Source organism: Halomonas sp. YLGW01 (assembly GCF_014840935.1).
GTDB lineage: Bacteria > Pseudomonadota > Gammaproteobacteria > Pseudomonadales > Halomonadaceae > Onishia.
Window position 1 is genome coordinate 1,238,923 of sequence record NZ_CP062005.1, and the last position, 56,359, is coordinate 1,295,281.

At 65.7% G+C, this 56,359-nt stretch carries 52 protein-coding genes and 1 pseudogene (2 of these 53 running past the window's edge); 36 read left to right on the forward strand and 17 right to left on the reverse strand.

Going from position 1 to position 56,359, the window contains the following annotated elements; all coding sequences use genetic code 11:
* The 10 genes from trpB to IEJ03_RS05830 all read left to right on the forward strand — a co-directional run.
* On the forward strand, positions 1-506 hold the final stretch of the coding sequence (trpB, locus tag IEJ03_RS05785; protein WP_242458103.1) for a tryptophan synthase subunit beta. It extends 682 nt beyond the left edge of the window; the window shows 506 of its 1,188 coding nt (coding positions 683-1,188); its start codon lies off the left edge, out of view; the stop codon is at positions 504-506.
* A gap of 26 nt (positions 507-532) precedes the next feature.
* Entirely contained in the window at positions 533-1,336 is an 804-nt protein-coding gene (gene trpA, locus IEJ03_RS05790) for a tryptophan synthase subunit alpha (protein WP_192036722.1), read from the forward strand.
* Positions 1,337-1,421: 85 nt separating this feature from the next.
* Positions 1,422-2,372: an acetyl-CoA carboxylase, carboxyltransferase subunit beta gene (gene accD / locus IEJ03_RS05795; RefSeq protein WP_192036723.1), complete on the forward strand. Its 951-nt coding sequence runs from the start codon at positions 1,422-1,424 to the stop codon at positions 2,370-2,372.
* 11 nt (positions 2,373-2,383) lie between these two features.
* Positions 2,384-3,772 carry a bifunctional tetrahydrofolate synthase/dihydrofolate synthase gene (gene folC, locus IEJ03_RS05800; protein ID WP_192036724.1) on the forward strand — a complete coding sequence of 463 codons (1,389 nt, stop codon included), beginning with the start codon at positions 2,384-2,386 and terminating at the stop codon, positions 3,770-3,772.
* Between the two features lie 8 nt (positions 3,773-3,780).
* Positions 3,781-4,488 (forward strand): SPOR domain-containing protein, encoded by a 708-nt coding sequence (locus tag IEJ03_RS05805; RefSeq protein WP_242458057.1) that lies wholly within the window; start codon positions 3,781-3,783, stop codon positions 4,486-4,488.
* Complete coding sequence (locus tag IEJ03_RS05810; RefSeq protein ID WP_192036726.1) at positions 4,485-5,072, forward strand: CvpA family protein; 588 nt, start codon at positions 4,485-4,487, stop codon at positions 5,070-5,072. Before IEJ03_RS05805 ends, IEJ03_RS05810 begins: the two co-directional genes overlap by 4 nt.
* A gap of 64 nt (positions 5,073-5,136) precedes the next feature.
* Positions 5,137-6,657 (forward strand): amidophosphoribosyltransferase, encoded by a 1,521-nt coding sequence (gene purF / locus IEJ03_RS05815; protein ID WP_192036727.1) that lies wholly within the window; start codon positions 5,137-5,139, stop codon positions 6,655-6,657.
* A gap of 20 nt (positions 6,658-6,677) precedes the next feature.
* Entirely contained in the window at positions 6,678-7,883 is a 1,206-nt protein-coding gene (locus tag IEJ03_RS05820; RefSeq protein WP_192036728.1) for an O-succinylhomoserine sulfhydrylase, read from the forward strand.
* Positions 7,884-8,269: 386 nt separating this feature from the next.
* The gene (locus IEJ03_RS05825; RefSeq protein ID WP_192036729.1) at positions 8,270-8,824 is read left to right on the forward strand and encodes a cytochrome b; all 555 of its coding nucleotides are present in this window, start codon (positions 8,270-8,272) and stop codon (positions 8,822-8,824) included.
* Positions 8,825-8,918: 94 nt separating this feature from the next.
* Entirely contained in the window at positions 8,919-9,500 is a 582-nt protein-coding gene (locus IEJ03_RS05830; protein ID WP_192036730.1) for a YceI family protein, read from the forward strand.
* 238 nt (positions 9,501-9,738) lie between these two features.
* Here IEJ03_RS05830 and IEJ03_RS05835 read toward each other — a convergent pair whose 3' ends face one another.
* Complete coding sequence (locus tag IEJ03_RS05835; protein ID WP_192036731.1) at positions 9,739-10,533, reverse strand: 2OG-Fe dioxygenase family protein; 795 nt, start codon at positions 10,531-10,533, stop codon at positions 9,739-9,741.
* A 303-nt stretch (positions 10,534-10,836) separates the two neighbouring features.
* On the opposite strand from IEJ03_RS05835, the gene IEJ03_RS05840 reads away from it, so the two are divergent.
* From IEJ03_RS05840 to IEJ03_RS05850, 3 genes are all read left to right on the forward strand, one after another.
* Positions 10,837-12,798 (forward strand): EAL domain-containing protein, encoded by a 1,962-nt coding sequence (locus IEJ03_RS05840; protein ID WP_277950345.1) that lies wholly within the window; start codon positions 10,837-10,839, stop codon positions 12,796-12,798.
* Positions 12,799-12,897: 99 nt separating this feature from the next.
* Entirely contained in the window at positions 12,898-14,220 is a 1,323-nt protein-coding gene (locus IEJ03_RS05845) for an MATE family efflux transporter (RefSeq protein WP_192036732.1), read from the forward strand.
* Positions 14,221-14,403: 183 nt separating this feature from the next.
* Positions 14,404-15,663 carry a D-amino acid dehydrogenase gene (locus tag IEJ03_RS05850; RefSeq protein ID WP_192036733.1) on the forward strand — a complete coding sequence of 420 codons (1,260 nt, stop codon included), beginning with the start codon at positions 14,404-14,406 and terminating at the stop codon, positions 15,661-15,663.
* A 610-nt stretch (positions 15,664-16,273) separates the two neighbouring features.
* Here IEJ03_RS05850 and IEJ03_RS05855 read toward each other — a convergent pair.
* The 3 genes from IEJ03_RS05855 to phhA all read right to left on the reverse strand — a co-directional run bounded on the left by IEJ03_RS05855 (position 16,274) and on the right by phhA (position 18,768).
* The gene (locus tag IEJ03_RS05855; RefSeq protein ID WP_192036734.1) at positions 16,274-17,461 is read right to left on the reverse strand and encodes an amino acid aminotransferase; all 1,188 of its coding nucleotides are present in this window, start codon (positions 17,459-17,461) and stop codon (positions 16,274-16,276) included.
* A gap of 1 nt (position 17,462) precedes the next feature.
* Positions 17,463-17,801, reverse strand: coding sequence for a 4a-hydroxytetrahydrobiopterin dehydratase (locus IEJ03_RS05860; RefSeq protein WP_192036735.1), 339 nt, complete (start codon positions 17,799-17,801; stop codon positions 17,463-17,465).
* Positions 17,802-17,865: 64 nt separating this feature from the next.
* The gene (phhA, locus tag IEJ03_RS05865; protein ID WP_347400999.1) at positions 17,866-18,768 is read right to left on the reverse strand and encodes a phenylalanine 4-monooxygenase; all 903 of its coding nucleotides are present in this window, start codon (positions 18,766-18,768) and stop codon (positions 17,866-17,868) included.
* 390 nt (positions 18,769-19,158) lie between these two features.
* On the opposite strand from phhA, the gene IEJ03_RS05870 reads away from it, so the two are divergent.
* Both IEJ03_RS05870 and IEJ03_RS05875 read left to right on the forward strand, forming a co-directional pair.
* Positions 19,159-20,721: a sigma-54-dependent transcriptional regulator gene (locus IEJ03_RS05870; RefSeq protein ID WP_192036737.1), complete on the forward strand. Its 1,563-nt coding sequence runs from the start codon at positions 19,159-19,161 to the stop codon at positions 20,719-20,721.
* Positions 20,722-21,336, forward strand: coding sequence for a hypothetical protein (locus IEJ03_RS05875; protein ID WP_192036738.1), 615 nt, complete (start codon positions 20,722-20,724; stop codon positions 21,334-21,336).
* A gap of 67 nt (positions 21,337-21,403) precedes the next feature.
* On the opposite strand, the gene IEJ03_RS05880 is transcribed toward IEJ03_RS05875, so the two are convergent.
* From IEJ03_RS05880 to cfa, 8 genes are all read right to left on the reverse strand, one after another.
* A complete protein-coding gene (locus IEJ03_RS05880; protein ID WP_192036739.1) occupies positions 21,404-22,411 on the reverse strand; it encodes a LacI family DNA-binding transcriptional regulator in 1,008 nt (335 codons plus the stop codon).
* Between the two features lie 10 nt (positions 22,412-22,421).
* On the reverse strand, positions 22,422-23,303 hold the full coding sequence (gene rbsB, locus IEJ03_RS05885) for a ribose ABC transporter substrate-binding protein RbsB (protein WP_192036740.1): 882 nt from the start codon (positions 23,301-23,303) through the stop codon (positions 22,422-22,424).
* Between the two features lie 50 nt (positions 23,304-23,353).
* Entirely contained in the window at positions 23,354-24,316 is a 963-nt protein-coding gene (gene rbsC / locus IEJ03_RS05890) for a ribose ABC transporter permease (protein WP_192036741.1), read from the reverse strand.
* A complete protein-coding gene (locus tag IEJ03_RS05895) occupies positions 24,313-25,863 on the reverse strand; it encodes a sugar ABC transporter ATP-binding protein (RefSeq protein WP_242458059.1) in 1,551 nt (516 codons plus the stop codon). The genes rbsC and IEJ03_RS05895 overlap by 4 nt, the downstream gene beginning before the upstream one ends.
* A complete protein-coding gene (gene rbsD / locus IEJ03_RS05900) occupies positions 25,860-26,279 on the reverse strand; it encodes a D-ribose pyranase (protein WP_192036743.1) in 420 nt (139 codons plus the stop codon). The genes IEJ03_RS05895 and rbsD overlap by 4 nt, the downstream gene beginning before the upstream one ends.
* A 112-nt stretch (positions 26,280-26,391) precedes the next feature.
* Positions 26,392-28,362, reverse strand: a complete 1,971-nt coding sequence (locus IEJ03_RS05905; protein ID WP_192036744.1) for an ATP-dependent DNA helicase RecQ — start codon at positions 28,360-28,362, stop codon at positions 26,392-26,394.
* Between the two features lie 379 nt (positions 28,363-28,741).
* Complete coding sequence (locus IEJ03_RS05910; protein ID WP_192036745.1) at positions 28,742-29,653, reverse strand: sensor domain-containing diguanylate cyclase; 912 nt, start codon at positions 29,651-29,653, stop codon at positions 28,742-28,744.
* Between the two features lie 267 nt (positions 29,654-29,920).
* Positions 29,921-31,072 (reverse strand): cyclopropane fatty acyl phospholipid synthase, encoded by a 1,152-nt coding sequence (cfa, locus tag IEJ03_RS05915; protein ID WP_192036746.1) that lies wholly within the window; start codon positions 31,070-31,072, stop codon positions 29,921-29,923.
* A gap of 193 nt (positions 31,073-31,265) precedes the next feature.
* On the opposite strand from cfa, the gene IEJ03_RS05920 reads away from it, so the two are divergent.
* Positions 31,266-31,595 carry an MTH1187 family thiamine-binding protein gene (locus IEJ03_RS05920; protein WP_192036747.1) on the forward strand — a complete coding sequence of 110 codons (330 nt, stop codon included), beginning with the start codon at positions 31,266-31,268 and terminating at the stop codon, positions 31,593-31,595.
* A 34-nt stretch (positions 31,596-31,629) separates the two neighbouring features.
* Positions 31,630-31,782, forward strand: a pseudogene (locus IEJ03_RS15890) (formaldehyde dehydrogenase, glutathione-independent); the annotation flags it as partial.
* A gap of 29 nt (positions 31,783-31,811) precedes the next feature.
* Here the strand turns inward: IEJ03_RS15890 and IEJ03_RS05925 are convergent.
* Positions 31,812-32,723 (reverse strand): LysR family transcriptional regulator ArgP, encoded by a 912-nt coding sequence (locus IEJ03_RS05925; RefSeq protein WP_192036748.1) that lies wholly within the window; start codon positions 32,721-32,723, stop codon positions 31,812-31,814.
* Between the two features lie 117 nt (positions 32,724-32,840).
* Here IEJ03_RS05925 and IEJ03_RS05930 point away from each other — a divergent pair, with 117 nt between their 5' ends.
* The 6 genes from IEJ03_RS05930 to IEJ03_RS05955 all read left to right on the forward strand — a co-directional run bounded on the left by IEJ03_RS05930 (position 32,841) and on the right by IEJ03_RS05955 (position 39,164).
* Positions 32,841-33,452 carry a LysE family transporter gene (locus tag IEJ03_RS05930; RefSeq protein ID WP_192036749.1) on the forward strand — a complete coding sequence of 204 codons (612 nt, stop codon included), beginning with the start codon at positions 32,841-32,843 and terminating at the stop codon, positions 33,450-33,452.
* 266 nt (positions 33,453-33,718) lie between these two features.
* Complete coding sequence (hppD, locus tag IEJ03_RS05935; protein ID WP_192036750.1) at positions 33,719-34,831, forward strand: 4-hydroxyphenylpyruvate dioxygenase; 1,113 nt, start codon at positions 33,719-33,721, stop codon at positions 34,829-34,831.
* 221 nt (positions 34,832-35,052) lie between these two features.
* Positions 35,053-36,513, forward strand: a complete 1,461-nt coding sequence (locus tag IEJ03_RS05940) for a sodium-dependent transporter (protein ID WP_192036751.1) — start codon at positions 35,053-35,055, stop codon at positions 36,511-36,513.
* Between the two features lie 198 nt (positions 36,514-36,711).
* On the forward strand, positions 36,712-37,545 hold the full coding sequence (gene cysQ, locus IEJ03_RS05945; protein WP_192036752.1) for a 3'(2'),5'-bisphosphate nucleotidase CysQ: 834 nt from the start codon (positions 36,712-36,714) through the stop codon (positions 37,543-37,545).
* Positions 37,546-37,704: 159 nt separating this feature from the next.
* Positions 37,705-38,595 (forward strand): uroporphyrinogen-III C-methyltransferase, encoded by an 891-nt coding sequence (gene cobA, locus IEJ03_RS05950; RefSeq protein ID WP_192036753.1) that lies wholly within the window; start codon positions 37,705-37,707, stop codon positions 38,593-38,595.
* A gap of 113 nt (positions 38,596-38,708) precedes the next feature.
* Positions 38,709-39,164, forward strand: coding sequence for a septal ring lytic transglycosylase RlpA family protein (locus tag IEJ03_RS05955; RefSeq protein WP_347401000.1), 456 nt, complete (start codon positions 38,709-38,711; stop codon positions 39,162-39,164).
* Positions 39,165-39,213: 49 nt separating this feature from the next.
* Here IEJ03_RS05955 and IEJ03_RS05960 read toward each other — a convergent pair whose 3' ends face one another.
* The 4 genes from IEJ03_RS05960 to IEJ03_RS05975 are packed head-to-tail and all read right to left on the reverse strand — an operon-like array spanning position 39,214 to position 43,128.
* Complete coding sequence (locus IEJ03_RS05960; protein ID WP_242458060.1) at positions 39,214-40,476, reverse strand: ABC transporter substrate-binding protein; 1,263 nt, start codon at positions 40,474-40,476, stop codon at positions 39,214-39,216.
* On the reverse strand, positions 40,473-41,858 hold the full coding sequence (locus IEJ03_RS05965) for a sensor histidine kinase (RefSeq protein WP_242458061.1): 1,386 nt from the start codon (positions 41,856-41,858) through the stop codon (positions 40,473-40,475). Before IEJ03_RS05965 ends, IEJ03_RS05960 begins: the two co-directional genes overlap by 4 nt.
* Positions 41,855-42,517, reverse strand: coding sequence for a response regulator transcription factor (locus IEJ03_RS05970; protein ID WP_192036754.1), 663 nt, complete (start codon positions 42,515-42,517; stop codon positions 41,855-41,857). The genes IEJ03_RS05965 and IEJ03_RS05970 overlap by 4 nt, the downstream gene beginning before the upstream one ends.
* Positions 42,514-43,128: a helix-turn-helix domain-containing protein gene (locus tag IEJ03_RS05975; RefSeq protein ID WP_192036755.1), complete on the reverse strand. Its 615-nt coding sequence runs from the start codon at positions 43,126-43,128 to the stop codon at positions 42,514-42,516. Before IEJ03_RS05975 ends, IEJ03_RS05970 begins: the two co-directional genes overlap by 4 nt.
* A gap of 314 nt (positions 43,129-43,442) precedes the next feature.
* Between IEJ03_RS05975 and IEJ03_RS05980 the strand changes: the two genes are divergently transcribed.
* The 13 genes from IEJ03_RS05980 to ureE form a co-directional block, all read left to right on the forward strand.
* Positions 43,443-44,429, forward strand: coding sequence for a tripartite tricarboxylate transporter substrate-binding protein (locus IEJ03_RS05980; protein WP_192037206.1), 987 nt, complete (start codon positions 43,443-43,445; stop codon positions 44,427-44,429).
* A complete protein-coding gene (locus IEJ03_RS05985; protein WP_192036756.1) occupies positions 44,429-44,884 on the forward strand; it encodes a tripartite tricarboxylate transporter TctB family protein in 456 nt (151 codons plus the stop codon). Before IEJ03_RS05980 ends, IEJ03_RS05985 begins: the two co-directional genes overlap by 1 nt.
* Complete coding sequence (locus IEJ03_RS05990) at positions 44,884-46,398, forward strand: tripartite tricarboxylate transporter permease (RefSeq protein ID WP_192036757.1); 1,515 nt, start codon at positions 44,884-44,886, stop codon at positions 46,396-46,398. Before IEJ03_RS05985 ends, IEJ03_RS05990 begins: the two co-directional genes overlap by 1 nt.
* A 439-nt stretch (positions 46,399-46,837) precedes the next feature.
* Positions 46,838-48,106 (forward strand): urea ABC transporter substrate-binding protein, encoded by a 1,269-nt coding sequence (gene urtA / locus IEJ03_RS05995; RefSeq protein WP_242458106.1) that lies wholly within the window; start codon positions 46,838-46,840, stop codon positions 48,104-48,106.
* Between the two features lie 113 nt (positions 48,107-48,219).
* Positions 48,220-49,812 (forward strand): urea ABC transporter permease subunit UrtB, encoded by a 1,593-nt coding sequence (gene urtB, locus IEJ03_RS06000; RefSeq protein ID WP_192036759.1) that lies wholly within the window; start codon positions 48,220-48,222, stop codon positions 49,810-49,812.
* Between the two features lie 3 nt (positions 49,813-49,815).
* A complete protein-coding gene (gene urtC, locus IEJ03_RS06005; RefSeq protein WP_192036760.1) occupies positions 49,816-50,961 on the forward strand; it encodes an urea ABC transporter permease subunit UrtC in 1,146 nt (381 codons plus the stop codon).
* A complete protein-coding gene (urtD, locus tag IEJ03_RS06010; RefSeq protein ID WP_192036761.1) occupies positions 50,958-51,785 on the forward strand; it encodes an urea ABC transporter ATP-binding protein UrtD in 828 nt (275 codons plus the stop codon). Before urtC ends, urtD begins: the two co-directional genes overlap by 4 nt.
* Complete coding sequence (gene urtE / locus IEJ03_RS06015; protein ID WP_192036762.1) at positions 51,785-52,483, forward strand: urea ABC transporter ATP-binding subunit UrtE; 699 nt, start codon at positions 51,785-51,787, stop codon at positions 52,481-52,483. The genes urtD and urtE overlap by 1 nt, the downstream gene beginning before the upstream one ends.
* Positions 52,480-53,403, forward strand: coding sequence for an urease accessory protein UreD (locus IEJ03_RS06020; protein WP_192036763.1), 924 nt, complete (start codon positions 52,480-52,482; stop codon positions 53,401-53,403). Before urtE ends, IEJ03_RS06020 begins: the two co-directional genes overlap by 4 nt.
* Positions 53,404-53,519: 116 nt before the next feature.
* A complete protein-coding gene (locus IEJ03_RS06025) occupies positions 53,520-53,822 on the forward strand; it encodes an urease subunit gamma (protein WP_192036764.1) in 303 nt (100 codons plus the stop codon).
* A gap of 176 nt (positions 53,823-53,998) precedes the next feature.
* Positions 53,999-54,406, forward strand: a complete 408-nt coding sequence (locus tag IEJ03_RS06030; RefSeq protein WP_192036765.1) for an urease subunit beta — start codon at positions 53,999-54,001, stop codon at positions 54,404-54,406.
* Positions 54,403-56,106, forward strand: a complete 1,704-nt coding sequence (gene ureC / locus IEJ03_RS06035; RefSeq protein ID WP_192036766.1) for an urease subunit alpha — start codon at positions 54,403-54,405, stop codon at positions 56,104-56,106. Before IEJ03_RS06030 ends, ureC begins: the two co-directional genes overlap by 4 nt.
* A gap of 157 nt (positions 56,107-56,263) precedes the next feature.
* On the forward strand, positions 56,264-56,359 hold the 5' end (the start) of the coding sequence (gene ureE, locus IEJ03_RS06040) for an urease accessory protein UreE (protein ID WP_192036767.1). It continues 489 nt past the right edge of the window; 96 of the gene's 585 nt are visible here — the first part of the coding sequence; it begins with the start codon at positions 56,264-56,266; its stop codon lies off the right edge, out of view.

Sequence of the window (56,359 nt, forward strand, 5' to 3'; positions counted from 1 at the left end):
TGGCCTGTGTCGGCGGTGGCTCCAACGCCCTGGGCCTGTTCTATCCCTTCGTCGAGGATGACGAGGTGGCCATGTACGGTGTCGAGGCCGGCGGTGACGGCGTCGAGACCGGTCGCCATGCGGCACCGCTGACCGGCAATGCCCCTCGTGGTGTGCTGCACGGCAATCGCACCTATCTGATGTCCGACGAGGGCGGCCAGGTGTCCGATACTCACTCCATCTCGGCGGGTCTCGACTACCCGGGCGTGGGGCCCGAGCATGCGCTGTGGAAGGATGTGGGCCGCGTCAACTACGTGGCGGCCAACGACAAGGAGGTGCTCGAGGCGTTCCGCGAGCTCACCCATGTCGAGGGCATCATGCCGGCCCTCGAGTCGGCCCATGCGCTGGCCTATGCCAAGGTGCTGGCGCCGACCATGCGGCCCGACCAGCACATCGTCGTCAATCTCTCGGGGCGCGGCGACAAGGACATCCTCACCGTCGCCAAGCTCGACGGTATCGAGATCTAATCGTGGACCGCGACCAGGACAAGGGTATGAACCGAATCGATCAACGCTTCGCCACGCTCAAGGCGCAGGGCCGCACGGCCCTGATCCCCTACCTCACCGCTGGTGATCCCGCGCCGCAGTATACCGTGGGCTTCATGCATGCGCTGGTCGAGGCCGGGGCGGACATCATCGAGCTTGGGGTGCCGTTCTCCGACCCCATGGCCGATGGCCCGGTGATCCAGAAGGCCTGCGAGCGGGCGCTCAAGCATGGCACCCGTCTCGCCCACCTGTTCGACATGGTGCGCGAGTTCCGCAGCCGGGACACCGAGACGCCGGTGGTGCTGATGGGCTACCTGAACCCCATCGAGCGCATGGGCTACGAGGCCTTCGCCGATCAGGCCCGGGATGCCGGCGTCGATGGCGTGCTGACCGTCGACATGCCGCCCGAGGAAGCCGACGAGTTCGGCCCCGTGCTCAAGGCGCGTGGCCTGCAGTCGATCTTCCTGGTGGCCCCTACCACCTCGGCTGCCCGGGCCGGTACAATCAGCGCCCACGGCGAGGGCTACCTGTACTATGTCTCCCTCAAGGGCGTGACCGGTGCCGCGACCCTGGACGTCGAGGACATCGATGCGCACCTGGCGCCGCTGCGCAAGCTCTCCGATCTGCCGCTGTGCGTCGGTTTCGGCATTCGCGACGGTGCCACGGCGGCGGCCGTGGGCAAGGTGGCCGAGGGTGTCATCGTCGGCAGCGTGCTGGTGGGCCAGATCGCCGCCTGCGCCGACGAGCCGGCGGCCATCGCGCCGCGCCTCAAGGATATTCTGGGCGAGATGCGTCAGGCCCTGGACGCCTGACCCCGAGGCGCGCCTGGCGCGCAGCGTACTTTGAATCAATACAGGCCCGGTCGCGCCGGGCCCCGCATGATGGAAACCTTCTGATATGAGCTGGCTAGACAAGATCGTGCCCTCCATGGGACGCATTCAGCGCAAGGACCGTCGCTCCAGCGTGCCCGACGGCCTGTGGCGCAAGTGCCCCAAGTGCGAGGGGGTGTTGTATCTCCCCGAGCTGGAAAAGCACCAGAGCGTCTGTCCCAAGTGCGACCATCATCTGCGCTTGACCGCACGCAAGCGTCTGGACTGGTTCCTCGATCAGGAGGGCCGCGAAGAGATCCAGGCCGACCTCCAGCCGGTGGACCGCCTCAAGTTCCGTGACTCGAAGAAGTACAAGGATCGCCTTAACGCCGCGCAGAAGAACACCGGCGAGAACGATGCCCTGATCGCCATGCGGGGCGAGCTGGATGGCGTGCCGCTGGTCGCCGTGGCCTTCGAGTTCAGCTTCATGGGCGGCTCGATGGGGGCCGTGGTGGGCGAGAAGTTCGTGCAGGCCGCGACGCGCTCCCTCGAGGAGGGCATTCCGCTGGTGTGCTTCGCCGCCTCCGGTGGCGCCCGCATGCAGGAGGCTCTGTTCTCGCTGATGCAGATGGCCAAGACCTCAGCGGCACTCGAGAAGCTCAAGCAGGCGGGCATTCCGTATATCTCGGTGCTCACCGACCCGGTCTACGGCGGTGTCTCGGCCTCGCTTGCGATGCTTGGCGATCTCAATGTCGCTGAGCCCAATGCTCTGATCGGCTTCGCCGGCCCGCGGGTCATCGAGCAGACGGTCCGCGAGAAGCTGCCGGAAGGCTTCCAGCGCAGCGAGTTCCTGCTCGAGCATGGCACCGTCGACATGATCGTGCATCGCCAGGAAATGCGTGATCGACTGGGCGGTGTGCTGCGCAAGCTGACGCACCAGCCGGCCTCCGGCCAGCCGGAAAACGAGGAGCCGGATCTGGTCGACGAGGCCCAAGGCCTGGCCGAACCTGAGACCGACGACGTTAACCGCGAGGCCTGACACCCACCGTCATGAGCTCAGTCCAACCGCCATCTCCGCGGGTCACCGATAGCCAGCCCTCGACCCTCGAGGGCTGGCTCGAGCGCCTCGAGCAGCAGCATCCGGTCAGCATCGACCTTGGCCTCGAACGAGTGGCCAGGGTCGCATCACGCCTGGGGCTCGGCCCCGGAGGGGAAGAAGGTCAGCTGGCTGGCCGGGTCATTACCGTCGCCGGCACCAATGGCAAGGGCTCCACGGTGGCCATGCTCGAGGCCCTGGCACTCGCCCACGGGCTTAAGACCGCCACCTATACCTCGCCGCATCTGCTGCGCTACAACGAGCGCCTGCGCTTCGACGGCGAGGAGTCAAGCGACGCGACCCTGATCGAAGGCTTTGCCCGCGTCGAGGCGGCTCGTCTCGAGGGGGAGCCGGTCAGCCTGACCTACTTCGAGGCCGGCACCCTGGCCGGGCTCTGGGCCATCGCCCGGCACCGCCCGGATATCGCCATCCTCGAGGTGGGGCTGGGTGGGCGGCTGGATGCCGTCAACGTCATCGACGCCGATGTGGGGGTCGTGACCACCGTTGCACAGGATCATGCCGCCTTCCTGGGCACCGACCTCGAGGGGATCGGCCGCGAGAAGGCCGGCATCCTGCGTGCCGGACGCCCAGCGGTGCTGGGCAGCGCGGCATTGCCGGCAAGCGTGCATGAGGTGGCTACCAGCCTGGGCGCGCAGGTGCACTGCCTGACGAGTGAGTTCTCGAGAAGGGCCGACGCAGAGGGGTGGACCTGGCAGGGACACGACGCCCAGGGCGGACGACTCACGCTGGCGGCGCTGCCCGATCCCGACCTGCCGTTGGATAACGCGGCCACCGCCCTGCAGGCGCTGGCGCTGGCCGGCGTGAGCCTCGATGCCGTCGCCTGTCGTCGGGCGCTCGCGGAGGTGGTGTTGGCCGGACGCATGCAGTGGCGAGGCAACTGGTGCCTGGACGTGGGGCACAATCCCCATGCCGCCGCCTATCTCGCCGAACGCCTCTCGCGCCGCTACTGCACGGGGCGGCGTATCGCGCTGTTGGGTATGCTCGGTGACAAGGATGCCGACGGCGTGGTGTCGGCCCTGGCCGATGTCATCGACGCCTGGGTGCCAGCGACGCTCGGCGGCGAGCGGGCGCGCCCCGCCGCCGCGCTCGCCGAGCTGATCCGTGACCGTGACGGCGAGGTGTTGACCCTCGCCGAGTCTCCGGCCGCCGGGGCGGCCTGGCTCGAGGCGTACCTGAACGACGACGATCAGGTGCTGGTATGTGGATCCTTCTTCACCGTGGCGGAGGTGCTGGCGCGCTGGGAAACCGCGGAGCCTGCATCCTCGACTTTGTCGCGGCAGCCAAGGGGTCGCCAAGGTGGCGAGCCAGGGAGGGACGAATGAAGTACGGAATGCGTGAACGTCTCAGCGGGGCCGTCATCCTGGTGGCCCTGGCGGTGATCTTTCTGCCGATGCTCTTCGATGACCCGGTGCCCCGTGAGGAACGCCCCCAGCCGATGCTGAGCATCGAGGCGCCGCTGGAGGTCGATCGGGTGGAGGTCGACGACCCCCAACCGCCTGCCGGGCTCGACGACCGTGTCGATGGCAGCCTTGATAGCAGTTCCGATGAGAGTTCCGGTGAACGCATCGGAGCGGCCTCGAACGACGCCACAGGTCAGGTGGATGACGCCGGTGCATCGGAAGCCGGCGTCCCGGATGCTGACGAGCCCTCCGAGCCCCAAGTCGTCTCGCAGCAGCCTTCCGCCGCACCGAACGAACCCGAGGTGACCTCGAACGCGCCGGAGGGCAGTGACGGGGGCGAGCAGGGCGAGACAGCCGTCGACCCCATCGCGGAGCTGGCGCGGGCCGCCGAGGCCAAGCGAGCCGCCGCCGGTGAATGGTCCGTGCAGGCCGGCAGCTTCGGTGAACCGGGCAACGCCGAGCGCCTCGAGCAGCAGCTCGAGGCCAAGGGATTCAACGCCTATCGTCGGCCCCGCGGCAATGACCTGACCGCCGTCTACGTCGGCCCCTTCGCCAGTGCCGAGGAAGGCGAGCGCGCCCGCAGCGAGCTCAAGGCCAAGGCCAATCTCCAGGGGCTGGTGGTGAGGATGTCGCCATGACTCTGACCTGGGTCGACTGGATCTATCTGGGCGTGCTGGCCATCACCATGTTGGCCGGTTTCATGCGCGGCCTGGTGCAGGAAGGCCTGGGGCTCGTCACCTGGGTGATGGCCCTGGTGGCGGCGCGCTTCTTCGCCGAGCCGGTGGCGGACCTGCTGGCCGGTCTGATTGACAGTCCCGACGGACGTCTGGTGCTGGCCTTCGTGCTGGTGACCTTCGTGGTCATCATGCTCGGCGGCATCGTCATCCGCCTGCTGCATGCGGCCGTGGAATGGGTCGGCATGGGCTTCTTCAACCGGGTCGCCGGCGCCGTCTTCGGCATCCTCAAGGGCGGGGTGATCCTGGTGCTGGCGACGCTGCTGATCGGCTTCACGCCTCTCGAGCAGCTCGAGGCCTGGCAGGAGGCCAGGGTGCGCCCCACCTTCGAGCGCCTCGAGGCCTGGACCCTCGACCGCGTCGCCGCCTGGGAGCGCCAGGATCCGGCGCGTGCCGAACAACTGCGCGAGTTTTCCCTGCCCGACATCCTGGGGCAGGACGCCCCGGCGGGCGACGAGCCCCGCGCGCGCGAGGACGGCGCGCGCTAAACCGATTATTCATGGCGTCGGCCAGGTCGGCGCCGAAGCACCATTGCAAGCGAGGTAAGCCGGAATGTGCGGTATCGTAGGCCTAATGGCCAATCAGGCGGTGAACCAGGCGTTGTACGACGCCCTGACGGTCCTTCAGCATCGCGGACAGGACGCCGCCGGGATGATGACCTGGCACGAGGGGCGCTTCCTGCTGCGCAAGAGCAATGGCCTGGTGCGGGACGTCTTCCACACCCGCCATATGCGTCGCCTCAAGGGTAACCTGGGCATCGGCCATGTGCGCTATCCGACCGCCGGGTCCTCCAGCGAGGCCGAATCCCAGCCGTTCTACGTCAACTCGCCCTACGGCATCTCGCTTGCCCATAACGGCAACCTGACCAACTCCGACCAGCTCAAGCAGGAGCTGTTCTCCAGCGATCTGCGTCACATCAACACCAGCTCCGATTCCGAGGTGCTGCTCAACGTCTTCGCCCATGAGCTTGGCAAGCAGGGCCTGAGCATGCGCCCGGAGGACATCTTCGATGCCGTGCGCCGGGTGCATCGTCGCTGCAGCGGTGGCTATGCGGCCGTAGCCATCATCAATGGCTATGGCATGGTGGCCTTCCGCGACCCCCACGGCATTCGCCCGGTGGTCTTCGGCACCCGTCAGGAAGAAGGACGCCAGGAGGTGATGATCGCCTCGGAATCGGTGGCGCTGGATGTCGGCGGCTTCGAACTGCATCGCGATCTGGCGCCGGGGGAGGCCATCTTCGTCGACCTCGACGGCAACATCCATACCCAGGTCTGTGCCGACAAGCCGCGTCTCGCGCCCTGCATTTTCGAGCATGTCTATCTGGCGCGTCCGGATTCTCTCCTCGACGGAGCCTATGTCTACGGCACCCGCATGCAGATGGGCCGCAAGCTCGGCGATCGCATCCGCAACGAATGGCCGGACTACGACATCGACGTGGTGATCCCGATTCCCGATACCTCGCGGACCTCGGCGCTGGAGCTCGCCCAGCACCTGGGGGTGACCTACCGCGAAGGCTTCATGAAGAACCGCTACATCGGCCGCACCTTCATCATGCCGGGGCAGACCCTGCGCAAGAAATCGGTGCGCCAGAAGCTCAACGCCATCGATATCGAGTTCAAGGGCAAGAACGTGTTGCTGGTGGATGACTCCATCGTACGCGGTACCACCTGCAACGAGATCATCCAGATGGCCCGAGAGGCCGGGGCCAACAAGGTCTATTTCGCCTCCGCCGCGCCGCCCGTGCGCTTTCCGAACGTCTACGGCATCGACATGCCGTCGGCCGAGGAGCTGATCGCCCATGACCGTACCGAGGCCGAGGTGGGCGAGCTGATCGGCGCCGACCGGATGTTCTATCAGGATCTCGAGGACCTGAAGACCGCCTGCCGCGAGGTCAACCCGGCGCTGGAGGACTTCGACTGCTCGGTCTTCGATGGTCGCTATATCACCGGTGATATCGACGAGACCTATCTGAACAACCTGGAAGCCTCGCGCAACGATGCGGCCAAGGATCACAGCGCAGGGGATCATGCGCTGGTGGGCATGCACAATCAGGACGATGACCAGGACGACTAATCGGTGCGATGGGAGCTAGCATGAACGAAGAACACGGCCTTGAGCCCTGGCACGACTGGGCGATGGACACCCAGGCCATCCGCGCCGGCCATGCGCGTACCGCGGAACAGGAGCACGGCGAGCCGATCTTCCCGACCTCGAGCTTCGTCTACGAAAGCGCCGCCGAGGCGGCGCGCAAGTTTGGCGGTGAGGAGCCGGGCAATATCTATTCCCGCTTCACCAACCCCACGGTACGCACCTTCGAGAAGCGCCTGGCGGCCATGGAGGGTGGCGAGCGCTGCGTGGCCACCAGCTCCGGCATGGGTGCGATCATGACCACGGCGCTGGGCCTCCTGGAGGCCGGCGACGAGATCGTCGCGTCGCGCTCGCTGTTCGGCTCCACGGTCAGCCTGTTCGACAAGTATCTCGCCAAGTTCGGCATCGTCACCCACTACGTGGAGCTGTCGAACCTCGAGGCGTGGGAAGCCGCGATCACGTCGCGTACCAAGCTGTTGTTCGCCGAAACGCCGTCGAACCCGCTGTCCGAGGTGGTGGATATCGCGGCCCTCGCCGAGATCGCCCATCGCCATGACGCCTTGCTTGCCATCGACAACTGCTTCCTGACGCCGGCTCTGCAGCGCCCGCTCGCGCTGGGCGCCGATCTGGTGATCCATTCGGCCACCAAGTACCTCGACGGTCAGGGGCGTGCACTGGGCGGCGCGGTGGTCGGCCGGGACGAGGAACTCGAGGCTCTCTTCGGGGTGGTGCGGACCTGCGGCCCCTGCATGAGCCCCTTCAATGCCTGGGTGTTCCTCAAGGGGTTGGAGACGCTGAGCCTGCGCATGCGCGCCCACTGCGAGAATGCGTTGGCGCTGGCGCGCTTCCTGGAGGCACACCCGGCGGTTACCCGCGTGCATTACAGCGGGCTCGAGACGCATCCCCAGCATGAGCTGGCGTCCCAGCAGCAGCGCGGCTTCGGCGGCGTGCTGGGCTTCGAGGTGGCGGGCGGTCGCGAGGCGGCCTGGTCGGTCATCGATGCCACCCGCATCCTGTCGATCACCGGCAACCTGGGCGACGTCAAGTCGACCATCGGTCATCCGGCCACCACCACCCATGGTCGTCTCTCGCCGGAGCAGAAGGACGCCGCAGGCATCGGCGAAGGGCTGGTGCGCGTCTCGGTGGGTCTCGAGGATATCGAGGACATCAAGGGCGATCTGGCGCGAGGACTCGATGCCTTGGTGCGCTGAGATGCCATGACCGTTCCCATCGACAACGCCCCGCTTGCGGGGCGTTGTCGTGTCTGGGGAAAAGATGATCCCCATCCGTGCTGAACGTCACGATGGCGTCAGTCACTAGCAGGCAGTGTTGCTGAGCTGGGCGGATGGCGACACAGGCGTAATCCAGGCGTTCACCATCCAGACGTTCATCATTTCATCATCGAGACAGCCATCATCACTGCAAGCGGTTCGCGAGTCGGTCGTAACCGTTGGTGAAACATGCATGAAACGTTCATTTTTATGCGCTGTTTCATACCCGCCCGATGGGTATGATCAATCACTTATACGAAATGGATTCATGGCGTAGATGCACTATCCACTAGGGCTATCATTATCAGTGCCAGGAGGGCCGATGGATGTGGCGTAATACTCGAAAGGGCTGGGGCATCGTCAGTATCGTATTTCATTGGACGAGCGCGGTGGCGATCATCGGGCTCTTCGTCCTGGGCTGGTGGATGACCGGTCTTGGCTACTACGACAGCTGGTACAACCTGGCCCCCTGGTGGCATCGTTCGGTCGGCATCCTGTTGTTTGCCGCCACCCTGTTGCGACTGGTCTGGCGCGTCCTGGGAGCGACGCCGGCCTTGCCCGGTCAGCGCCTGGAACGGCTTGCCGCCGAGCTCGGCCACCTGGGGCTCTACGTCCTGCTGGTGGTGGTGCTGGTCAGCGGCTATCTGATCTCCACCGCCGACGGGCGCGGCATCAGCGTCTTCGATTGGTTCGAGGTGCCGGCACTGATCAGTGACCTGCCCAACCAGGCGACCTTGGCCGGCACCGTGCATTGGTATGCCGCCCTCGGGTTGATCGGGCTCGCCGCGGTTCACATGCTGGCGGCCCTCAAGCATCACTTCATCGACCGTCAGGATACCCTGACGCGCATGATGACTCCCCGTCTCTTGCGAAAGCCCTAATGGCGTGATCGGCGCACTGTCGCGCTCGCCATCCTTAGTCGGGGCTCACCATCATGAGGCCGCCCCGAGTGTTCATCGAAGAAGGAGCAAGATGATGTTGAAGAAGACCGCATTGGCCGCCCTGACCGCGGCCGCCCTGGTGCCCATGAGTCAGGCGCAGGCTGCCGACTACCTGATCGATACCGAGGGGCAGCACGCCTTCGTGCAGTTCAAGATCAGTCACCTGGGCTTTTCCTACATTCTCGGCTCCTTCGAGGAGTTCAGCGGCGAGTTCAGCTACGACTCGGAGAACCTGGCGGCGGCGTCCGTCTCCATGGAGGTGGAGATCGATAGCCTGAACACCAATCATGCCGAGCGTGATAAGCATATTCTCAGCGAAGACTTCCTCGACGCCGGCGAATATCCGATGGCCAGTTTCACCTCTACCGGCTTCGAGTCCACCGGCGAAGGCGAGGGCGTGCTGACCGGCGACCTGACCCTGCACGGCCAGACGCAGCAAATCGAGATGGCCGTCGAGCACGTCGGCGGCGGTGAGGATCCCTGGGGCAACTACCGCCAGGGCTTCGAGGGCACCACGAGCCTGACTCTCGCCGACTTCGATATCGACATGAGCGGTATGCCGGAGCCCATGCAATCGCTCGAGCTCTATGTCACCTTCGAGGGCATTCGTCAGTAACACCCGTCTTCTACAGGCGATCTTTGAGGCACTGCCGGGCGACCGGGGGTGCCTTTTTCGTCTATGCACTCCATTGGGGTGCCAACGATGACGAGCGGGGGTGAGGTTGTTGCGGGGCGGGAAAGAGAAACCGGCCAACAGGGTTGGCCGGTGCGCGAGTTCCCTTCGCTGTCTGCCGACGAATCAGGTGTGCACTCCTTGCGCTGATGCGATCAGAGGTCGGCGGGGGCGGACGGTATCAGAAGACCTCGTTGAGCACCGCATCGGGGAAGTGGCGACGCAGCATTCGGTTCTGGAAGCCGTCCACGAAACGGCTGTTGATGATGATGATGAAGCGTTCGAAGGAGCGGGACGAGTCGTGCTGAGTCATGGCATCGACGCTGTGGAAGAGACGGTCGTCGTGCAGATGCAGCACCTCCCCCGGTGCGGTGACATGCGCGAGCAACGGCCGCTGGCCGGTCTTGTCCGCATAGAGGTGGTTGGTGGCACCCTCGACGTTGTCGCGGTTGATGACCAGGATGCTTAGGCACTTGCAGCCGTCGGCATGGATGCCCTGTCCCTGCAGGGGGTCGATCATGCCCTTGCCGCGACTGCCGGTGATCTGCATGAGTATCGGCTCCCGCGGCTCGATCCCCCACAGCTCGGCCCAGGCCCTGACGAAGGCCTGTACGTCCGGGCGCGCCATGAAGCCTTCTTCCAGGTCGGGATAGTAACGCAGCTTGTCGGCCATGCTTTCGGCGTCGTTGAAGGCGCCGCCCTGGGCCATGGGGCATTGGCCCATCACCGCCACGTCTCCCTGGTCGGTGACATTCAGCCACGACATGCGCTTCCAGCGGCGGTTCACGTAGGGGTCACGAGCGAGCGTCGGCAGGAAGCCGGCCCAGGCCCCGAGATCGATGCGCGACGAGATATCGGCCAGGCTCCAGCCCTGGCGAGACAGCTCCCGAGGAACGCGGGGCTCCCAGTAGGTCGGGGTGGTGGGCTGGGCGATGGTCGACAGGTCGTAACCGTGCTTCAGGCTTTCGTTTTTCATGATCTCATCCTCTTGAGAGAGCGCCGCCGGGGGTGGCGGCTTGGAAAGTTGCTATAACAGCAACTTCTCAAGAGTTGAGAGACTTCCTCAGAATTGCCAATGGAACGTGGAATGAAGGCCTACTTGTGAATGACTGATTCCCGGTCCTTCGGCTACGCTTGAGGCTGGGTGGCGAATAAGCTTTCGGCATGAAAAGCGCTAGTAGAGGCTAAGCATGTATCATGGAAGTCGTCCCGCCTTTTTCGCAGGAGTAGTGGTCCCACGATGTAGCGGGTGCCTCATGATGACCCGGGAGATGTCTTCTTGCCTGTTGCCTTTCGGAACCTCGCGAAAGCCTCCCAGCGGCTAGCCCGCTGGCGACATGCCTCGACCCTGATCGTATCGGGCCTGGCCGGTGTGGCGCTCCTGCTGTGCCTTACCCTGGAGGAGCCGCACTGGCTTCAGATCGGCGCGATCGCGTTGTTGTGTCTGGCGTTGTATGCCTGCCTGCGGCGCCTGTGGCTGGTCGATGCGGCCGCCGCCTCGGGGGCGGGTGCCCTCGAGCGCGTCCAGCGGCATTACTCCGAGAGTGAGCAGCGCTTTCGGGCGTTGCTTGAAAGCCTGCCCAAGGTGGCGGTGCAGGGCTATGATCGCGATCGTCGGGTCATCTACTGGAATTCGGCCAGCACCGAGCTGTACGGGTATCAGGCCCACGAGGCGCAAGGCGAGCTGCTCGAAGACCTGATCATTCCGCCCGAGATGCGCACTGGCGTGATCGAGGCACATCGCGCCTGGGTGCAGGAAGGGGTCGAGATTCCCGCCTCGGAGCTCGAGCTCAAGCGCAAGGGGGGAGAGACGGTGGCGGTCTTTTCCCACCACGTCATGCTCGGCGAGCACACCGCCGAGCCGCTGATGTTCTGCGTCGATGTCGATCTGTCGGTTCAAAAGCAGGCGCGTCGTGATCTGGACTTCATTACCCGCTTCGACGCCTTGACCATGCTCCCCAACCGGCCGACTTACGAGTCGCAGCTCGACGAGGGCCTGCGCCATGCTCGTCGCATGGGCGAGATGGTGGCCGTGGCCTTCGTCGATATTTCAGGCTTCGCCGAAATCAACGATGCCGAGGGCTATGAGCAGGGCGATAGGCTGCTGGTGGAAGTCGCGCATCGGTTGCGGGGCTGTCAGCGAGGCTCGGACCTGCTGGCCCGCTTCGGAGCCGATGAATTCGTGATGGCGTTTCCGCATCTTCGCTCCGAGAGCGATGCCCTGACCTTGGTCGATAAGCTGCTCTCGGCCTTCCACGAGCCCTTCGATATGGGCCTGGGGCAGGTGCACATCAACCTGAAGATTGGGGTCAGTCTCTATCCGGACAATGGCCAGAATGCCCGGGAGCTGATTCAGAATGCCGATGTGGCCAAGAACCGGGCCAAGCTCGCCTCCCACCAGGCCTACTGGTTCTTCGATCAAGGCCTGCACGATGAACTGATCCACGAGTACCGCATGGCCGAGCGGCTGCAGCGCGCCCTGCGTGACGGGGAGCTTTGCCTGCATTACCAGCCACAGGTGGCAGCCAGCAGCGGTCGGGTGGAGAACCTCGAGGCGCTGATTCGCTGGTTCCCGAGCGAAGGCGGCAGTGTCTCCCCCGGCGAGTTCATTCCGGTGGCGGAGCGCTCCAATCTGATCCATCGCATCGGCGAATGGGTGATCCGCGAGGCCTGCCGCCAGCAGGCCGAATGGAAGGCCGAGGGCCTCGGGGATTGTCGTATCGATATCAACCTGTCCGGCAAGCAGGTGATCCAGCATGATGTCTTCGCCATTCTCGAGGCCTGCATGAAGGAGTTTGGCCTCACGGTGCGGGATATCGGCATCGAGCTCACCGAGAATGTGCTGATCAAGGCCGATCAGCGTGTGCTGCATACGCTGCGCCGCCTCTATCACCAGGGCATGAAGATCGCCATCGACGATTTCGGCACCGGCTATTCGTCCCTGAGCTACCTGAAGCAATTCCCGATCACGGCACTGAAGATCGACCGCAGCTTCGTGCGGGATGCCCCGGACGAGCCCAGCGATCGGGCGATCATGGCGGCAATGGTCTTCATCGGCCACCAGCTGGGCCTCGAGGTGGTCGCCGAGGGGGTCGAGACCGAGGAGCAGCTCGAGCTGATCCGCGAGTTCGGCTGCGACTTGGTGCAGGGCTATTACTACTTCAGGCCGATGGGCGCCGAGGATATCGGGCGCCTGCAAGGCTCCCTGATGGCCCTGCGCGGACAGCTTCCTCACCGCTGATCGAAAGGTGGATCCGAGCCTGCGCGACGGCAACGGGGCGCGTACAATATCGCCCCTTTAGCACCGTCCTCTGGAGGCAATGTGCCGGTATCGGATGCCATGAACGAATCTCTGGGGCGCCGGCTATGGCGCCAGACCTGGCCGATGGCCATCGGCGTGATGGCCCTACTAGGCTTTCAGCTCGTCGATAGTGCCTTCATCGCTCGCCTGGGCACGGCCCCCCTCGCGGCCCAGACGTTTACCTTCCCGCTGTCCTTTCTGATCATTGGTGTCCAGGTCGGCATGGGGATTGCCATCGCCGCTCAGCTGTCCCGGGTGTTGGGGGCGGGAGAGGACGCACGCGCCAGGCGCCTGGGCAGCCTGGTGCTGGGCGTGGCCAGCGCCGTCATCGCCGCCCTGGCCCTGCTGCTGTGGGCCTGGCAGGCGACGCTTTTCCCCCTGCTCGGGGCAGAGCCGGGCAGCCTGGGCCTGATTCGTGCCTACTGGGGACCTCAGCTGCTCTCTGCCTGGCTGGGGGCGCTGGTGTATTTCGGCTATAGCCTGTTCCGTGCCCATGGCGATACCCGCTTGCCGGGCAAGCTGATGGTGGTCACCAGTCTGATCAATTTGGTGCTCGATCCGCTGTTGATCTTCGGGGTCGGTGACTGGCAAGGGTTGGGCCTGCCCGGTGCTGCCTGGGCCACGGTGTTGGCCTTCAGCGCGGGGCTGGCCTTGCTGTCGGGGCGGCTGGTCCGCCGGGACTGGTTGGCCCGCCGGGGGCTCTGGTCGGAGGCGCGACGCTCGGCGGCCGGCTTCGCCGGGATCGCTGCCCCGGCCATGGTCAGCCAGCTGATGCCGCCATTGGCGGCGATGCTCTCCACCCGCATCGTGGCGACCCTCGGGGAGACCAGCGTCGCGGCCTGGGGGCTCGCCAGTCGCCTGGAGACGGTATCGCTGATGCTGGTGCTGGCGCTGACCATGTCCCTGCCGCCCTGGCTGGGCCGCTGCCATGGCGCCGGCGATGGCGATACCATTCGTCGCCTGATGCGCCTGGCGGCTCGGGTGATCATCGGCTGGCAGCTGGCGCTGGGCATTGTGCTGGCCGTGGCCGCCCCCTGGCTGGCGCTCCTGCTGTCGGGCAACCCTGAAGTCCGCGATGAACTGGCGCTGCTGATTCGCTTCCTGCTGCCGAGCTATGCCTTGCTTGGCCTGTGCATGGTGGTGGTATCGGCCGGCAATGCGCTGGGCTGGCCGCTGGGCGCGATGCTGATGTCGGGGGTTCGCCTGTTCGTCTGCTATCTGCCCTGCCTGTGGCTGGGCAGCCAGCTCGCCGGGATGACGGGGCTCGCCTTGGGGGCGGCGGTCGGCAATGGTCTGGCCGGCGCGCTCGCCTGGGGGCTGTATCGTCGCCGACGCCCGGCGCTCGCTTATCCGAAGAGATAACACCTGTCTTTGGTCGATATTTAGATTTTAACGCTAGCTTTTGGCCATGTTTTTGGTTCTTGCTGTTGTTTAATTCTTTATATTCAGAATATTTCTCTTAACCGTCTCCCTTATACTCATGGCTTACCGTCGGCGCCGCCGGCGGCCGAGCATTCCAGGACAGCAACAAGAAGGGGAGAAGCAATGAAGGTCGTCGTACTCGGCAGCGGAGTGGTGGGCGTGACCAGCGCGTATTACCTGGCGCGTCAGGGCCACGAGGTCACGGTCATCGACCGTCAGGACGCCCCGGCCATGGAGACCAGCTACGGCAATGCCGGTCAGGTCTCGTTCGGCTTCTCCTCCCCCTGGGCGGCCCCCGGGATTCCCCAGAAAGCCATGAAGTGGATGTTCCAGGAGCATGCGCCGCTCAAGATTCAGCCCAAGCCGGACCCCACCATGGCGCGCTTCATGATGCAGATGTTCAACAACTGCACCGCCGAGCGCTATGCGATCAACAAGGAGCGCATGGTGCGTGTCGCCGAGTACAGCCGGGGCTGCATCAATGCACTGCGTGAGGACACCGGGATCCGCTACGAGGATCGCCAGCAGGGTCTGATGCAGCTGTTCCGTTACGACAGCCAGGTCGAGGCGGTAGCCAAGGACATGAAGGTGCTGGAGCAGTGCGGCGTGCGCCACCGGCTGCTCGACGCCGAGCAGATCAAGGACGTCGAGCCGGCGCTGGCCCGGGTGTCGGGCAAATTCGTGGGCGGTCTTCACCTGCCCGACGACCAGACCGGCGACTGCCATCTCTTCACCAACCGCCTGGCCGACTACTGCCGCGAGAAGCTCGGCGTTTCGTTCCGCTTCGGGGTGACCATCGAGCGCCTGAAGCGCAGTGCCGGGCGCATCGAATCGGTGGTGACCAGCGAGGGCGAGATCAGCGCCGATGCCTATGTGGTGTGCATGGGCAGCTTCTCCAAGTTCCTGGTCAAGGACCTGGATATCCGCCTGCCGATCTACCCGGTCAAGGGTTACAGCCTGACCGTGCCGGTCATCGACGATGGCGGCGCGCCGCAGTCCACGGTGATGGACGAGAGCTACAAGGTGGCGATCTCGCGCTTCGATGATCGTATCCGGGTGGGCGGCACCGCGGAGCTCGCCTCCTATGACATGAGCCTGCTCGAGAAGCGTCGCGCCACCATCAGCATGGTGGTGAAGGATGTGTTCCCGGAGGGCGGCGATGTCGAGCGGGCCGAATTCTGGACCGGCCTGCGTCCGATGACCCCGGATTCCACGCCGATCATCGGTGCCACCAAGTACGATAACCTGTGGCTGAACACCGGCCATGGCACCCTGGGCTGGACCATGAGCTGTGGCAGCGCCCATTTGCTGGCCGATCTGATGGATGGCCGCAAGCCGGAGATCGACCCGAAGGATCTGGACGTGTCCCGCTACGCGAGCTGAGCGAGCCCGAGCCCGCGATCGACGCCCCTTCTGCCACCGGTAGGAGGGGCGTCTGTGTTTAGATGCAATGTAAGTGACTGATCAAAAAGACGTTTAAGCATACTCCTGAGGACTGTTGGCAATCGGCAACAGAGCCTCGCGGAAGACGCGGCGCAGGGAGCCTACCGATGTCGCGCCAGTCTTATTCAACTTTCTAATATTGATGGCTTTTCAGTTTTTTGGCGCCCTTTTCGCCTCCGTGCGGGTGAGGCATCGGCAGGATCGCCAAGCCACGGCCCAGGGAAGGGCCACGGCAAGTATCGGTGTGTCCGCCGGTGATGCCGCGGCTGAGGTCAAGGGCAGCCTGGGTGGCGAAGCCGCCGGTCAGGCCGATGTCGCTAGCCAGACCGAGACCAGCGGCAGCGTGTCCATCAACTAAACCTGGAAAGCCAGGCGCAGCATGACGCCGGCCGCGCGGTTCGGCGTGAGATAGTACAAGGGGCGAGGGCCGTGATGGCACTCGCCCCTTGCTGTGTGCGTTGGTTGCATGTCGTTGCACCGTGGTGGCCAGGCTGCAACGCAAGGCGCCCGGCAAAAGCCGGGCGCCAAGGGGTATCGTCTTCCCGGAGACTCAGTTGACCGCAGCAAAGGCCTTGGCCAGGTAGGGCAGGTTCTCGTCGGAGAAGCCGGCCACGTTGGCGCGGCCGGAGCGCACCATGTAGATGCCGAACTCGTCACGCAGGCGGTCGACCTGCTCCGGGCTGAGGCCGGTGTAGGAGAACATGCCGCGCTGCTCGCCGACACAGGCGAACTTGTCGGCCAGGTCATAGGGCTTCAGGGCCTCGACGAAGTCGCGACGCAGGCCGTTGATGCGATCGCGCATCTCCGTCAGTTCCTCGCGCCACACCGCAGCGAGCTCCGCCGATTCGAGGATCTCGGTGACGATGGCACCCCCGTGGGCGGGCGGGTTGGAGTAGTTCTCGCGGGCCACGATGGCGACCTGCGAACGCACGTTCTCCATCTGTTCCTGGTTCTTGGCGATCACCACCAGGGCGCCGGTGCGCTCACGATAAATACCGAAGTTCTTGGAGCAGGAGCTGGTGATCAGCACCTCATCCAGGCTTTCGGCCAGCAGGCGTGCGCCATAGGCGTCTTCCTCGAGGCCTTCGCCGAAACCTTGATAGGCGAAGTCGATCAGCGGCAGCAGCTCGCGCTCCTGGACCACCTCCAGCACTTGTTGCCACTGCGCGCGGGACAGGTCGAAGCCGGACGGGTTGTGACAGCAGGCGTGCAGTACCACCACGTCGCCAACCGGAATCTCCTTCAGCGCCGCCAGCATACCCGGGAAGTCCAGGCGGTTATCGGCATCGACGTAGGGGTACTTGCCAAGCTTCAGCCCGGCGGCCTGGAAGATGCCCAGGTGGTTCGGCCAGGTGGGGTCGCTGACCCAGATGCCACGGCCGGGCAGCTGGGTGTGGATGAAGTCCGCGGCCAGGCGCAGGGCCCCGGTGCCGCCGGGCGACTGGGTCGCGCTAGCGCGGTTGGCCGCCAGTACCGGCGATTCCTCGCCCAGCAGCATGGGCAGGATCACCTTGCCGTAGCGCGGATCACCGTGAGAGCCGATGTAGCTCTTGGTGGTCTCGTTCTTCAGCAGCAGGGCCTCGGCCTCCTTGACGGCCCGCATCACCGGGGTCGTGCCGGCGGCATCCCGGTAGACCCCGACCCCCAGGTCGACCTTCTGGGGGTTAGTGTCATTGTTGAAGGCTTCGATCAACCCGAGGATCGCGTCCCCGGGCACCCGCTGAATCTGCTCGAACATTTTAGGCTGCAACCTCGTCGGTTCTGGCGGCTAGGATGAAATCGTTCTTGTGCAGGCCCTTCATTTCATGTGACCACCAGGTCACGGTGACCTTGCCCCATTCGGTGAGAAGCGCGGGATGATGACCGGCTTCCTCGGCAATCTCACCGACCCGGTTGGTGAAGGCGAGGGCCTGCTTGAAATTGCGGAACTTGAAGACACGTTCCAGTTGCATGATGCCATCGCGCTCGATGATCTGCCACTCGGGAATCTGCTGGCCAAGTGCCTCGATCTCGCTCTCGGTGACGTGGGGGGCGTCCCAGCTGCAGGCTTCGCACTGCTGTTCGGAAAGATCGCTCATGGGAATATCCTCGATGGTTGGGTGATCATGATGGACTGTGACGGGGTGTCTGTGTGGCAAGCCTTCAGGCGCCAACGGCCTGCGGCTTGGGCGGAAACTTGGGTGCATGCAGGCCCAGTGTCATGGCGCGATGCACCAGCGCCATGATGTCCTGCCGGGACAGGTCATGCAGGGCCTCGAGATCGTCAAGCACGTAATAGAGCGGTTGCAGGATATCGATGCGATAGGGCGTGCGTAGCGCCTCCAGGGCATCGAAGGCGTGATGTTCGGGTGCGTCGGACAGGGCGTGAACCGTCTCCTTGGGCGAGGAGATGATGCCGCCGCCGTAGATGCGCCGGCCCTGTGGGGTATCCACCAGACCGAACTCCACGGTCATCCAGTAGAGTCTCGCCAGGTAGACCCGCTCCTTGGGGCTGGCGGCCAGGCCAAGCTTGCCGTAGGTCGCCGTGAAGTCGGCGAAGGCGGGATTGGTCAGCATCGGGCAGTGGCCGAAGATCTCGTGGAAGATATCCGGTTCCTGGAGGTAGTCGAGTTCCTCCGGGGTGCGAATGAAGGTGGCAACCGGGAAGCGGCGATGAGCGAGCAGCTCGAAGAAGGTGTCGAAGGGAATCAGCGCCGGTACCTGGGCGGTCTGCCAGCCAGTGGTGGCCTCTAGCACCCGATCGACCTCGGCGAGCTGGGGAATGCGGGTCTCGGGCAGGGCGAGGCGCTCCATGCCGTCGAGGTACTCCTGGCACACACGCCCCTCGAGGATCGGCAGCTGGCGCTGCATCAGGGTCTGCCAGGTGGCGTGTTCCTGATCACTGTAAGCGATGTGGCCGTTGGCATCGGGCTGTCGCGCCTGATACTTGCTCGGCTTTGCGGCGATCGGTTGGGTCTGCGTGGCCATGCGGCAGTCTCCGGTTGGCGGTCTCTTGTTATTGGTTGTCGCATCGAGCGTCGCGAGGGGCACCGCGGTGTCTTGCACTCGAAGTGTGATCTCAGTCTATGAGAGCCATGGCCGGGGAGAAGTCACCTAGGCCACGTATGGACGCCGGAGCAGGGCAGAAAGCGTCACGAAAAGTTGACGATTGCTCGCCTCAGGCGGCGCGACATCATGTTTTCCATTGGTTTCTGGCCTTGAGACGACCCTTGCGTCACGTTAACTTGACAGTCGAGTCACGCCGTCTTGACGCCTGTGATGTCGGATGGTGCCGTGTCGTGCCTCAGGCTTCACCGAGACGTCTGACAGAAGCTTGGTAGCGGGACCCGTTGCCGAGGCTCTTTTGCGAGGCTTTTACCGAGTCTCTTTGCTTGGACTCACTACCGGGATTCTCTACCAGGACTCTCTACCAGAACTCTTCATCGAGAGATCGCCATGCGCCTGAAATTTCACTGTCAGAACCGGATCGGCATCCTGCGGGACATCGTCTCTCACTTCGCCGATTACGGCGTCAATGTGGCCCATGGTGAGGTGGGGGGCGATCACGGCAACACCATCTACCTGCACCTGCCGCAGCTGCTCAATGCCCAGCTGGCTTCGCTCAGGCCGACGCTCGAGACCATCCCCGGAGTCTTCGGCGTCAAGCGTGTCAGCCTGATGCCCAGCGAACGGCGTCACCTGGAGCTGGATGCGCTGCTGTCCTCGTTATCCGAGCCGGTGATGTCGATCGACATGGAGGGCCGCGTGGTGGCCGCCAACCGGGCCGCCGGCCAGATGCTGGGCGTTCGGGTCGACGAGGTGCCGGGGCTGTCGCTGGATCGCTATCTGCCGGATCTCGACTTGCCGGATCTGATTCGGCGCAACAATGCCCGGGTCAATGGCCTGCGGCTCAAGCTCAAGGGCGCCACCTACCTGGCCGATATCGCCCCGCTGCACCGGGAACAGCACGACGACGTGGCGTCGCTGGCCGGGGCGGTGGTGACCCTGCACCGGGCCGATCGCATCGGGGAACGCATCTATCAGGTCCAGCGCCAGGAGTTGCGCGGTTTCGAGGCGATCTTCCAGTCGAGTCCGCGGCTCGCGACCCTGATCCGCGAGGCACGACGCATGGCACCGCTGGATGCGCCCCTGCTGATCGAGGGCGAGACCGGCACCGGCAAGGAGCTGCTGGCCCGGGCCTGCCACCTGGCCAGCGCCCGCGGCCAGGCCCCGTTCATGGCGCTGAACTGTGCGGGGCTGCCCGAGTCGATGGCCGAGACCGAGCTCTTCGGCTATGCCTCGGGCGCCTTCGAGGGCGCTCGCCCGGAGGGCAAGCTGGGGCTCTTGGAGCTGACGGCCGGTGGGACCATCTTCCTGGATGAGGTCGGCGAGATGAGCCCGCGGTTGCAGGTCAAGCTGCTGCGCTTCCTGCAAGACGGCGGTTTTCGCCGGGTCGGCAGCGACGAGGAGACCTATCTCGATGTGCGGGTGATCTGCGCCACCCAGCAGGATCTGCCCGCCCTGTGTGCCGCCGGCCTGTTCCGCCAGGACCTGTACCATCGCCTCAACGTGCTCTCGGTCAAGGTGCCGCCGCTGCGAGACTGCCTCGATGGCATCGAGGAGCTGGCGGCGCACTTTCTCGACCGCGCCGCGCGCCAGATTGGCTGCCCGCTGCCGGTGCTCTCGCCGGCGGCGCAGGCAAGGCTTGCGAGCTATCACTGGCCCGGCAACGTGCGCCAGCTCGAGAACGTGCTCTTCCAGGCGGTCTCGCTGTGTGAGGGCGGTACCATCACGCCGGCCCACCTGCGCCTGCCCGACGTGGGCCAGGCCCCGGGACTCGCCGGCGTCGATCTGGAGGGCTCGCTCGGTGAGATCATGGGCGACGTCGAGAAGCGCGTGCTCGCCGCGCTGTATCCGCAGCACCCCTCGAGCCGTCAGCTGGCGCGCCGGCTGGGGGTGTCCCATACCACCATCGCCAACAAGCTGAAGCGCTACGGCCTCGGCGACGAGGCCGAGTAAATGGCGAGCCAGCTGCCCCTTGGCCTGAAGCTCGGCTTTACCGCCTGGGTGCTGATATGGGCGCCGAGCTATTGGGTGCTGCTGGGGCCGGACAACTTCCTGTGGCTGTGCGATCTGGCCAGCCTGCTGCTGTGGCTGGGGCTGCTCATTGAGAGCCGCCGACTGGTGTCGATGCAGCTGCTGGCGGTGACGCTGGTGGGGGCGCTGTGGACGCTGGATGTGGCGGTCGCCGCGCTGATCGGGATGCACCCGATCGGCGGCACCGAGTACATGTTCGACTCCGCCTCCCCGGCTCTGGTACGGGGGCTCTCCCTCTTTCACCTGTGGCTGCCCGTCGTGGCTGGCTACGCGGTCTGGCGCCTGGGCTATGACCATCGGGCCATCTACTGGCAGACAGGCCTGACCTGGCTGGTGATACCGCTGAGCTATTGGCTCACCGCTCCCGAGCACAACATCAACTGGGTACAGGGGCCCTTCGGGCAGTCACAGACGAGCCTTGAACCCTGCTGGTATCTCGTGGCTCTGATGCTCGCCTGGCCGCTGGTTCTCTATCTGCCGATACACCTGCTGATGCTCGCCATCATGCGCTGGCGCAGTCACCACCGGGGCGCTTGACCCGGATGGCATGGCGCCATGTGGGCGTGGTTCAGCGCTGATGGCAGAACTGGTGTCGGCCTTTCTATCAGGGCAGGCGTTGCCTGACCGATTCCCGTATCACCAGCGACGGCGGCAGAGCCGTCACTGGGTCGAATGGGCGCCCATGCTCTAGGCGCTCGATCAGCTGAGCGATGGCGGTGGCGCCGAGTTCGTAGATGGGCTGATGGATGGTGGTCAGGGCGGGGGAGGCATAGCGGCCGATATCGATGTCGTCGTAGCCGATGATGGAGAGCTCGTCGGGCAGGCGCAGGCCCGCGTCCACGGCGGCACGCAGGGCGCCGATGGCTGTCAGGTCATTGAAGGCGAACACGGCCTGGGGGCGGGGGCCCTTGTTAAGCAGGGTGCGCATGGCGGCATGCCCGCCGTCGGCCTGCAGATTGGTGACGATGATGCGGCTTGCCGGCAACGCGAGGCCCACGGCCTCGCAGGCGGCACGCGCGCCGGCCAGGCGCTCCTCCGAGCGGGGGTGATCGGCGGGGCCGGTGAGCAGGGCGATATCGTCAAGGCCCCGAGCCAGCAGATGCTCGATGGCCAGCCGGGCGCCCAGACGCGAGTCGTCGTTGACCACGGCGATATCCGGCCGCGGGGTCGCGGCGGCGTCCAGCATCACGGTCGGCAGGGCCTGGCGATTCAGGGCCGCGAGAAAGCCCGGGCCGTTGCGAGAGGTCATCACGATCAGCCCGTCGATGCGGCGTTCCAGGAGCGTCTCGAGGTAGGCCACCTGCTTGTCGTCGACGTCGTCGGCGTTGCACAGCATCAGGCTGTAGCCGCAGGCAAAGCAGTGATCCTCGACGCCACGGATCAGCGCCGAGAAGAAGGGGTTGTCGGCACTGGTGACGATCATGCCGATGGTCCGGCTGCGCCGGGATTTCAGGGTGCGCGCGACGGTATCCGGTCGGTAGTCCAGGGCCGCGATGGCCCGTTGCACCCGGGCGCGGGTCTCGGGTGCAACGGCGCGGCTCTGGTTGACCACGTGGGAGACGGTGGTGATCGACACCCCCGCCAGGCGCGCCACGTCCTTGAGGCGAACCATGGTCGGCGACTTATTCCTGGGTAATCAGCTTGAGCGGGACCGGGATATTGGCCTCGACGTCCTCGCCCTTGAGCAGGGCATCGGCGGTTTTGATGCCGAGAGCACCGATGAGAGCGGGCCGCTGGGCGATAGTGGCGGCCATGATGCCATCCTCGACCGCCTGGATGCCGGCGTCGGTGCCATCGAAGCCGACCAGGATCACCTCGTCGTTGCCGCCCGCCTGGAGGGCGCGCTGGGCGCCGAGGGCCATCTCGTCGTTCTGGGCGAACACGGCCTGGATGCCCGGATGGGCCTGGAGAAGATTCTCCATCACGTTGAGGCCTTCGGTGCGGTTGAAGTTGGCCGGCTGAGAGGCCACCAGCTCGATGCCGGGAGCGGCCTCGACCGCCGTCATGAAGCCTTCGCCGCGATCGCGGGTGGCCGAGGCGCCCGGAACCCCTTCCAGTTGCACGACCTGGCCCTCGCCACCGAGCCGCTCGGCGATGTAGCCGCCGGCAAGCGTGCCGCCGGCGACGTTGTCGGAGGCGATGTGGGAGGCCACGCGGCCGCCGTTGGCACTGCGGTCCAGGGTGATCACCGGCACGTTGCGGGCGTTGGCCGAGCGCACGCTGGACACGGCGGCATCGGAGTCGGTGGGGTTCATCAGCAGCAGATCGATGTCACGGGACAGGGCGTCCTCGACGTTGGAAAGCTCCCGGGCCGCGTCGTTGCCGGAATCCAGCACGATCAGCTCGTGGCCGAGGGCCTCGGCCTGGCGCTCGGCGCCTTCCTGCAGGGTCACGAAGAAGGGGTTGTTCAGTGTGGACACCACCAGGGCGATGCGATCCGCCATGGCCTGCCCGCTGAGACCGATGCCCGCGGCGACGGCGGAGGCGAGTAGCAGTTTCTTCATGGTCTGGCTCCTTGGATCTTGTTGTGAAGCGTGTGAGTCGTGCTGGCGTGTCACGACGAGGTCGACCGGCTGTCGAGCAGCACGGCCAGGAGAATGACCGCGCCCTTGGCGATCATCTGGAAGTAGGACGACACGCCCATGATGTTGAGGGCGTTGTTGAGCACGCCGATCACCAGGGCGCCGACCAGGGTGCCGAAGATGCGGCCGCGACCACCCATCAGGCTGGTGCCGCCGATCACCACCGCGGCGATGGCATCGAGTTCGTAGCCGGTACCGGCGGTGGGCTGAGCCGAGCCCAGGCGGGCGGTCAGCACCACGCTTGCCAGCGCCGCGCAGGCCCCGGAGATCGCATAGACGCTGATCTTGATGCGAGTGACGTTGATGCCGGAGAGGCGCGCGACCTTCTCGCCACCGCCCACCGCATAGACATGGCGGCCGAAGCGGGTGTGATGCAGCACGCCCCAGCAGAGCACGAAGACGAAGAACATCAGATAGATGGGAATCGGCACGCCCAGCCAGTAGCCGCCGCCGAGCTGCCAGAACAGATCGGCGGCCGGCGTGGTGCCGATCGAGATGGGGCGCCCGTCGGTGAAGACCAGCGCCGCCCCGCGCAGGATGGTCATGGCCACCAGGGTGACGATGAAGGCCTGGATGCGGCCGTATGCCACGAAGGCCCCGGCAATGGCACCCAGCCCGGCCCCGGCGGCGACGGTGCCGGGCACGCCGATCCAGGGCGTCAGGCCTGAGGCGGTCATGGCCCCGGCGAAGGCCCCGGTCAGGGCCAGCACCGCTCCCACCGACAGGTCGATGCCGGCGGTCAGGATGACGAAGGTCACCCCCATGGCGATGATGGCGTTGATGCTTGACTGGCGCAGCACGTTGAGGATGTTGTCGACGGTCAGGAAGTTGTCGCTCAGGGCGGCGCTGACGATGACCAGCAGCGCCAGGGCGAGGAAGGCCTTGTTGTCGATCAATAGCCGGGTGGCGGCCTTGTTCATGGTGAGGGTGCTCATGGGGTGACGGTCTCCGTGGCTGCCTCGATGTGGGCAGCGGCGGTCATGATGGTTTCCTGCGTGGCGTCGTCGCGGGTGAATTCGCCGGTGATACGGCCGTTGGCGAGCACCATGATGCGATCGGAGAGCCCGAGCAGCTCGGGCATCTCGGAGGAGATCAGCAGCACGCATTTGCCCTGGCGCTTGAGCTCGTTGATCAGCAGATAGATCTCGCGCTTGGCACCGACGTCGACGCCGCGGGTCGGCTCGTCGAGGATCACGATCTCCGGCTCGGTCATCAGCGCCTTGGCCAGCGACGCCTTCTGCTGGTTGCCCCCGGAGAGCGTGTCGATGGGCTGATGCCGGTCGTTGAGCTTGATGCGGAAGGCCTTGATGTAATGCTCGACGGCGGCGCGTTCGCGGCCGGCCTGGATCAGGCCGAAGGGGCCGCAGAAGGCCGGCAGGGCGGCCAGCGACATGTTACTGGCCACTGAGTGTGCGAGCAGCAGCCCGGCCTGCTTGCGATCCTCGGGCACATAGACGAGGCCCGCGCGCAGGGCGTCCCGCGGTGAGCCGAAGCGCACCGGGCGCTCCCGGATCCGCACCTCGCCCGATCGGACGGGAGTGTCGCCGCAGATCGCCTGCGCCATTTCCGTGCGCCCGGCCCCCATCAGGCCGCCGAAGCCCAGCACCTCGCCGGCTCGGGCCGAGAAGGAGACCTCGTCGACGCCGGGCGCCGACAGCCGATCGACCTCGATCATCACCTCGCCCGGTGTCGGCGGCTCGTAGGGGTAGCGGTCGGCGAGCTCGCGTCCCACCATCTTGCGGATCAGGTCGTCCTCGCTGAGCTCGGCGGTCGGCCCGTCGTGCACCAGCCGGCCGTCGCGCAGCACGGCGACGCTGTCACACATGCGAAAGATCTCGGGCAAGCGGTGGGTGATCATCACCAGCGACTTGCCCTCCTCGCGCAGGGCGGCGACCACCTGCTCGAGGATCTCGGTCTCGATATCGGTCAGGGCATCGGTGGGCTCGTCCATGATGATGATCTCGGCGTCCAGGGACAGCGCGCGCGCGATCTCTACCATCTGTTGTTGGCCGATGCTCAGGCCATCGACCGGGGTGCGCGGGTCGATGTGCTGCTGGAGGCGGGCCATCAGCTCGCCGGCCTGGCGATACAGGCGAGTCCAGTCGACGGTGCCCAGGCGCGTGCGCGGCTCACGGCCGAGGAAGATGTTCTCGCCGGCCGAGAGGCCGCCGACCAGGTTGAGCTCCTGGTGAATGATGGCGATGCCGGCATCCATGGCCTGGCGCGGCGTGGTGAAGTGGGCCTTGTCGCCGCGCAGCCAGATCTCGCCGGCGTCGGCCTGGTGGACGCCGCTGAGCACCTTCATCAGGGTCGATTTGCCGGCGCCGTTCTCGCCGGCCAGCGCCTGGACGCGGCCCGGGAAGAGGGAGAGATCGACGCCCTCTAGCACGGTGACGCCGGAGAAGCCCTTCTCGATGCCCTTGAGGGCCATCAGAGGCTGGCAGGACGCATCCTTCGGTGCGGTCGACGACGCGGCGCTCAAAACGGCACCCCGCTGTGCAGGGCGATGTTGGCGTAGGGCGTGCATTCGCCGGTGCGGATCACGGCCTTGGCGTTGGAGAGCGACTGCTTGAAGGCCTCGTGGGAGACATGACGGGTCTCCACGGTCCGGTCGTCCCTGGCCTCCAGCGCCGCCAGACGGTTCAGGATGTCGTCTTTGAGAGCCGGGCTGTGGGTGGCGATCTCATCGGCGAGGGTCACGCCCTCGACGCACAGCTCCTCGAGCAGGGCATCGAGCACTGGCAGGAAGCCCGGCAGGCCGGGGGTCACCGCCAGGTCGATGCGGGGCACCTCGGGCGGAATCGGCAGCCCGGCATCGGCGATCACCAGAGTGTCGGTATGCCCGAGCTCGGCGATCAGGGCGTTGAGCGGGGCATTGAGCAGGCCATGACGTTTCACGGGGTTCACGCTAAGGCTGAGAATTCAGCGCGCATTGTAAGCGCAAACGTTTGCGCCACCGATTCGCCAAAGGTCTTAGGCAGGGCCGATTGACGGCCCTGGCAGCGCATGCCTAGGGCGTGGGCTGACCGTCCAGAAAGGCCTTCACCTCGGCGAAGGGATAGGCCTCCAGGGCGGCGAACCCTTCCAGGCGGCGCGCCTTGAGGCGGGTGAACACCGGCAGGGTGAGGCCGCACAGGAAACGGGCCAGTAGGGCCGGGGAGGGCGGGGCGCCGACCAGCGACTGATAGCACTCATCGAGGGGCGCACACCAGGCCGAGACACGGCCGGGTTCCAGGGGGGCGAGGGTGGCACCGTGTGGCAGCCGAGCGCCGCCCTGTCGACACACCGAACAATGCCCGCAGCGCTCGGGGGCTCGATCGTCGCCGAAGTAGCCGGCCAGGCGATGGCTGAGACAGGTGTCGCTCTCGAAGAGGTCGAGCATGGCATGGATGCGGCGGATCTCGCTGTGCTCCTTGTCCTGGAAGTAGCCGCTGAGCTCCCGGGTCAGTTCCTCGGCATCGGCGCCGGGCGCGAGTACCTCGTAGACCTCGGTCATCTGCTTGCTCTCGAGCTCCAGCCAGCCCTGGTCGCGGCAGTAGTCCAGGGCGGTGATCACCCGTGCCCGGCGGGTGTCCAGGCCGCGCTCTGCCCCGAGCCGCTCGAGGGTCGCGAAGTCCAGGGTGTGCCAGGTGCGGGCGGCGGTGCTTGAATCGACGATGGCCTGCAGGAAGGCCTGGCGCTCGCCGGAGAAACGCGCGACCAGCGCCGCCGGGCCGTCGGGAAACTTGAGTCGGTAATCGGCGAAGTAGGCATAGCGCGGGGCGATGATGCCACGCAGCTCGAGCTGCACCAGCAGGGTCTTGAGGGGCAGCGGGCGGATATTGCTGTCCTGAGACAGGGCATTGAGCATCAGCTCCCACTGGCCGCCGGGCGCCGCCAGGGCATCCTCGATCACCCGGCGGATGCCCTCGGATTCCGGGGTATCGCCGTAGACGAAGTTCTCGAGCACGTTGAGGGTGTCGCGCCCGCCCATCACCAGACACTCGGAGGGCTTGCCGTCACGACCGGCACGGCCGATCTCCTGGCTGTAGTTCTCGATCGACTTGGGCAGGTCGAAGTGCACCACCTGGCGGATGTCGGCCTTGTCGATACCCATGCCGAAGGCGATGGTGGCGACGATGCAGTCGACCTGGCCGTTCATGAAGTCCCGCTGCACCCGATCCCGGGTCTCCGCGGGCAGGCCGGCATGATAGGCACAGGCCTCGATGCCGGCCTTGGCGAGATAGGCGGTCAGACGCTCGGCGCTCTGCTGCAGGGTCACGTAGACGATGGTGGGGCGCGAGCCGCCCTGGGCGAGCCGGGGCCGCAGCCAGTCGACCAGGGTGCGGGCGCGCTGCTCCGATGCCACCGGCATCACCGTGAGATCCAGGTTGGGGCGATAGAAGCCGGTGGTGATGACGTCCTCGTGGGCGATGGCGAAGCGCTCGCGCATGTCCTGTATCACCCGAGGGGTGGCCGTGGCGGTCAGCAGCAGCACCTGGGGAATGCCGAACTGGTGCTGGTAGTCGGGCAGCTTCAGGTAGTCGGGACGGAAGTTGTGGCCCCATTCGGACAGGCAGTGCGCCTCGTCGACCACCAGCAGCGAGATCGGCACTCGAGCGATGAAGGCGCGGAAGCGCTCGTTCTTGAGTCGCTCTACCGAGATCATCAGGATGCGGATCTCGCCGCGCTGGACGCCCTCCATGACGCGGGCCGCTTCCTCGCGACTCTGGCTGGAGTCGATGCTGGCCGCGGCGATGCCGTGGCGCGCAAGGAAGGCGAGCTGGTCCTGCATCAGCGCCAGCAGCGGCGAGACCACCAGCGTCAGGTGAGGCAGCGTGAGCGCCGGCAGCTGGTAGCACAGCGACTTGCCGGAGCCGGTGGGGAAGATCGCCGCTGCACTGCGCCCGGCGACCACGGCCTCGATCACCTCGCGTTGGCCGGGACGAAAGTCGTCGTAGCCGAAGACGTCGCGCAGGATCTGCTGGGGTGTCGGGGTCATGGGGGCTCCTGGGGATGATCGGGAAGGCCGGTCCTGATGGGGTGGCGGCTGGCCGGTGCTGGCAATCCGGGTCTGCGACCGGTACACAGGATACAGGTCCGGCTTCGCCTCTGCCGCCTTGTCACCGGTCTCGGTGCTCTTGTCGCCCCTGGTGGGGCGTCTGATGGGCTAGGCTGACAGGTGACCCTGTGGCGGGAGAGCCCCCATGGACATGACGCCGATGCCATTCGCGGTGCAGGCCCACGCCAGTCGCTGGTTTCGGGTTCATCTGGCGAATGCGTCATGATGATGGTGATGTCTCACTTCCCAGGCTAAAGGCCAAGGCTATGGTCGAGAGCTCCAGGCGGGGTGGAGCTGCTGAGCCAGCAGCGGCGTCCGTTCAGGGCCCTACCACGCGATTGCGGCCCTGCTGCTTGGCCTCGTAGAGTCGCCGGTCGGTGCGCTCGAGGAACTGGTCGCGCAGCTCACCGATGCGGTGTTCGGCAATGCCGGTACTGATGGTGACACCGCCTTGGGGCAAGCCGAAATCATGGCTGGCTATCTCGTGACGCAGGCGTTCGGCCAGGGCCTCGCAGTGAGACAGTGGCGTCAGTGGCAACAGCACGGCGAACTCTTCGCCCCCCAGCCGGGCCAGACAGTCTTCTTCCCGCAGCAGGGTATCGCACAGGCCAGCGAGGCGCCGCAGCACCTTGTCCCCCTGCAGGTGGCCCCAGGTGTCGTTGACCTGCTTGAAGTGATCGATGTCGATTATCATCAGCGACAATGGCGTGCCGTGGCGGTTGCTCAGCGAAATCTCGCGTTCCAGGCTCGACATCAGCTTGCGCCGGTTGGGCAGGCCGGTCAGGGAGTCGGTATCCGATAGCTCGCGAAGGTGCGCCTGGTACTCGACCTGTTCGGTGATGTTGACCATCAGGCCATGCCACAGGATGCCGGTGTGCAGGCGCTCGGGGGTGGCGCGCACGGCGATCCAGCACTCCTCGCCATCGGGATAGTGCTGCCGAAACTGGGTGGTCAGCGGCGTCAACGACTTCGCCGAGCGCTCGACGGCGGCCATCACGCGGGGGAAGTCGTCGGGATGCACATGGTCGAAGGCGTGGCTGGCATCCTCGAACAGCCGTTGGCGTTGCTCGGCATCGCCGAACAGGCGGCTGGCGCCGGCCAGGTAGGGAAAGCGGATCTGTCCGCGGTGGCTACGGTAGAACTGGAAGACGAGGCCGGGCAGGCGTTCGGTCATGGCCTTCAACCGTTCCAGGTCGTGCCGCGTCTCATCCAATGAGGGGTCGTAAGGCATGACGCTATCTCGTTCCCTGCGTGTCGTGTCTGGTGGTCACCGAAGGCTGGCGACGAGTCATGGTCCGGCGGGCGCGAGGGAGCCCGCCGACGGTATGGTGCATTAGAAATTTAGCAACTGACTTTAGTCCAGTTGTGACAGATTGTGTAGGAGATCACGGCGGTGGGTAAGCATTGATGTCCTGACACTCGAGTGGATCAGGCATGGGCGGGAGCGGCCAATCCGTCTTGCCGGTAGGGGGCGCTGTTTGCCGACTCGACAGCGCCGCTAGCGGGCGGCGTCGTAGCGTCCCTCGCGCCCCCGGGAAAAGACCACCTGCCAGAGCTGCAGGTCGCGCGCCCGGAAGGCGCCGGCGCAGGCGGAGAGGTAGTAGCGGAACATGCGACGCGTGGTCTCGTTGTAGCGTTCGGCGATTTCCGGCCATCGGGCATCGAAGTTCTGAAGCCAGGCCATCAGGGTGTGATCGTAGTCGGCGCCGAAGTTCTGCCAGTCCTCCATCAGCAGATAGGGTTCGCTGGCGCGGGCGAGGTGCATGGCCGAGGGCAGCACCCCGTTGGGGAAGATGTACTTGTGGATCCAGGGGTCGGCGCTGATGCCCGAATTGTTGGAGCCGATGGTGTGCAAGAGGAAGAGCCCGTCGGGGACCAGCAGGTGCGACACGGTGTCGAAGTAGGTGCGGTAGTTGCGATGGCCAACGTGTTCGAACATGCCGATCGAGACGATACGGTCATAGTGGCCTTCGAGCTCCCGGTAGTCCTGAAGCAGGATGGTGACGGGCAAATCCTGGCAGCGTCTGCGGGCCAGCTCGGCCTGTTCCCGGGAAATGGTGATGCCGGTGACCTCGACACCGTAGTGGCGCACCGCATGTTCGGCGAAACTGCCCCAGCCGCAGCCGATGTCCAGTACGTGCATGCCCGGGGCAAGCCCCAGCTTGCGAGCGGCCAGGTCCAGCTTGGCCAGCTGCGCCTCGTGCAGGCTGTTGGCCTCCTTCCAGTAACCGCAGGAATAGCAGAGAGTCGGGTCGAGCATGCGCTCGAAGAGATCGTTACCCAGATCGTAATGCGCCTCGCCGACGATGTAGGCGCGGGCCTTGCTCTGCAGGTTGAAGAGGCCGGTCTGCAGGCGGTACAGCATCCTCTCCGAGGGCGTGTGGGCGCGCTCGCCAAGGCCATGGCGCAACATGCGATGAATCATCTCGTCGATCCGCTCGCACTGCCACCAGCCCTCCATGTAGGCTTCCCCGAGTCCTAGAGTGCCTTGATGCAACAGCCTGGAGAAGAGGTCGGGATGCAGGACCTGCATGTCCCAGGGCGCTCCGCCGTTCAGGGCCACGCCCGAGCCCTCCAGTAGCCGCTCGACGATGCGTCGGGCACGGGTGTCGGGTAAGGCGATGGCACCGATCCGGGGGTCGCTGGTCATGTCAATCTCCTGATCCATCAGACGAGAGGAGCGCGGGCGGGTCCAGCGGGCCGGGCAGGCGTCTCGGATCCTGGCTACCCCTTGACTAATCAACATAGCCATAAAGCCGCCGGCAGGCATAATTCTCAGGCTCAATGCCGGCGGTGAATCGGCTTGTTAATCAACGTCTTCATGCTTGAGAAGGAGCAACCCCATGCGCGTGATCGCGGATCTTTGTGTGGTTCCCCTGGGTGTCGGTGTGTCCGTTTCACCCTATATTGCCGCCTGCCAGCGCGAGATCGAGGCCGCCGGGCTCGAGCACAGCCTGCATGCCTACGGCACCAATATCGAGGGCGACTGGGACGAGGTCATGGCGGTAATAAAGCGCTGCCATGAAGTCGTTCATGAGCGGGGGGCGCCCCGCATAACCACTACCTTGAAGCTGGGCACCCGCACCGATCGCGAGCAGCACATGCAGGACAAGGTGGGCAGTGTCGAGGCGCTGCTGGCCGGCGAGGCGCGGGAGCCTGCGCCGAAAGGGTGATGCCGGGTCGTCGCATTCTGTCTCGTTTGGACATGTCGATGCCTTCGTCGACTTCGAGGCTCATGCCTGCGGCTGCCATCATGGCAAGGAGGCTCCGGCGACCGTGCTGAACTCGGCCATGGCCCTGACCCGCGCTGGTGGTCAGATCGGGATTTCCGGGCTGTATGTGACCGAGGACATGGGCGCGTCGCGACGCGGTGACCCGCGATAGCGACATCAGGCAGAGTCCAGTGCGGGGGCATCCTGTAGCGGCATTAGCCAGTCCTCGCTGATGGCCAGCAGGTGATCGGTCAGGGCGGCCAGTATCTGGCCCCCATGGCGCCAATGGTGCCAGTAGAGGGGGACATCGATGTGGTAGTGAGGGTCGATGTCCTGAAGCCGGCCCTCGGCCAGTTCCCGCGTTGCCTGGCGCTCGGGAATCAGGCCATAGCCCATACCCGCCAGGGCCAGCCGCACGAAGCCTTCCGACGAGGGGCAGAGGTGGTGGGGAAAGGGGGCGTGGTGGTCGAGCATCGCCAGGTAGCGATGCTGCAGTCGGTCGTCCGGGCCAAAGACGATGGCGGGGGCCTTAGCCAGTTGCTGGGGCGTGATGCCCTCGGGAAAGTGCCTGGCCACATAGTCAGGGCTCGCCAGGGCACGATAGCGCATGCTTCCGAGGGGATGGGCGCGCGCGCCCTGCACGGGGCGAGAGGTAGTGCAGATGCAGCCTGCCACCTCGCCGTCGCGCATGCGTTTCAGGGCCACGTCCTGATCTTCCACCACCAGGTCCATCAGCACCCGGCGGGTGTTGCAGAACTCGCCTACGGCGGGGGGCCACCAGGTAGCGATGCTGTCGGCGTTGATCGCCAGACGCAACCGCTGTTCGCTCTCGCCCAGCGCCGGCACCTGGTCCAGCAGGTCGTGCTCCAGCAGGCCCACCTGTAAGACATGATTCAACAGTCGCCGCCCCAGCGGGGTCGGGGCGAGCTTGGGGCTCCGGACCAGCACCGGCTGTCCGAGGCGTGCCTCGAGCAGCTTGATGCGCTGCGAGACCGCGGATTGGGTGAGACCCAGATGTCGGGCGCCCCGTTCGAAGCCCGATTGGTCGACGACGGCGGCCAGTGCCTCCAGAAGCTTGTAGTCGAGCATCAGTGTGGTTAATTCCCCATTCTGCCAATTAATTTCACTTATCCTCCAGTCAAGCCTAGTCTGGCGGTGCTTTGCAAGTCGTTGACTGCTCAAACACTGTCACAGGAGTAAGAAAAGATGCTGGTATCTGCGCTGCAGGGCCTGCTGGTCGGGGCGGGGCTGATCATCGCCATCGGTGCCCAGAATGCCTTCGTGCTGAGCCAAGGGCTGCGCCGTGAGCATGTCTGGCTGGTGGCGGCGGTCTGTGCCTTCTGTGACTGGGTGCTGGTCGGGCTCGGGGTGCTGGGGCTGGGTGCCCTGCTGGCCGAACAGAGCACGCTGATGCTGCTGGCTCGCTGGGGTGGGGCGGCCTACCTGGGGTGGTTGGCCTGGCAGTCGCTGCGACGCGCCTGGCAGGCGCATGCCCTGCGCGCCGAGGTACGCGCGCCGGCGTCGCGCCGACAGGTGCTACTGGCGACGCTGGCGGTCACGCTGCTGAACCCCCAGGTCTATCTCGATACTCTGGTGATGCTCGGGGTGGTGGGCGCCCTTCAGGAGAGCCCGGGTGGCTTCTTCATCGGCGCGGCGCTGGCGTCTTTCGGCTGGTTCTTCGGGTTGGTGGCGGCGGCGAGCTGGCTGGCGCCGAGGCTTGAGAGCCCCCGTGCCTGGCGGATGATCGATACCCTGATTGGCCTGATCATGGCGGTGATCGCCTGGCGGCTGCTGGCCGGCGGCATGCTGCCGGCCTGACCCCCTCCTCGGGGGAGATGTGGGATGCCGTCAGCTTTTCGTTACACCCTGTCAGGCTTTCTCGCCACCCTCGAGGCATACTCAGGGCCGCCCGCCGGGGGTGTCATGTTTTCTTGACGATTCGCAATCGGCCTGACCGGGCCTGGCACCGCTAAAGGCGATTCCCGACGTTCCTCGTCGCTCCGAGGGCCCCTAGGCTGTTGTCATTGATCGCCCGCCGCCTGATCCGGTGGCGAGCTCATGACAACAAGACCAAGGAGACCTCCATGAACGCCGCTGCTCCCCAGGCTGTCCAGACCGCCGCCCAGATTTCCGACCACAACCCGATCGGTACCGATGGATTCGAGTTCGTCGAATACACCGCCCCGACCGCCGAGGGCATCGAGGCGCTGCGTGCGCTCTTCAACCAGATGGGCTTCACCGAGACCCGCAAGCATCGTTCCAAGCAGGTCTTCCTGTTCCAGCAGGAGGGCGTGAACTTCGTGCTCAACGCCGAGCCCGACAGCTTCGCCGCCGAGTTCGCCCGCATTCACGGCCCCAGCGCCTGCGCCATGGCCTGGCGCGTCGCCGATGCCCGCCAGGCCTTCGAGCATGCGGTGGCCGAAGGTGCCGAGCCCGCCGAGAACCCGGTCGGCCCGGGCGAGGTGGGGATTCCGGCGGTCAAGGGCATCGGCGGGTCCCTGTTGTACTTCGTCGATCACCGGGTCGACGGCGAAGGCCGCACGATCTATGACATCGACTTCGAGGCGATTCCCGGCCGCACGCCTCAGGACCACAGCGTGGGCCTGAAGTTACTGGATCACCTGACCCACAACGTCGATCGTGGCCAGATGGATGTCTGGGCGGGCTTCTACACCCGGGTCGCCAACTTCCGCGAGATCCGATACTTCGATATCGAAGGCAAGATGACCGGGCTCTTCTCCCGGGCCATGACCGCGCCCTGCGGCAAGATGCACATCCCGATCAACGAGTCCGCCGACGACAACTCCCAGATCGCCGAATTCCTGCGCGAGTACAACGGCGAGGGCATCCAGCACCTGGCGATGGCCACCGACGACATCTACGCCACGGTGCGTGCCCTGCGCGCCAATGGCGTCACCTTCCTGACCACGCCGGACACCTACTACGAGAAGATCAACGAGCGCGTGCCCAACCACGAGGAGAACCTCGACGAGCTGCGTGAGCTGCACCTGCTGGTCGACGGTGCGCCGGAGCAGGGCGTGTTGCTGCAGATCTTCACCGAGACGGTGATCGGGCCGATCTTCTTCGAGATCATCCAGCGCAAGGGCAACGATGGCTTCGGCGAGGGCAACTTCAAGGCCCTGTTCGAATCCATCGAGGAAGACCAGATCCGCCGCGGCGTGCTCAAGGACGCCTGAGGCGAGCGGTTTGCCATATCGGGGAAGCCATAACGGAGCAGCCGCATAGCGCCAGGCATGCCGGAGACGACATGCCTGGTGCAAGCCGCTGGCGTTGTCGCCTATTGGCGATGGATTTCCATGAGCGGCAGCTTATCGATAGCGCATCCTTTTGGTCGCATGGTCAACGCACGAACAAAAACGCTAAAATCTCCCATAACAATAAACCCTGAAGGTGTGACATGACGGCGAGACAACAACCCAAGAATCTGTGGCTGGGGCGTTGGGGCTTCATCCTGGCGGCCACCGGCTCGGCGGTAGGCTTGGGCAATATCTGGAAATTCCCCTACATGACCGGTGAGTATGGCGGCGGGGCCTTCGTGCTGGTCTACCTGGCCTGCATCCTGGCCATCGGCATCCCGGTGATGATGATCGAGATCGGGCTTGGTCGTCGCGGACGCGGCAGCCCCATCGATGCGATCCGACGGGTGGCCCGGGAGTCCGGCCGCGGCCGGCTCTGGTCACTGCTCGGCTGGATGGCTATGCTGTGCGGCTTCATGATCCTGTCGTTCTACGTGGTGGTTGCCGGCTGGTCGTTCTCCTACCTGTGGAAGACCCTGACCGGCGGCCTCGCCGGCTCGGAGGTCGGCGACATGGCGGCGATCTTCGCGGCCAACAATGCGGATCCCCTGGCCCTGGGTGGCTGGAGCACCCTGGTCACCGTGATCACCCTGATGATCGTCGGCAAGGGCGTGCAGCAGGGCATCGAGAAAAGCGTCAGCTGGATGATGCCGGGCATGGTGATCATGCTGGCGATCATGATCGGCTACGCGATGTTCTCCGGCGGCTTCGGCGCCGGTGTGGACTTCCTGTTCTCCTTCGAGATCGGCAAGCTCTCGAGCGAGGGCCTGCTGGCGGCCATGGGCCATGCCTTCTTCACCCTGTCGCTGGCCTCGGGTGCCATCCTGACCTATGGCTCCTACCTGCCCGATCGCGCCTCCATCGCGCGCACTACCCTCACGGTAGCGGTCGCCGATACCCTGGTGGCGCTGATGGCGGGCCTGGCCATATTCCCGGTGATCTTCGCCAACGGCATGGACCCGGCCGCCGGCCCGGGCCTGCTGTTCATGAGCCTGCCGCTGGCCTTCCAGGCCATGCCGTTCGGCAGTGTCTTCATGGCGATCTTCTTCATCATGCTGTCGATGGCCGCGCTGACCTCCGCCATCTCGATGATCGAGGCCACCGTGGCCTGGCTCAACGAGAGCAAGGGTATCTCGCGCACCAAGGCGACCTGGGGCGCGGGCATCGTGCTGTGGCTGCTCAGCACCCTGGCCATGCTGTCCTTCAACGTCGGTGCCGACTGGACGCTGGCCGGCAAGCATGCCTTCGACTGGCTCGACTATCTGACCTCGCGCTTCATGATGCCGCTGGGCGGCCTGGGCATGGCGCTGCTGGCCGGTTTCGTGCTGCGCCACGAGATCTTCAAGTCCGAGCTGGGCCTGTCCAGCACCCAGCATGCGCTGTGGCTGTTCATGGTGCGCTATGTGAGCCCGCTGGGCATCGTGCTGATCTTCATCGATAGCCTCGGCCTGATGGTGCTGGACATGGGCAGCCAGTGGTACTGGTGGCTCGGTGTGCTGATCGCCATCACCGTGGTCGGTGAACTGGTCAGCCCGCGACTGAAGCGTCAGCTGGCCGCCTGATCCATCCACGGTGCTCCATGGCTCGTGCAACATGCGCTGCCCCCGCCTCATGGCGGGGGCAGCGTCGTTTAGAGGGGAGCCATGATCCGGCGAAACGGCGCCGCGGTGGCGCCGGCTTGCCTGATGGAGCGCGCTCGTATGCCATAATGCGCGGATCTGATAAGGAAACTGCCAATAATCGTCATTCAAGGAGCAACGGTGTCGGGATATCTTTCAAGTGAACAGTGCAATCGACTGCTCGAGGGCGTGCGTGCCGCCGGCCGTGAGGTGCTGGCCATCTACGAGCGTGACTTCAGGGTCGAGGCCAAGCAGGACGACAGTCCGCTGACCGAGGCCGACATGGCCTCGCACCATGCCCTGGTGGCGCTGCTCGAGGCGCTCACCCCGGAAGTGCCGATTCTCTCCGAGGAGTCCGGGGAGATTCCCTTCACCACGCGTCAGGCCTGGTCGCGCTATTGGCTGATCGACCCGCTGGATGGCACCAAGGAGTTCATCAAGAAAAACGGCGAGTTCACCCTCAATCTGGCCCTGATCGAGGACGGAGAGCCGGTATTCGGCATCGTTCACGCCCCCGTGCTGGGCGTGGATGGAACCACCTGGTGGGGGCAGGTGGGCAAGGGCGCCTGGAAGCAAGCCGACGATGCCACTGCATCGATCCGGGTGCGTGCCCTGCCAGACCCGGCGGTCGAGCCCTGGAAGGTGGTCGGCAGTCGCTCGCATGGCGCGGCGGAATTCGAGGCCTTCTGCGCCGATCTGCCGGCCAACGAGCGCGTCTCGATGGGGAGTTCGCTGAAGCTGTGCCTGGTCGCCGAAGGCGCGGCGGATCTCTACCCGCGCCTGGCACCGACCTGTGAATGGGACACCGCGGCGGCGCAGGCGGTCGTGGTCGCGGCCGGCGGTGCGGTGCTGAATGCTTACAGCCTGACGCCCCTGCGCTGCAATCAGCAGGAGAGCGTGCTCAACCCTTATTTCATCGTCTGCGGCGAGCGCGATGCCCGCTGGGAGCAGGCGCTGGTCGAGGCGATAGCCTGAGCCCGGCCCCGGCCGGCGCGTCGTCGGTGGCCGGGGTTATAAGCTTCGAAGCAGACGTTACTGGCCTTTCAGGGTCTCGAGCCTTAAATTTGGCTATAAGAAATCATGTAAAATGATTAAAATGGAATAAATCAGTTCCCTCGATTCGAGCCGCTTGCCATGATCCCCGACCTGCCCCCTACATCGCTCCACGCCCAGCAGGGCGACGCCTCCGTGCTGATTTCGCGGTTGCGCGATTTTCCCCGCGGTCAGGTGGCTCTGGTGGGCGCCGGCCCCGGCGATCCTGAGCTGCTGACCCTGAAGGCACTCAAGCGCCTGCAGGCCGCCGAGGTGATCCTGCACGACCGCCTGGTCAGCGAGGAGATCCTGGCCATGGCCAACCCTCAGGCGCGACGGCTCTACGTGGGCAAGGCGCGCTCGCAGCACAGCCTGCCTCAGGAAGGCATCAACCAGGCGCTGGTTGACTGGGCGCGGGAAGGTAAGAGGGTGGTGCGGCTCAAGGGCGGCGATCCCTTCATCTTCGGCCGTGGCGGCGAGGAACTCGAGACCCTGGCGGCGGCGGGCATTGCCTTCGAGGTGATCCCGGGCATCACCGCGGCCTCGGGCTGTGCGGCCTACGGCGGCATTCCGCTGACCCATCGGGACCACGCCCAGTCGGTGCGCTTCGTCACCGGACATCTCAAGAACGGCAGCTGCGACCTCGATTGGGCGACCCTGGCCCATCCCGGCCAGACGCTGGTCTTCTACATGGGGCTTGGCAGCCTCGATATCATCCGTGAGGCGCTGATGGCGCATGGCCTTACCGCCGAGACGCCGTTGGCGCTGATCGAGCAGGGCACCACGGCACGCCAGCGCGTGCATGTCGGTAGCCTCGCCCATCTGCCCGAGGCCTTTTACAGCGATACCATCAAACCCCCGACCCTGATCGTCGTCGGCAGCGTGGTGCGCCTGCATGCGACGCTTGCCTGGTTCGATGGCGAGCAGGCCGGCAGCCGCGGCTGGGAAGAGGGCAAGCATCCCACGCCGGTCGAGGCCTCGCAGAGTGCCTGAATTGGCGTGAGTGGCGTGAGCCGCGGCGCCTGACTGTCGCGGTCTGCCGACGCTTGATTCGCGGCGTTGGCTCCGTATCGTGGTGGATTTCTGCCACGATCGGGTCCGTTCAGATGATGTATTCCCCCTTTGCTCCCCACAGCCAGGCCGGTGCCCGGCAAGCGTTGCCTCATGGGTCGCTGGCTTGGCTGGTGCTGCTTGGCATGCTGTTGACCGGCTGTGCCGGCCAGGAGACTCGCGATGAGGTCGGTGCCTCCGCTCCTGGTACTGGCATGGTCAGCAGCGAGGTCGGCATGGCGTCCTACTACTCGGATCGCTACCACGGACGCACCACCGCCAGCGGCGAGCGCTTCGATCAGCAGGCCATGACCGCCGCCCATCGTACCCTGGCCTTCGGCACCCGGGTCCGCGTCGCTCGCCTCGATGATGGCCGCGAGGTGACGGTGCGCATCAACGACCGCGGACCCTTCCGTCGCGGGCGGGTCATCGACCTCTCCAAGCGGGCGGCGCGTCAGCTGGGCATGATCCAGGAAGGCACCGTGGAAGTGCGGGTCAGCGTGCTGCGTTAACCGCATCGCGCCTAGGGCCGGGCGCCTGTGTCGCCTGGTGTTCGGGCGATTACTGCTCACTGGCAGTTGAGGATGACGCGGCCTGCCAGCGGCGAAACTCTCGCTGCCAGCGGGCCAGTAGCGCCTGTCGCTTGAGATCATCGAGAGTCGCCAGCAGGGCGGGGCTCAGGCGGATCGGCCTCAGGGCGTCGCCCAGACGTGCCTTCAAGGCGTTGGCGGTGCCGGGGCCCGTGAGGGCCGGGTGAACGGCGCCCAGTGCCGTGTGCTCGGCGAGGACCCGCTGGCCGCGCTCGCCAAGCAGGTAATCGACGAAGCGCTGGGCCGTGGCCCGATGGCGTGCGCGACGCGGAATCAGCGCCAGCCGCTGGGTGACCAGCGCATAGTCGCTCGGGATCACCAGCGTGAGGGCCGGATTCGCGGCCACCACGTCCCGGGCATAGCTGCCCAGCAGGTTGTAACCGAGCCAGTATTCCCCCTCCTCGAGGCCTTCGAGCATTGCGCTGGTGGTCTTCTCCAGTACCGTGTCGGCGGCGCCCAGCGCCGCCACCAGCTCCCAATAGCGGGGCGACAGCCGGGCTTCCTCGACGGCATAGCTGTAGCCGGCGCCGCTCGATGCGGGGTCATAGGTCACCACCCGGCCGCGCAGGGCCTGGCCGTGCTGCTCCAGTAGTTCCAGTAGCTCGGCGTGGCTTTGTGGGGCCCCGAAGCGTTCGGCCAGCTCGCGCCGGTAGACCATCACGATGGGCTCGAAGGTCACCGCGAACAGCTCCTGGCGCCAGCGCGCCCAGGCCGGCCAGTCGGCGGCACGGGCGCTGGCGAGTGGTTGGGCGTGGCCATCGTTGGCGAGCCGGTACTGCCAGGGCATGGCCGACGAGATCAGGACATCGGCGCTGGGTGTCTTGGCCGCCAGGAAACGCTGGTTGAGCTCGAGAGTAGTGAGGTTGAGATAGGTCAGCGAGACGAAGGGGAAGCGTCGATGAAAATCCTCGAGTAGCGGCCGGATCTGAGGAATATCCAGGGCGCCATGAATCGTCAGGCGCTCGAGGGGCTGGGTGGGGGTGGCGGTGCCGGGGAAACGCAGTGTTTCCTCTGCGACCGCGATGGGGACGGTGCCGAGCAGTAGCCCCAGTGTCAACACTAGGCCCAGGAATAGACTCCGACATGGCTTCGGCAGCATGCCTGGCCAGGCCCGGCGATGCCGGTCCGCGCCGGGATGCCCGGCCCCGATGTGGTTGGTGCTCGTGTGTCGGGGGCTCGTGCGCTCGATACCCGGGCGCCCAAGACAGCGGGTGAGCAGGTCTGATTGGATCATCCGCGATCTCCCGTGAAGTGAAGGGCGACCCTGAGGCCATGATCGGCGGCCGTCGGCTCAAGCGTCAAACGGGCCTTGTGGCCCCTCGCGATGCCATCGACGATGGCGAGCCCCAGTCCCGAGCCCTCGCCGCCGTCGCGGCCCCGATAGAAGGGGCGCAGTACCAGCAGGCGCTGATCTTCCTCGATGCCGGGGCCATCGTCTTCGACGGCTAGGGTCGGCGGGGTGTCGCTCACCCGCACCGTGATGTGCTGCGCACCGTAGCGCCGGGCGTTGTCGATCAGGTTGGTCAGTGCCTCTTCGAGCTGCCAGTCGACGCCATCGATCATCAGTGGCGTGTCATTGGCCTCGACGCCGAGATCGATGCCGGCCCGGTGGCAGCCTGCCCAGGCGTCGCGGGTGACGCGCCGGGCCAGGGCGTTGAGGTCCAGCGACGCCAGGTCCGGGGTGGCCTCCGGGTTGTCGAGGCGGGTCAGCGACAGCAGCTGGCCGGCGAGGCGCGCGGTGCTGGCGCTGGTGGCCTGCATGGCCTCGAGGGCGCGTCGCCAGACGGCGGGGTCGTCCTGGCGCAGCGCCAGTTCGGCACGGGTCGAGAGCCCGGCCAGGGGGGTGCGCAGCTGATGGGAGGCGTCGCCGATGAAGCGTTCCTGATTGGCGCGCACCCGCCGCATCCGGGCGAGCAGGTCATTGACGGTCTCGCGCAGCTCGGCGAGTTCTCTCGGCAAGGGCAGCTCCAGGGGGGCGAGGGTGCGCGGGTCCCGGGCGCGGATGGCGTGGCGCAACCGCGTCAGTGGGGCCAGAGCAGAGCGAATCGCCAGCAGCAGGGCGGCGATGGCCAGCGTTGCCATGGCGCCGATGTAGGCCAGGTTGCCGCGCAGCAGGCTGAGTGTCAGCGCCTCGCGGCCTTCTCGGGTATGAGCGACGCGGACCTCGAAGCGTTCCCGCAGGCTCCAGTCCTCGAGGCGGCTGTGACGGATGCCCTGGCGCAGGGCGAGTGATTGCCAGACGATGTCGCGATAGAGCAGGGTGTCGCCGCCCTTGCTGTCGCGGGCCAGGTCGGGGCGCGTATCGCCGGGCAGCCGGGCATTGCCGGTGATGAAGTCACCATCACCATCGTAGAGCGCATAGAAGACGCGCTCCTCGGCGTCGGTGGCCAGCATCTCCAGTGCCGCCGGCGGCAAGTCGAGCCATAGCTGATCGTCCTGCCATTGCACCCGGTCGGCGATTGCGAGTGTCGCGGCCTCCAGCAGGCGATCGAAGGCGCGGTCGGCGGTGTGGCGGGCATCCAGATAGGCCTGGATCAGCATCAGGGCGCCGAGCCCCAGCAGCGGCAGCAGCAGCCAGGTCATCAGACGCCGGTAGAGGCTGGCCGGTCGCCTCACGCTGCCTCCAGCAGGTACCCGAGGCCGCGCACCGTGCGCAGGCTCACGTCGCTGTCCTTCAGGCGCCGCCGCAGGCGGTGGATGTAGACCTCGATGGCATTGTCGCCCATGGCTTCGCCGGCGAAGGCGTCCTCGGCGAGGCGGGCCTTGTCCACCGGCGCGCCCGCGTTTCGCATCAGGCAGGCCAGCAGCCGCTGCTCCCGCGGGGGCAGGGCCAGCGTTTTGTCGTCGAGGGTGAAGCGCTGGGCCTCGGGGTCGAAGCTTAGCCCTCCGACACGCAGGGTCTGAGTCCGGCCGCGACGTCGCAGCAGGGCGCGCACCCGGGCCTCCAGCTCGTCGAGGGCGAAGGGCTTGGCGAGGTAATCGTCGGCGCCCAGGTCCAGTCCGCGGACCCGGTCCTCGATGGCGCCCCGGGCGGTGATGATCAGCACCGGGGTGTCGCTGTCGTGCCGGCGCAGCGCGGCGAGCACCTCAAGGCCGCCGGTGCCTGGCAGGTTCAAGTCGAGCAGCACCAGGTCGGCATCGTGGCCGGGTGCCGACAGGTGAGCCAGGGCCCGGTCGCCGTCATCCAGCGTGGTCACGCTGAACTGCTCGAGGCGCATGGCATCGCCAAGCGTCTCGGCGAGCAGCGGGTCGTCCTCGATCAGTAACAGCTTCATGGCGTGACTCCTTCATCCTGGTCCGGCGAGGGGGCAAGCCGGGTCACCGCGGCCGCCAGCAGCGCCTCACCCCGGGAGGCCTCGAGCCGGCCGCTGGGCCCGGAGAGCGACAGCCACAGCTCGCCCGAGCCGATGCCCTCTTCGCTCATTGCAGCACACAGCATCAGTCCCCCGTTCAATCGTTGGGCGGGGGCATCGGCGTGCTCGATGGGCCAGCTTTCACCGGGCTGCAGGTCATGGCGCAGGCCACAGGCCGGCAGGCTGACCAGATGGCAGCTGGCCAGGCCCTGGCCGACCTCGAGCAGGGCGGCGGTCTCGCCGCTCTGTTCGCAGAGCCGGTCCAGTACCGGCTGCACCCGGTCGGCGAGGCCGCGGCTGGGCCGATGACGCTTGCCGAGCCGCACGGGGGTCGGGCCCAGGGTGAAGCGTCCGTCGTCTCTTCTCGCCACATAGCCAAAGCGCTCCAGGGAGGCCAGCAACCTGAGCAGGGTGCTCTTGTAGAAGCCGGTGGCCTCGGCCAGCTCGGCCAGGCTGAAGTGCTCCTTCGGTGCATCGAAGACCTCTAGGATCGTCAACGCTCGCTCCACGGCTTCAACGCGTTGTTCTGCCATCTTTACTTGGTGCCTCCCGGGTCGCTTGCTCGTGCCGTGCTCGCCCATGCAACTTTGGTCGCATTTGGCCCTCAGGGCGTTGACGCCTCAAGTCGGTGCGCCTAACTTTCCACACCAAGGAACGGTGTTCTGCCTTACAGAATTGTAAGGTGGCTGACAGCTTCCGACAAGTCCTGAATGCCATACCCCAGCCGGGTCGCTTCAGGCGCACGCCAATGCATCCTGATTCACGGCATCCTGCATGTCCGCGGTGCGGGCCGGATGACCTAGCGAGGCCAATAACAATGTTGATGAAAAGCATGATCCAGAAACGCATGTCGATGAAGACGCCCCTCACGCTGATCACTGCCGCAGCGCTGACCCTGAGCGCCTCCGTGACTCAAGCCTTCGAACCGGAGGGCAAGGTCGAGTGTCTGGCGCCGGCCGACCCGGGCGGCGGCTGGGACTTCACCTGCCGCAGCGTCGGCAAGGTGCTCGAGGATCTCGATCTGGTGCCGCGCAGCGTGCAGACCATCAACATGGCCGGTGCCGGCGGCGGGGTGGCCTTCGCCCATACCGTCAGCAAGCGCGCCGGCGATGACCAGCTGCTGGTCGCGGCCTCCACCGCCACCACCACGCGGCTGGCCCAGGGGCAGTTCCCGGGCATGAACGCCGACATGGTCAACTGGATCGGGGCCCTGGGTGCCGACTATGGCGTCATCGCCGTGGCCGACGATTCCGAGTACGACGACCTGCCCGAGCTGATGGATGCCATCAAGGAAGACCCGCGCAGCGTCAAGTTCGCCGGTGGCAGCGCCAAGGGCGGCTGGGATCACCTCAAGGTACTGATCGCGGCCCAGAAGGCGGGTCTCGAGAACCTGCCGCGCATTCCCTACCTGTCCTACAACAATGGCGGCGAAGCCATGACTCAGGTGGTCGGTGGCCACGTCGATGCCTTCACCGGTGATATCACCGAGGCGCAGGGCTTCATGGAGTCCGGTGACCTGCGCGTGCTGGCGGTGCTGTCCGAGGAGCGTCTGCCGGGCAAGTTCAGCGAGATTCCCACCGCTCGCGAGCAGGGCATCGATGCCATCGGCCCCAACTGGCGCGGGTTCTACATGCCGGCGGACATCTCGGATGATGCCAAGCAGTACTGGCTCGACGCCATGGACACCGTCTATGAGAGCGAGGAGTGGAAGAACGTGATGACCCAGAACGGTCTGATGCCCTTCCACATGAGTGCCGGTGAGTTCGAGGCCTTCGTCAAGCAGCAGATCACCGACATCGAAACCCTGTCCAAAGATATCGGGCTGATTCAGTAATGACCTTCAATGACCGCATCTTTGGGGTCCTGATGATCGTCCTGGCCGTCGCGTACGGCTGGGGCGCTACCCAGTTCCCGGAACCCTTCGGCGGCGGGGCCGAGGCCGTCGGCCCCGAGACCTTTCCCAAGCTGCTCGCCGTGGTGCTGACGCTCTCCAGCCTGTACATGATCGTGCGTCCCGACCCGGACAACGCCTGGCCCTGGAGCCGTACCGGCCTTGAGCTGGTGATCGCAGTAGTGGTGCTGGTGCTCTACGCCATGCTGCTGCAGCCGCTGGGCTTCATTCCCAGCACCCTGCTGGCGGTGGGCACCCTGTGCTGGCGCATGGGCGCGCCTCCGGTCAAGGCCTATCTGACCGGTGCCATCGCGGGCGTGGTGGTGTTCCTGATCTTCAACTTCGCACTCGACCTGGCGCTGCCGCTGGGCCTGCTCGACTTCCTGGAGGCAACCTGATGGAAACGTTGGGCTTCCTGATCGACGGTTTCGGCGTCGCGCTGCAACCACATAACCTGATGTTCGCCCTGATGGGGGCCTTCCTGGGCACCCTGATCGGCGCGCTGCCGGGGCTCGGCCCCGCCAATGGCGTGGCGATCCTGATTCCGCTGGCCTTCACCCTGGGGCTGGCTCCGGAAACCGCCATGATCATGCTGACCTCGGTCTATGCCGGTGCCATGTATGGCGGGCGCATCTCCTCGATCCTCTTGAACATTCCAGGCGATGAGCCGGCGATGATGACCTGCCTGGACGGCTATCCCATGGCCCGGAAGGGTAAGGCGGCCGAGGCGCTGGCGATCTCGGCGGTGGCGTCCTTCATCGGCAGCCTGGTGGCCACCGTGGGGCTGATCATGCTGGCGCCGCTGCTGGCCGACTTCGCCTTGACCTTCGGCCCGGCGGAATACTTCGCCCTCTTCATGCTGGCCTTCGCCACCCTTGGCGGGATCACCGGCAAGAACCCCATGAAGACGGTGGTCGCGGCCTGTATCGGCCTGATGATCGCCACCGTGGGCATCGATTCCACCGGCACCCAGCGTTATACCTTCAATGTGCTGGAGCTCTACGAGGGCGTCGACTTCATCATCGCCATCGTCGGTCTGTTCGCGATCTCCGAGCTGATGTTCTTCATCGAGGATCGTGCCGGCGGCGGCAAGGAGAAGATCTCCGTCAACAAGCTGGCACTGTCCTGGAAGGACATCCGTGACATCCTTCCCACCAGCCTGCGCGGCGGCGTACTGGGCTTCATTGCCGGGGTGCTGCCGGGGGCGGGGGCGTCACTGGGCAGCTTCATCAGCTATACCCTGGAAAAGCGGGTGCTGGGTCGCAAGGGCCACTTCGGCGAGGGCGATCCGCGCGGCGTAGCGGCTCCCGAGGCCGGCAACAACGGCGCTTCGAGCGGTGCCCTGGTACCGATGCTGACCCTCGGCGTGCCGGGCAGCGGCACCACTGCGGTGCTGCTGGCACTGCTGATCTCGCTGAACATCACCCCCGGGCCGCTGATGTTCACCCAGAACGCGGATATCGTCTGGGGCGTGATCGCGGCACTGCTGATCGGCAACTTCCTGCTGCTGCTGCTCAACATTCCGCTGGTCGGCATCTTCGTCAAGCTGCTTTCGGTACCCCCGATGTACCTGCTGCCGATCGTCACCATGGTGGCCTTCGTCGGCATCTACTCGATCAGCAACACCACCTTCGATCTCTACTTCATGGTCGCCTTCGGGGTCTTCGGCTATGTGCTGCGCAAGCTCGAAATCCCGCTGGTGCCGATCATCCTCGGCCTGCTGTTGGGGCCGGAGATGGAGAAGAACCTGCGCCATGCGTTGGAGATCTCCGACGGTGACTGGATGGCGCTGTGGGACAGCGGCCTGGCCATCGGCCTGTGGGTCGTCGCCGGTCTGGGGCTGATCCTGCCCTACATCGTCGGTCCAATCCTGCGCCGCCGCATGCAGGCGGGCGGGGCTCAGACGGACTGACACGCCTTCGCGCAACGCCATTATCGCATCACCTTTTTAGGGCACCGGCCGACAGGCCGGTGCCCTTTTTCGTGGTGAAAGGAAAAGTTTCTTGCATCATTCCGGTGCTGGGGCTTTTTTAGTATCTCGCTAATGTATACAACTGCACCATAAAAGTGCATGGCGAGACGTGAGATCGCCAAAAGAGGGCGTACGGCGGGGGCTTGAGCCGTTGAGAGCGAGAACGGAAGAGGATGTCCGGTTGTTAAGAAAGATCTAAATAAATGATTATAAAGGGTTAATTTTCCTTGTCGATGTCTTGGCACGCCCCTTGCGATGTGGAGTTGGCCGGCCGTCTAACGGCCGGCCTCGTCGCTGGATATTGCCGAATAACAAGTTTCAAGAACAAGACACAAGCAAGGAGATCCATGTGAACACCTCGACCCCTTCCTCTCGCTGGCTGGCCGCGGCCCTTCTCTCTCTGGGCGTGGCCCTGCCGGCCCAGGCTCAGGAAGACCCTATTAAGGTCGGCATCCTGCATTCGCTGTCCGGGACCATGGCGATCAGTGAATCCACTCTCAAGGACACCATGCTGATGCTGATCGAGCAGCAGAACGCCGCGGGCGGTCTGCTGGGGCGTCAGCTCGAGCCGGTGGTAGTGGACCCGGCCTCCAACTGGCCGTTGTTCGCCGAGAAGGCGCGTGAGCTCTTGGCGCAGGAAAAGGTCGACGTGATCTTCGGCAACTGGACCTCGGTATCGCGCAAGTCGGTGCTGCCGGTCGTCGAAGAACTCAATGGCTTGTTGTTCTATCCGGTGCAGTACGAGGGCGAGGAGTCATCCGAGAATGTCTTCTATACCGGTGCAGCGCCCAACCAGCAGGCCATTCCCGCCGTCAATTACCTGATGAACGACGTCGGCGTGGAGCGCTGGGTGCTGGCCGGCACCGACTATGTCTATCCGCGTACCACCAACAAGATCCTCGAGGCCTATCTGAAGGGCCACGGCGTCGCCGACGAGGACATCATGATCAACTACACGCCGTTCGGGCATTCCGACTGGCAGAACATCGTCTCCGACATCAAGCGCTTCGGCAGCGAAGGCAAGAAGACGGCGGTGGTCTCGACCATCAACGGCGATGCCAACGTGCCCTTCTATCGTGAGCTCGGCAACCAGGGCATCGATGCCGCCGACATTCCGGTGGTGGCCTTCTCGGTGGGCGAACAGGAGCTGTCGGGCATCGATACCGCGCCGCTGGTGGGCCACCTGGCGGCCTGGAACTACTTCATGAGCGTCGACAACGACGCCAACTACGACTTCATCGATGCCTGGATCGACTACACCGGCGACGAGATGGCTGTCACCAACGATCCCATGGAGGCCCACTATATCGGCTTCAACATGTGGCTCGAGGCGGTGCGCAAGGCCGGCACGGCCGATGTCGACGCGGTCAAGGACGCCATCATCGGCGTGACCGTGCCCAACCTGACCGGCGGCTATGCGGCGATGATGCCCAACCATCACATCACCAAGCCGGTGCTGATCGGCGAGATTCAGGACAATGGTCAGTTCTCGGTGGTCTGGGAGACTCCGTCCACGGTTGCGGGGGACGCCTGGTCGGATTACCTCGATGGCTCGCGTGACCTGATCAGTGACTGGCGCAAGCCCATGGCATGCGGCAACTACAACGTGGTCGAGGGCAGCTGTGGCGGTGGCGTCGAGGCCGAGTAACTCTGGCCTTTGTGCATCATTGCTCAACACGGAGCAGCGGGGCGGCCCTGGTCGTCCCGCTGGCCTGACGAGTCACCTGTCTGGCTCTCATCGCTTTTCCAAAGGACAATCCCATGAGGATCACCCGATGCCTCACGCTGTGGCTGCTGTTGCTGACGATGGTCGGCGCCGCCCAGGCCCAGCAGGATGACCCCGGTCGGCCGCTGCTCGAGGCGTTGGCCGGTGCCTCCTATGCCGCCAAGGGCGAGGCCATCGAGGCCATCGTCGCCAGCGGCGATGCCCGCAGCCGTGCCTGGCTGGAAGCCCTGAACGACGGCAAGCTACAACAGAACAAGAAGACCGGCCAGTTCGTGGTGGTCCTGGCCAATCGTGGCCGGGCCTGGCCGGTGGAAGACGCCTTGAGCGGGGAGCCGCTCGGCGAGATGTCCCGGCGCGAGCTGGATCGCATCGGCATCAACAATGCCCTGCGCGGCCAGCTGCGTAGCACCCTGGCGGTCCTCGACCTGTATGTCGAGGACCCGGAGGCGCGCCTTGGCGCGGCCAACGATCTGCTCGGCCAGGTCGAGGCGGCCATGGTCGAGCCCCTCCAGACGGTGCTGGAAGTGGAGCCGAACGAGGCGGTGCGCAAAAGGCTCGCCGAGGCATTGGCCATCCATCGGCTCGAGCGGGGCGATGCCGCGGCCATCGAGCGCCTGAGCGGCAGCCTGCACCCCGAGGCCCGAGCGGCGCTCAACGGGGCCGCGGCGGGCGAGGACGCCGCGCTCGCCGCCAGTGCCAAGGCGGCCCTGGCTAACATCGAGCAGACTCTCAAGATCAATCGCGGCGTCGAGACGTTGTATTTCGGCCTGAGCCTCGGTTCGGTGCTGGTGCTGGCGGCGATCGGCCTGGCCATTACCTTCGGCGTGATGGGCGTGATCAACATGGCGCACGGTGAGCTGATCATGCTCGGCGCCTACACCTCCTGGGGTATGCAGCAACTGCTGCCGGGACAGCCGGGCCTGGCGGTGATCCTGTCGATTCCGGCGGGCTTCCTGGTCGCCGGCCTGGCGGGGGTGGCCATCGAGCGCGGCGTGATCCAGTTCCTCAAGGGCCGGCCGCTGGAGACCCTGCTCGCCACCTTCGGCGTCAGCCTGATCCTGCAGCAGCTGGTACGTACCCTGGTGTCGCCCCTCAACCGCACCGTGATCACCCCGGAATGGATGAGCGGCTCGCTGGTGATCAACGACGCCCTGTCGCTGACCCTGAACCGTCTCTATGTGCTCGGCTTCGCGCTGCTGGTATTCGCCGGACTAATGCTGGTGATGCGCCGCACGAGGCTCGGTCTCGAGGTGCGGGCCGTGACCCAGAACCGCGGCATGGCCCGCGCCATGGGCATCCGCGCGACCCGGGTCGATATTCTCACCTTCGGCCTCGGTGCCGGGGTGGCCGGACTCGCCGGCGTCGCCCTGGCGCAGCTGACCAACGTCGGCCCCAATCTGGGCCAGAGCTACATCATCGATTCGTTCATGGTGGTGGTGTTCGGTGGCGTCGGCAACCTGTGGGGCACGCTGGTGGCCGGCATGTCGCTCGGGGTGATCAACCAGGTGCTGGAGCCCTGGGCCGGGGCGGTGCTCGCCAAGATCATCGTGCTGGTGTTCATCATTCTGTTCATCCAGAAACGGCCCCGCGGACTCTTTCCGCAGAAGGGCCGGGCGGCGGAGGGCTGAACCATGGCGCATGCGAATTCTTCATCCTCCGGCCCCTGGCTGACGCGTCCCTTCACCGAGCGAGCGACGCGGCTGTTCCTCGCCGTTCTCGTCTTCTCGCTGGTGGTGGTCACGGTCCTGCACCTGGCCCTGCCCGAAGGGCATCCGCTGCATGTCTCGAGCTATACCGTGACCCTGCTCGGCAAGTACCTGTGCTACGCGCTGTTGGCCGTGGCGGTGGACCTGGTGTGGGGCTATCTGGGCATCCTGAGCCTCGGCCATGGCGCCTTCTTCGCCCTCGGGGGCTACGCCATGGGCATGTACCTGATGCGCCAGATCGGCGATCGCGGCGTCTATGGCGACCCGCTGCTGCCGGACTTCATGGTCTTCCTCAACTGGGACAGCCTGCCCTGGTTCTGGCAAGGCTTCGACATGGCATGGTTCGCCTTCCTGATGGTGCTGCTGGCGCCGGGCCTGCTGGCGCTGGTGTTCGGTTTCCTGGCCTTTCGTTCCCGGGTCACCGGAGTCTATCTGTCGATCATCACCCAGGCGCTGACCTTCGCCCTGATGCTGGCTTTCTTCCGCAACGAGATGGGCTTCGGCGGCAACAATGGTCTGACGGATTTCCGTGAGCTACTGGGCTTCGATCTGAGAAGCGACGCCACGCGGTTGGGGCTCTTCCTGGCCTCCGGGGTGGCGCTGGCGCTGGGGTATCTGGTGTGTCGCGGCATCGTCGGCAGCAAGCTCGGAAGGGTCTGCGTGGCCGCCCGAGACGCCGAGGCCCGGGTGCGCTTTCTCGGCTATCGGGTCGAGCGGGTGCAGCTGTGCGTGTTCGTGGTCTCGGCGATGCTCGCCGGGGTCGCCGGTGCGCTCTACGTTCCCCAGGTGGGCATCATCAACCCCAGCGAGTTCTCGCCACTTTTCTCGATCGAGATCGTGGTCTGGGTGGCACTGGGCGGTCGCGGCACCCTCTACGGCGCGGTGATCGGGGCGCTGCTGGTGAACTACGCCAAGACCGTCTTCACCGGCGTGATGCCGGATGCCTGGCTGTTCGCCCTCGGCGGGCTCTTCGTGGTGGTCACGGTGATGCTGCCCAAGGGCATCGCGGGGCTGATGGCCCGTCGCGTCAAGATGGATGATGCGACCCCACTCAAGGAGGCAACCCCATGAGCCTGTTCGATGCCCTGGCCGATCGTGATCGGGTCTTCGACTTCTTGGTGCCGGCGCCATCGCCGGTGGACGTGCGACACGGCCCGATTCTCTACCTGGACGACGTCAATGTCAGTTTCGATGGCTTCAAGGCCATCAATCATCTCAACCTGACCATCGATGACGGCGAGCTGCGCTGCATCATCGGCCCCAATGGCGCCGGCAAGACCACCATGATGGACATCATCACCGGCAAGACGCGGCCCGACAGCGGCCAGGTCTGGTTCGGCAGCCGGCACGACCTGCTGACCAAGAACGAACCCGAGATCGCCTCGCTGGGGATCGGCCGCAAGTTCCAGAAGCCGACGGTCTTCGAGGCGCTCAGCGTCTTCGACAACCTGGAGCTCGCCATGGCGACCGACAAGCGGGTGCTGCCGACCCTGACCGCCCGGCTCGGCGGTGAGCAGCGCGACCGCATCGATCAGGTGCTAAAGACCATTGGCCTGGAGGCGCTGCGTCACCGTCAGGCGGGCATTCTCTCCCATGGCCAGAAACAGTGGCTGGAGATTGGCATGTTGCTGATGCAGCGCCCGCGACTGCTGCTGGTCGACGAACCGGTGGCCGGCATGACCGAGCAGGAGATGGAGCGTACCGCCGAGCTGCTCACCGGCTTGGCCGGCCAGCAGTCGGTGGTGGTGGTGGAGCACGACATGGGCTTCGTACGCTCGATCGCCCGCCAGGTCACGGTGCTTCATCAAGGCAGCGTGCTGGCCGAGGGCAGCATGGACCAGGTCTCGAATGACCCGAAGGTCATCGAGGTCTATCTGGGCGCGGAGGAGGCCTGATGCTCACGATCGACAAGCTCAACCAGTTCTACGGCGAGAGCCATACCCTGTGGGATCTCGACCTCGAGGTGCCGCAAGGCGAGTGCACTTGCGTGATGGGTCGCAACGGTGTGGGCAAGACCACGCTGCTGAAGTGCGTGATGGGCGAGGTGCCGATCAAGAGCGGCAGCCTGCGCTTTGCCGGCGAGGTGGAGCTGACCAGGAAGCGCCTCGAGGACCGCTCCAGGCTCGGCATCGGCTATGTGCCCCAGGGTCGCCAGATCTTCCCGCTGCTCAGCGTCGAGGAGAACCTGCGCACCGGGCTCGCCGCCCGCCGGGACGGCAGCCGCCGCATCCCCGAGCGGGTCTTCGAGCTGTTTCCGGTGCTCGATGAGATGCGCCATCGCCGCGGCGGCGACCTGTCCGGTGGCCAGCAGCAGCAGCTGGCGATCGGCCGAGCCCTGGTCATCGAGCCGCGGCTTTTGATCCTCGATGAGCCGGGGGAGGGCATTCAGCCCAATATCGTCGCCCAGATTGGCGAGGTGATTCGCCGGCTGATCCGCGAGGATGGACTGACCGTGCTGCTGGTCGAGCAGAAGCTGCCCTTCGCCCGCAAGTATGCCGATCGCTTCACGATCCTCGACCGCGGCCGGCCGGTGGCCAGCGGCGGAATCGACGAGCTCTCCGATGACCTGATCAAGCGACACCTGACCGTATGACCGTCTTCAAGCCCCTCGACCCCGAGCAGGCATCGCCCGTCGCCAGCGGGCATCGCTTCGACGGCGAGCGCCACTGGGCAGCCGCCATCGACCTCGGTTTTACTCGCCGCGAGGAACCCGGCGGCGGCGTGACTCGCCTGACCCGGGCCCGTCACCAGGGCCCGCTGCGGGTGCAGCGCCCCTTCTACCCGGAGCCCCGGGAGGCCGGGGGGGAGGCGGGTAGCTGCCACGTCTACCTGCTGCATCCGCCTGGTGGGCTGGTCAGCGGCGATGCCCTCTCCATCAATGCCGAGGTGGGAGCGGGCGCTCGGGCCCTGATCACCACCCCGGCCGCCAACAAGCTCTACCGGGCCGACAGCCACGGGGTGGCCTGGGCCCAGCACACAAGGCTTTCGGTGGATACCGGTGGCGAACTCGAGTGGCTGCCTCAGGAGACCATCGCCTTCGATGGCTCCCGTGGGGTGCAGAGCACCGAAATTGCGCTTGAAAAGGAGGCGCGCTGCCTGGGCTGGGAGGTGCTGGCGCTCGGTCGCCCGGCTGGCGCGCTGCCGTTCGTCTCCGGGCATCTCGAGCAGCGCTTTTCACTGATGCAGGCCGGTCGCCCCCTGTGGCATGAGCGTCAGCTGCTCGACCCTACCCATCCCCGCTTCGCGGGGCGCTGGGGGCAGGGCGGTGCCCGGGTGCAGGCGACCCTGTGGGCGGTCGGGCTCGAAGACGAGGCCTCCGCCGTGGCCCTGCTGCGCGAGGCGCTGCCGGCCTCGCCCCGCTGGGCGGCGACGGTGCGCCAAGGGGTGCTGCTGCTGCGCTATCTCGGGGAGGAGCGGGACGAGGCCTGGCACCTGTGCCAGGCGGCCTGGGCGCAGCTGCGGCCGCGGCTGTTGGGACGCGAGGCCTGCGTGCCGCGCATCTGGCTGACCTGACGGGAGCCGGAAGGCCGGAAGGCTGCGGCCCATGCCTCGGCCAGCTGGCGCCCGGCAGTGATGGCAAACGACAAGAGGCCGGCATTGCGGCCCATGAATGACAAGGAGACGCCAAGGTGGAACTGACCCCGAGAGACAAGGACAAGCTGTTGCTGTTCACCGCGGCGCTGCTCGCCGAGCGCCGCCGGGCCCGCGGGCTCAAGCTCAACTATCCCGAGGCGGTGGCGCTGATCAGTGCCGAGATCATGGAGGGCGCGCGGGACGGGCGCAGCGTGGCCGAGATGATGAGTGCGGGGCGCGAGATCCTGACCCGCGAGGATGTCATGGAAGGGGTGGCCGAGATGGTCGACGAGGTCCAGGTCGAGGCGACCTTTCCGGATGGGACCAAGCTGGTCACCGTTCACCACCCCATCGTCTAAAACTGGCTGCACTCGACCAGGCTGTGTTGGTTTCACAACGAAAAATGCTCATTTACTAAAGTAAACTCGGGCGCGAGTCCGATCCGCTTTTTCGCCGCTCGCCGCCTTGCCTGGCCATCGTTCGCGCAGTTTTGCGTCATAGGGACAACAGTTAATGATGAAGAGGGAGCGTTGAGATGATTCCCGGCGAGTATCAATTGAAGGATGGCGAGATCGCACTGTGCGAGGGGCTCACGCGGATCACCGTGACCGTCGCCAACACCGGTGACCGGCCGATCCAGGTCGGCTCCCACTATCACTTCTTCGAGGCCAATCCGGCGCTTGATTTCGACCGCGGGCCGACTCGGGGCCATCGCCTGGACGTGGCCGCCGGCACGGCGATCCGCTTCGAGCCCGGTCAGAAACGTGAGGTGACGCTGATTCCCTTCACCGGTCGCCGCACCGTCTATGGCTTTCGCGGCGAGGTGATGGGATCGCTCTCTATGACGCCCGGTGCTGCACGCCAGTCTAGCTCTCCATCCAGCGCGCCCGACGCCGCGGGGCCTTCGGCAGTCGATGATACGGATCAGGGAGGTGAGTCATGAAGATCAGTCGACAGGCCTATGCCGACATGTACGGCCCCACCGTCGGCGACCGGGTGCGGCTCGGCGACACCGAGCTGTGGATAGAGGTCGAGCGTGACGCCGCCTCCTATGGCGATGAGGTCAAGTTCGGCGGCGGCAAGGTGATCCGCGATGGCATGGGCCAGAGCCAGCGCGCCGATGAAGCGGTGATGGACACGGTGATCACCAATGCGCTGATTCTTGACTGGTGGGGCATCGTCAAGGCGGACGTGGGGCTCCAGGCCGGGCGCATCGCGGCGATCGGCAAGGCCGGCAACCCGGATACCCAGCCGGAGGTCGAGATCGTGATCGGCCCCGGCACCGAGGTGATCGCGGGCGAGGGCAAGATTCTCACTGCCGGCGGCATCGATGCGCATATCCATTTCATCTGCCCCCAGCAGGTGGAAGAGGCGCTGATGAGTGGGGTGACCACCATGCTGGGCGGCGGGACCGGCCCGGCCACCGGCTCCAATGCCACCACCTGTACGCCGGGCGCCTGGCACATCGGCAAGATGCTGCAGGCGGTGGATTCGCTGCCCATGAACATCGGATTCCTCGGCAAGGGCAACGCCAGCCTGCCCGAGGCGCTGGAGGCGCAGCTCGAGGCCGGCGCCATGGGCCTCAAGCTCCACGAGGACTGGGGCACCACGCCGGCCTCCATCGATGCCTGTCTGTCGGTGGCAGAGCGCTATGACGTCCAGGTGGCGATCCATACCGATACCCTCAACGAATCGGGGTTCGTCGAGGATACCCTGGCGGCATTCAAGGAACGCGGCATCCACACCTATCACACCGAGGGCGCCGGCGGCGGCCACGCGCCGGACATCCTCACCGCCTGCGCCAAGCCCTATGTGCTGCCGTCGTCGACCAATCCGACCCGGCCCTACACGGTCAACACCATCGATGAGCATCTGGACATGCTGATGGTGTGTCACCACCTCGATCCTAACATTCCCGAGGACGTGGCCTTCGCCGATTCGCGCATCCGCCGCGAGACCATCGCCGCCGAGGATATCCTGCATGACCTGGGCGTGATCTCGATGATCGCCTCGGACTCCCAGGCCATGGGCCGGGTCGGCGAGGTGATCTGCCGGACCTGGCAGACCGCCCACAAGATGAAGGTCCAGCGCGGCCTGCTGCCGGAAGACGAAACGCTGGGAGCCGACAACCTGCGGGCCCGGCGCTACATCGCCAAGTACACCATCAATCCTGCCATCACCCACGGCATTGCTCACGAGGTGGGCTCGATCGAGGTCGGCAAGCTGGCCGACCTGGTGCTCTGGGATCCGGCCTTCTTCGGCGTCAAGCCGGCGCTGACTCTCAAGGGCGGGATGATCGCGGCGGCCCCCATGGGCGATCCCAATGCCTCGATTCCCACGCCGCAGCCGGTGCATTACCGGCCGATGTTCGGCGCCTTCGGCAAGGCCGCCAGCGCCACTCGGCTGTCCTTCATCAGCCAGGCGGCGCTGGCGGGAGGCCTCAAGGAACGGCTGGGGCTCGATAGCCCGCTGGTGGCCTGTCGTGACACTCGGGCCGTGCGCAAGGGGGACATGAAGCTCAATGATGTCTGCCCTGACCTCAGCGTGGACCCCCAGACCTATGAGGTGCGCTGTGACGGCGAGCTGCTGACCTGCGAGCCGGCCACCGAGCTGCCGCTCGCCCAGCGCTATCACCTGTTCTGAGCAGTGGGCGATAACCACACGTCAAGCGGCGCCGGTGGCAGGTCGAAGTGAGGGTCTTTTGCCATGGAAGGCAAAAGTAGCGTACAGGGAGGTATTTACAGCGCCCTCGCGAGACTGCCACAGGATCAGCCGCGGACAATTTCTAGAGACGATGCCAATGCTGAAATTGATCGAACGCCTGGGACCCATCGAGGCGAGCAGGGCCTGCGACACCCTGACGCTGCCCTTCGAGCTACGTATGCGCGGGCGCCTC

Bases quoted from the DNA above. Each gene is read 5' to 3' on its own strand.
- trpA (WP_192036722.1), top strand. From the start codon at position 533: ATGAACCGAATCGATCAACGCTTCGCCACGCTCAAGGCGCAGGGCCGC.
- accD (WP_192036723.1), top strand. From the start codon at position 1,422: ATGAGCTGGCTAGACAAGATCGTGCCCTCCATGGGACGCATTCAGCGC.
- folC (WP_192036724.1), top strand. From the start codon at position 2,384: ATGAGCTCAGTCCAACCGCCATCTCCGCGGGTCACCGATAGCCAGCCC.
- IEJ03_RS05805 (WP_242458057.1), top strand. From the start codon at position 3,781: ATGCGTGAACGTCTCAGCGGGGCCGTCATCCTGGTGGCCCTGGCGGTG.
- IEJ03_RS05810 (WP_192036726.1), top strand. From the start codon at position 4,485: ATGACTCTGACCTGGGTCGACTGGATCTATCTGGGCGTGCTGGCCATC.
- purF (WP_192036727.1), top strand. From the start codon at position 5,137: ATGTGCGGTATCGTAGGCCTAATGGCCAATCAGGCGGTGAACCAGGCG.
- IEJ03_RS05820 (WP_192036728.1), top strand. From the start codon at position 6,678: ATGAACGAAGAACACGGCCTTGAGCCCTGGCACGACTGGGCGATGGAC.
- IEJ03_RS05825 (WP_192036729.1), top strand. From the start codon at position 8,270: ATGTGGCGTAATACTCGAAAGGGCTGGGGCATCGTCAGTATCGTATTT.
- IEJ03_RS05830 (WP_192036730.1), top strand. From the start codon at position 8,919: ATGTTGAAGAAGACCGCATTGGCCGCCCTGACCGCGGCCGCCCTGGTG.
- IEJ03_RS05835 (WP_192036731.1), bottom strand. From the start codon at position 10,533: ATGAAAAACGAAAGCCTGAAGCACGGTTACGACCTGTCGACCATCGCC.
- IEJ03_RS05845 (WP_192036732.1), top strand. From the start codon at position 12,898: ATGAACGAATCTCTGGGGCGCCGGCTATGGCGCCAGACCTGGCCGATG.
- IEJ03_RS05850 (WP_192036733.1), top strand. From the start codon at position 14,404: ATGAAGGTCGTCGTACTCGGCAGCGGAGTGGTGGGCGTGACCAGCGCG.
- IEJ03_RS05855 (WP_192036734.1), bottom strand. From the start codon at position 17,461: ATGTTCGAGCAGATTCAGCGGGTGCCCGGGGACGCGATCCTCGGGTTG.
- IEJ03_RS05860 (WP_192036735.1), bottom strand. From the start codon at position 17,801: ATGAGCGATCTTTCCGAACAGCAGTGCGAAGCCTGCAGCTGGGACGCC.
- IEJ03_RS05870 (WP_192036737.1), top strand. From the start codon at position 19,159: ATGCGCCTGAAATTTCACTGTCAGAACCGGATCGGCATCCTGCGGGAC.
- IEJ03_RS05875 (WP_192036738.1), top strand. From the start codon at position 20,722: ATGGCGAGCCAGCTGCCCCTTGGCCTGAAGCTCGGCTTTACCGCCTGG.
- IEJ03_RS05880 (WP_192036739.1), bottom strand. From the start codon at position 22,411: ATGGTTCGCCTCAAGGACGTGGCGCGCCTGGCGGGGGTGTCGATCACC.
- rbsB (WP_192036740.1), bottom strand. From the start codon at position 23,303: ATGAAGAAACTGCTACTCGCCTCCGCCGTCGCCGCGGGCATCGGTCTC.
- rbsC (WP_192036741.1), bottom strand. From the start codon at position 24,316: ATGAGCACCCTCACCATGAACAAGGCCGCCACCCGGCTATTGATCGAC.
- IEJ03_RS05905 (WP_192036744.1), bottom strand. From the start codon at position 28,362: ATGACCCCGACACCCCAGCAGATCCTGCGCGACGTCTTCGGCTACGAC.
- IEJ03_RS05910 (WP_192036745.1), bottom strand. From the start codon at position 29,653: ATGCCTTACGACCCCTCATTGGATGAGACGCGGCACGACCTGGAACGG.
- cfa (WP_192036746.1), bottom strand. From the start codon at position 31,072: ATGACCAGCGACCCCCGGATCGGTGCCATCGCCTTACCCGACACCCGT.
- IEJ03_RS05920 (WP_192036747.1), top strand. From the start codon at position 31,266: ATGCGCGTGATCGCGGATCTTTGTGTGGTTCCCCTGGGTGTCGGTGTG.
- IEJ03_RS05925 (WP_192036748.1), bottom strand. From the start codon at position 32,723: ATGCTCGACTACAAGCTTCTGGAGGCACTGGCCGCCGTCGTCGACCAA.
- IEJ03_RS05930 (WP_192036749.1), top strand. From the start codon at position 32,841: ATGCTGGTATCTGCGCTGCAGGGCCTGCTGGTCGGGGCGGGGCTGATC.
- hppD (WP_192036750.1), top strand. From the start codon at position 33,719: ATGAACGCCGCTGCTCCCCAGGCTGTCCAGACCGCCGCCCAGATTTCC.
- IEJ03_RS05940 (WP_192036751.1), top strand. From the start codon at position 35,053: ATGACGGCGAGACAACAACCCAAGAATCTGTGGCTGGGGCGTTGGGGC.
- cobA (WP_192036753.1), top strand. From the start codon at position 37,705: ATGATCCCCGACCTGCCCCCTACATCGCTCCACGCCCAGCAGGGCGAC.
- IEJ03_RS05955 (WP_347401000.1), top strand. From the start codon at position 38,709: ATGATGTATTCCCCCTTTGCTCCCCACAGCCAGGCCGGTGCCCGGCAA.
- IEJ03_RS05960 (WP_242458060.1), bottom strand. From the start codon at position 40,476: ATGATCCAATCAGACCTGCTCACCCGCTGTCTTGGGCGCCCGGGTATC.
- IEJ03_RS05970 (WP_192036754.1), bottom strand. From the start codon at position 42,517: ATGAAGCTGTTACTGATCGAGGACGACCCGCTGCTCGCCGAGACGCTT.
- IEJ03_RS05975 (WP_192036755.1), bottom strand. From the start codon at position 43,128: ATGGCAGAACAACGCGTTGAAGCCGTGGAGCGAGCGTTGACGATCCTA.
- IEJ03_RS05980 (WP_192037206.1), top strand. From the start codon at position 43,443: ATGTCGATGAAGACGCCCCTCACGCTGATCACTGCCGCAGCGCTGACC.
- IEJ03_RS05985 (WP_192036756.1), top strand. From the start codon at position 44,429: ATGACCTTCAATGACCGCATCTTTGGGGTCCTGATGATCGTCCTGGCC.
- IEJ03_RS05990 (WP_192036757.1), top strand. From the start codon at position 44,884: ATGGAAACGTTGGGCTTCCTGATCGACGGTTTCGGCGTCGCGCTGCAA.
- urtB (WP_192036759.1), top strand. From the start codon at position 48,220: ATGAGGATCACCCGATGCCTCACGCTGTGGCTGCTGTTGCTGACGATG.
- urtC (WP_192036760.1), top strand. From the start codon at position 49,816: ATGGCGCATGCGAATTCTTCATCCTCCGGCCCCTGGCTGACGCGTCCC.
- urtD (WP_192036761.1), top strand. From the start codon at position 50,958: ATGAGCCTGTTCGATGCCCTGGCCGATCGTGATCGGGTCTTCGACTTC.
- urtE (WP_192036762.1), top strand. From the start codon at position 51,785: ATGCTCACGATCGACAAGCTCAACCAGTTCTACGGCGAGAGCCATACC.
- IEJ03_RS06020 (WP_192036763.1), top strand. From the start codon at position 52,480: ATGACCGTCTTCAAGCCCCTCGACCCCGAGCAGGCATCGCCCGTCGCC.
- IEJ03_RS06030 (WP_192036765.1), top strand. From the start codon at position 53,999: ATGATTCCCGGCGAGTATCAATTGAAGGATGGCGAGATCGCACTGTGC.
- ureC (WP_192036766.1), top strand. From the start codon at position 54,403: ATGAAGATCAGTCGACAGGCCTATGCCGACATGTACGGCCCCACCGTC.